We start from the raw sequence: 48,407 nt of genomic DNA on the forward strand, positions 1-48,407 counted from the left end.
CCTGACGTGAATTTCGATATGCAGGCCCGCCGGGTCACTGCGGCAGCGCTGAAAAAAGCCGGGCTCGACGCGCTCAATCTTGATGCCAAGGGAACATCGACCACCGATCAGCTCAATGTCGATGCGCATCTGACCGGGGCGGGCGGGCTCGATGCTTCGGCAAGGGGCTCTGTACCGCTCGCACAGGGACAACTCGGCGTCGATTTCGATTTGAAAAGCTTCCCGTTGACGGCGCTGAATGGCGTCGTCAAAAACCAGAATCTTGCAGGTATCATTTCCGGCAGGGGCCGGGTCACCGGTACGTTGCAAAGACCCAATGCCGAGTTTGACCTGAAAGGCGCGGGACTTTCCGCCAGACCGTTACAGGAGGCGGGGCTGAGCCCGTTGCAGCTTGCGGCAGCGGGCCGTTTTGCCAACAATACACTGACGCTTTCCTCGGCCAAAGCCGATGGTCCGCAGGGGTTCACGGTTTCGGCAAGCGGCAATGTTCCGGTGTCAGGGTCCGGCCTCGGCATCAACGTCACGGGTAATATTCCCTTGTCATTGGCCAACCGCTTCCTTGCGGATCGGGGCACGCAGGCCAGAGGAAACATCGACCTGACGGCATCGATCTCCGGCAGCTTCGCGCAGCCGCAGATTCGCGGCATGTTCTCGGCCAATGGAGCCGAGGTCATCGATCCAGAAGCAAATCTCCGCCTGCAGCGCATCACCTTGCTCGGCAGCATGGAGGGAACCACTGTCACGATCAGAACATTCAATGCAAGCCTGTCTACCGGCGGCACCATCAGCGCAACCGGGACGATTTCGACCGATGCGGCTGCAAACTTCCCGGCCAATATCAATATCAAATTGGATAGGGCGCGCTATGCGGATGGCAATCTGGTTGTGGCCACTGTAACAGGCGCGCTTGCGGTAAGGGGGCCCCTGACCCGCGATCCGGTTATTTCCGGCAATGTAAACATCGACCGGGCGGAGATCACCGTTCCGGAGAGCTTCGGCGGTGCGTCCGCTGTCATCGACGTGAAACATAAGGATCCGTCAAAGGCAGTTGCGCAGACGTTGAAACGCGCCAGAGCTGACCAGCCACAAGTGGCAACGCCAACCGCACGTCCAAGCGTCGTGCGGCTTGATATAAACGTCACTGCACCCAACAGGATTTTCATTCGGGGCCGCGGCCTTGATGCGGAAATTGGCGGCTCCGTCCGGCTTACCGGGCCGGCAACCAATATCCAGCCAGTCGGAGCGTTCGATCTCATTCGCGGAAGGCTGGGCATACTCGGCCAGCGCATCACGTTCACCGAAGGTCAGGTCACCCTGGTAGGTGATCTCGATCCGGACATCAACTTCGTCGCCAGTACGCAAGGCTCCGATATCACCGTGAACGTCACGGTCCGGGGCCGTGTCTCGGACCTGCAAATCACCTTCTCGTCGCAACCGGAGTTGCCGCAGGACGAGGTCATGGCCCGGCTGATCTTCAACCGCTCGATCAGCGAATTGTCGGCGTTTCAGGTCGCACGGCTTGCGGCGGCAGCAGCCGAGCTTGCCGGTGGTTCGAATTCATCATTGCTGGAAAATCTGCGCAAGAACACCGGCCTTGACGATCTGGACGTCGTGACCGACAGCCAGGGCAATGCAGGCGTTCGCGCCGGCCGCTATATTCGTGACAATGTCTATCTCGGCGTCGAGGCCGGGGCGGCAGGTTCGACCAAGGGCACGATCAACCTCGATATTACCCCGAACCTGAAAGCCAAGGGCTCGGTAGGAGCCAATGGCGATTCCGGTGCAGGATTGTTCTTCGAAAAGGATTACTAGTTTGTACTATTCCCTCATCCAGCCATAGGTCGGATGAGGAGGTAGCTTGCTATCGTCAATTAACCCTGCACCACGTTCTGGCGCTGCTCGCCAAGACCCTCGATACCGAGCGTGATGACGTCGCCTTCCTTGAGGAACACATTGGGCTTCTGCCCGAGGCCGACGCCAGGAGGCGTACCTGTGGAGATGATATCACCGGGATGCAGGCTCATGAATTGCGACAGGTATGACACGAGATACTTGACGCCATAGACCATCGTTGCCGATGTACCATTCTGGTAGCGATGATCATTGACGTCGAGCCACATCTTGAGATTCTGCGGATCTTCGATCTCGTCCTTTGTTACCAGCCATGGGCCGGTCGGACCGAACGTGTCGGCGCTTTTCCCTTTGGTCCACTGGCCCTGGCGCTCGGCCTGAAACGCTCGCTCCGATACGTCATTGATCAGGCAATAGCCGGCAACATGGTCCATCGCTTCATCTTCGCTGACATATTTTGCGTGCTTGCCGATGACCACGCCCAACTCGACTTCCCAATCGGTCTTGAGGGAACCGCGCGGGATTTCAACATTGTCGTTAGGTCCAACAATCGCCGAAGTCGCCTTCATGAAGATGATAGGCTCCGGCGGCACCGTTGCCCCCGTCTCGGCGGCATGGTCGGAATAATTGAGGCCGATGCAGATGAATTTGCCGGTGCCAGCCACGCAGGGGCCATAACGCTCGACCTCGACGACTGGCAAGGAAGCCGGATCGATGGCCGCGAGCTTCTTCAATCCGTCGGGAGAAATCGCATCGCCTGCGATGTCTTTGACGTGGGCGGAGAGATCACGCACCTTGCCGTCCTTGTCGACAAGGCCGGGCTTTTCCTGACCAACAGGACCATAGCGCAAGAGTTTCATGGGATAACCTTTTCTTGATTGTTGAGACTAATAGGTGGCGCGGCCACCGGAAATATCGAAGACGGCACCGGTCGTGAACGAGCATTCCTCGCTGGCGATCCAGGTGATCAACGATGCCAGCTCTTCGACCTTGCCGAAGCGCTGCATGGGGATTTTCGAAAGCATATAGTCGATGAATTCGGGCTTGAGCTGCTGGAGGATAGGTGTATCCACGGTGGCAGGGGTAATCGCATTGACAGTGATGCCATCGCTGACAAGCTCCTTGCCGAGCGATTTTGTCAGACCGATGACCGCCGCCTTCGATGCGCTATAGGCCGAGGCATTCGGGTTGCCTTCCTTGCCTGCGATGGAAGCGACGTTGACGATCCGGCCGTAAGCGTTCTTTTGCATGAAAGGCACGACAAAGCGGTTGCAGAAGAAAAGCCCATGGATGTTGATGTCGAAGACGTGCTTCCACTGATCGATTGGATAGTCGGCAACTTTGGAGTTCGGGCCGGTGATACCGGCAGAGCAAACCAGAATGTCGATCTTGCCGTACTTCTCCGCTGTTTCCTTTGCAGCCCTCTCCACCTGATCCGGATCGGAGACATCAAGCCTTATACCGTGCGTTGACGATCCAAGTGCGTGACACGCCTCATCTATCTTGGCAGCATCGACGTCCCAGAGCGAAACCGTGCCGCCCTCCGATACGATTCGCTCCGCAGTTTTGAAGCCGATGCCGGAGGCGCCACCGGTGATGACCGCGTGCCGCCCCTCATAGCGCCTGATCGAATTCACCATATTTCCTGCTCTCCGGGGTCAGTGATTATCGCGGGGCAGACCCTTGGTCTGGGCGACACGCTGATACTTCACGGCTGGCTTCAGCACCATGCCCTCGTCAAGCTGGCCGACCATGCTGCGCTGGATTTCCTGCCACGGCGTCTGGCTCGCCGGATATTTGTAGCCGCCCGCCGCGATCAGATCGTCCTTGCGCTTTTGCAACTCCTCGTCGTTGATCAGAATGTTGGCAGTGCCCTTGTTGAGATCAATACGCAAATGGTCGCCGGACCGTACCAGCGCCAGCCCACCGTTCACTGCCGCTTCCGGCGAAGCGTTGAGGATGGAAGGCGAGCCGGACGTTCCCGACTGACGCCCGTCACCGAGGCAGGGCAACGCATGGATACCCTTCTTCAGAAGGTAAGCCGGAGGTTGCATATTCACCACTTCCGCCGCGCCCGGATAACCGATCGGCCCGGTGCCGCGCATGATTAGAATGCTGTTCTCGTTGAGCGCCAGCTTCGGATCGTCGATGCGATGATGATAGTCCTCTGGCCCTTCGAATACTTCGGCAATGCCTTCGAACGCTTCCGGATCGTCCGGGTTGGACAGATAGCGCTCGCGGAACTCTTCGGAGATCACGCTGGTCTTCATGATGGCGCTATCGAAGAGATTGCCCTTCAAATTTATAAACCCGGCCTTCTTTTTCAGAGGCGCATCATAGGTCTTGATGACGTCCGTGTTGAGATTTTCGGCGTTTTCGCAGTTTGTGCCGATGCTCTGGCCATTGACGGTCAGTGCGCCCGGATGTGGCAGCTTGCGGGCTTTCATCAACTCCGCGACGACGGCGGGCACGCCGCCTGCACGATGGTAGTCTTCGCCGAGATATTCGCCTGCCGGCTGCAGGTTGACCAGCAGTGGCACGTCATGGCCGATAGCCTGCCAGTCGTCGTTGTCGAGAGGAATGTCGAGGTGGCGGGCGATGGCGTTCAAGTGAATTGGTGCATTTGTCGAGCCGCCAATCGCCGAATTGATAACGATGGCGTTTTCGAATGCCGCGCGGGTCATGATATCCGACGGCTTCAGATCTTCCCAAACCATATCGACGATGCGCTTGCCGGTGTCATAGGCGATCTGACCGCGCTCACGGTAAGGCGCCGGTATAGCCGCGCCGCCGGGCAGTTCCATGCCAAGCGCCTCAGCCAGCGAATTCATCGTGGTCGCTGTGCCCATCGTGTTGCAATAGCCGACGGAAGGAGCGGACGAAGCGACGATGTCCATGAACTGGTCATAGTTGATTTCGCCTGAGGTGAGCTTCTCGCGCGACTTCCAGACGATGGTGCCTGAGCCCGTACGTTCGCCGCGATGCCAGCCGTTCAGCATCGGCCCGACGGAAAGCGCGATCGCAGGAATATTGACGGTCGCCGCGCCCATCAGCATGGCCGGGGTGGTCTTGTCGCAGCCGATAGTCAGAACGACGCCGTCCAGCGGATAGCCGAACAGGACTTCAACGAGGCCAAGATAGGCAAGGTTGCGGTCAAGCGCAGCGCCCGGACGTTTGCCGGTTTCCTGGATGGGATGCACGGGAAACTCGAATGGAATTCCGCCCGCCGCAATGATACCGTCACGCACGCGTTTGGCCAGCTCGATGTGATGGCGGTTGCATGGCGACAGGTCGGAGCCGGTCTGCGCGATGCCGATGATGGGCTTGCCCGATTGCAGCTCGGCACGGGTCAAGCCGTAGTTCAGGTAGCGCTCCAGATAGAGCGCCGTCATCCCCGGATTGTCAGGATTGTCAAACCATTCCTGCGAGCGAAGTTTTTTCGGGGTGTGGGAAGTCGTCATTTGCAAGGAGCTCCTGGGTGTCCGCTATTCCTTGACCGCGCCGGTCATGGAAGAAACGTAATAGTCGACAAAGAATGAGTAGAGAATGACGACCGGCAGCGAGCCGAAAAGTGCGCCGGCCATCAATGAGCCCCACTCGAAAACATCGCCTCGCACCAGTTCCGTCAGGACACCGACCGGGACAGTCTTGTTTTCCGAGGATTGGATGAAGGTCAGCGCATAGATGAACTCATTCCACGACAAAGTGAAGGCAAAAATACCGGCCGAGATCAATCCCGGCACCGCCAGCGGCAATATGACCCTGATGAGGATCTGCCAGCGCGACGCGCCATCTACCAGTGCGCTTTCCTCAAGCTCGAACGGGATCGAACGGAAGTAGCCCATCAGCAGCCAGGTGCAGAACGGAATGAGGAACGTCGGATAGGTGAAGATCAGCGCGAGCTTGGTGTCGTAAATGCCAAATTTGAAGACGATGACAGCCAGCGGAATAAACAGGATTGATGGCGGCACCAGATAGGCGAGAAAGATCAGCAGACCGACGGGGCGGGACCCGGAGAACCGTACCCGTTCTATGGCATAGGCCGCAAAAACGGATGCTACCAGAGATATCGCTGTGGCACATACCGCAACGACCAGTGTGTTCCACAACCAGCCTGGATAGGATGTCTCGAACAGCAGGTATTTGATGTGATCGAGTGTCGGCTTCACGACCCAGAACGGACTGAAGTTGTTGTAGTCCGTCAGCTGCGAGTTCGGCTTCACCGCCGTGATCGCCATCCAATAGAACGGAAACAGCAACACGAAGACAAAGACTGCAAGCGGCAGATACAGAACGACGATCCGTCGCGGCAGCCGGTTGAGATAGCTCATGCCCTGCGCATCGTCGGTGAGAACATGCGGGTTGGTCTGTTCGGTAATGCTCATGTTCGTTTCCTCCCTCAATCCTGTCCGCCCTGTTGCCATTTTCGACGTTGCAGGCCGAAAAATGAGAACAGGATCGATGCAAGCAGGAACGGGATCATGGCGACGGCGATCGCCGCACCTTCACCAAGTTGACCGCCGGGTATGCCACGCTGGAACGAGAGGGTCGCCATCAGATGTGTAGCGTTGACCGGGCCGCCCTTGGTCAGGACGTAGATAAGCTGAAAGTCAGTGAAGGTGAACAGCACCGAGAACGTCATCACCACCGCGATGATCGGCGTCAGCATTGGCAGCGTGATGAAGCGGAAACGCTGCCATCCGGTCGCCCCGTCAAGCGAGGCTGCCTCATGCAGCGATTGCGGAATGGTCTGAAGCCCGGCGAGCAGCGAAATCGCGACGAAAGGGATACCGCGCCAGACATTGGCTGCGATCACCGAGGCGCGTGCGTTGTTGGGATCACCAAGGAAATTGATCGGGCTGTGGATCCAGCCGAGTTTCATCAACGACCAGGAAATGATGGAGAACTGCGCATCATAGATCCACCAGAACGCGAGCGCCGAAAGGACGGTTGGAACCACCCATGGCAAAAGGATGATTGCACGGAAGAAGGATTTAAACGGCAGATGCTCGTTGAGGATCAATGCCAGCCACAGGCCGAGCCCGAACTTCAGGATCGAGGCGATGAGCGTGTAGAAAATCGTATTGTAGACTGCCATCCAGAAGACCGAATCCCTGGCCAGTGCCTGATAGTTCTCAAGGCCGATGAAAATGCCGTCCCTGCCGATCGTCGTATCGGTAAAGCCGAGCCAGACACCGAGGCCGAGCGGATAAGTCAGGAAGCACAGGAGAAAGACGGCGGCCGGCAGCATGAAAAACAAGCCGACGGCGGTATTACTCCGGGCGATATTTCCGAAGGCCGAGGGCTGCTTCGCAGTTGTCGTCATTGTCATCGGATATCTCCGGTTGCCATATTAGCTGATGAGTTGGCTTCCGCTGCCTTTCTGGACAGCGGAAGCCGGTCTCGTTGCCTAGACCCTGTAGTAACGGTTCGCGCGCTTCTCGGCTTGGGCGATGGCGTCTTCGGGCGTCATCTGGCCGGTAACGGCGGTCGCGTACATATCCACCAGGACATAGTCGGCCATGGTTCCCGCCGAGGCAGCGCCAAGCGGGCCGGCATACCCGTTCGGACGCAGGGTTCCGGATGCCTTCGCATAGGCGGCATGGATCGGATTGGACGTCCACACCGGATTGTTGGCGAAAGCTTTCAGCGGCTGGCAGCAATAGGCGCTGGCACCCTCGATCCAGGCATTCATGTTCTCGGCCTGATACATGAACTGCAGGTAGGCTTTCGCAGCCTCAGGATATTTGGTGTGCTTGAAGATCGAAATCGTCGACGTCTGGTGCAATTCGACCGATTGACCAACTGGCCCGATCGGCAGATTGGTCGAGCGCATATCGTCAGCGATCGCCTTCATTGCGGGATCCTTCACGGCGGCATAGTAAACCGACACGCCATTGGCCGTCAGTGACACCTGACCGGCAAGGAATGCGCGATTGTTGTTGACGTCCTGCCAGCTTTCCGTACCCGGAATGAAGGTCTTGTAGAGCTCCTGCGCATATTTGACCGAGGCCAGCGTCTCGGGGCTGTTGATCACGACCTTGCCGCTCTCGTCGACCATCTTGCCGCCATGGCTCCAGAGCAGCCAATGGGCATAGTTGTTGCCGTCGCCGACTGCCTTGCCGTGCGGGAAGCCCGCAGGCGTCCCCTTTGCCTGCATGGCCTTGCAAAGTTCGAGGAACCCAGCCGTATCTTTCGGGAATTCGCTGAAACCGGCCGCCTTCATGTGGCTATCGCGATAGACGACGGCATTGCCGATGGCGCAAAGTGGGAGGGCGATGAACTTGCCGTCGCGCTTGGCATAGCCTTCGAGGCCTGGATACCAGCCACCATGTGCTGCACCAAGATATTCGCCAAGCTCCGTCACATCGACGAGCTTGTCCGGATATTGCTGCGGATCATCGAACCAGCTCATGACCATGTCCGGGCCAGAACCGACATTGGCCGCGACAGCAGCTTTCGGGCGAACGTCTTCCCAGCTTTCCTTGTCGATGCGCACCTGAACGCCTGTGGCGTCGGTGAACTTCTTGGTGTTGGCGAGCCATGCGGCCTCTTCAGCCGGGACGAACGGCACCCAGCGCAGGAGGCGAAGGGTCGCACCTTCTTCAGGTTTGTACGCGGGTGCCGATTGCGCGAAGGCCGGCGTGAGACCGAACCGGTTCAGTCCGGCTGCGGCAACGAGCCCGGCAGATGCGCCGAGTAGATGTCTTCTGTTGATGGTCATTGATGCTCCTCCATTTAACGACCGGATAAACTAGAAAGGCTTGTTCAATATGCTCTTGCGGGGAATTGTATCTGGCATCTGCACCCCGACTGGCAGATACCGTTGAGCTTCAGGCCAGACGCTTGCCGGTCTCCGCATCGAACAGATATGTCGCTTCAGCATGGATCGACAGACCGACAGTTTCGCCGGGTTTCGCACTGATACGCTGATGGAAAACACCTGTGACGAGATCGCCGCCAACGCGCATGATCATCTGGGTTTCCGATCCGGTTGGCTCGATGACCACCACTTCGGCGGGAATTCCGCCATCCGCAATGGTCATGTGTTCGGGGCGCAGTCCATAAATCAACGTGCGGCCCTTGGCGCTTTGCGGTGCTTTGGCAACCGGCAGCACGACACCCTTTTCTGTAGTGAATTTCAGTCCGTCATTCGGATCGAGCTTGCCCTTGATCATATTCATCGCCGGCGAGCCGATGAAGCTTGCCACGAAAAGATTGGCCGGCTCGTCATAAAGCTCGAGCGGCGCGCCGATCTGTTCGACCAGGCCGTCATGCATCACCACGATCTTGTCGGCCATGGTCATGGCTTCGATCTGGTCATGCGTGACATAGACGGTGGTTGTTTTCAGGCGCTGGTGCAATTCCTTGATTTCCGCGCGCATGGCGACGCGCAGCTTGGCATCGAGGTTGGATAGCGGCTCATCGAACAGGAAGACCTGCGGGTCGCGCACGATGGCGCGGCCCATGGCAACGCGCTGGCGCTGACCGCCGGAAAGCTGGCGTGGAAAGCGGTCGAGCAGCGGCGAAAGCCCGAGGATCTCCGCCGCGGGCTTCACGCGCTTGTCGACCTCCGACTTTGGCGCACCCTTCAGCTTTAGGGAAAATGCCATATTGTCGGCAACGGTCATGTGCGGATAGAGCGCATAGTTCTGAAACACCATGGCAATATCGCGCTCTTTCGGCGCGAGGTTGTTGACCACCTTGCCGCCGATCTTGATCTCGCCTGCAGAGATGTTTTCAAGTCCCGCCAGCATACGCAGCAGGGTGGACTTTCCGCAGCCGGAAGGCCCGACCAGAATGACGAATTCGCCGTCGGCGATCTCGATGTCGACACCCTTGATGACCGGGTGTGTGCCGAATGATTTTCGTACATTGGCGAATTCAACCGATGCCATGCCTTCTCCTCCAAAATTTCCGTGACACAACGAAAAATCGTTGTCGAAATATGTTCTAGCCGCGTCCGACGAGCGGCATCTTCGTAGCCATGATCGTCATGGTCAGCACATTGGCCTCCAATGGCAAGCTTGCCATATGCACCACCGCATCGCCAATATAATGCGCCGGTATGGTTGGCTCGCTGGCGGTCTCGCCATTGGCTTGTAACACGCCGGTCGCCATCTTCGATGTCATCTCGGTCGTGGCATTGCCGATATCGATCTGACCGCAGGCAATGTCGAATGGTCTGCCATCCAGCGCTGTCGATTTGGTCAAGCCGGTAACAGCATGTTTCGTCGCCGTATAGGGTGCAGAGTTCGGCCGCGGCGTCTGTGCCGAAATCGAGCCATTGTTGATGATGCGACCACCACGTGGCGTTTGCGCTTTCATCAATTTCATCGCCTGCTGCGTGCACAGGAAAACGCCGGTGAGATTGGCGCCGACAATCGAATTCCAGTGATCGAAGGTGAGTTCTTCCATCGGGATATTCGGAACATTGACCCCTGCATTGTTGATGAGCAGGTCGAGCCGCCCGAACCCGGATTTGATTGCATCGAAAAGCGCAGCGACCGATTTCGGATCGCTGACATCGGCAGAAATAGCTTTAACGGTGCCGCCCGTTTCGGCCTCCAATGCGTTGGCAGCATCTTCCAGTACATCCTTGCGGCGACCGGAAATCACCACCGTATAGCCTGCGCCAAGCAGCGCTGTGGTAATAGCCTTGCCGACGCCGGTGCCGCCGCCGGTAACCAGCGCGATCTTCCCCTTGCCTGAATCCTCTTTACTCATGCCGCAACGTTCCCGCCCAGTTCGTCTTCAATATGTGCTTTGATGATATCATCGAAAGCCGTTTCTGCCTTGAAGCCAAGCTTCGTCGCACGCGTCGTGTCGAAATCCGTCGCCCATCCAGCCACGATTTTCTGAATTGTCGCATCGGGTTCGCGGCGGATCAGCCTGACCGCCTTGTCGCCGGCCACGCGGCGCAGCGCGGCGATTTCCTCGCCAACGAGCGCCGAAAGTCCGGGCATGGAAAGATTGCGGCGTGCACCGACCTTGTCGAGATCGAGCGTAGCGGCATGGATGAAGAACCCGACCGCAGCGCGCGGGCTGGCAAACCAGTGGCGTACATTCTCATCGACCGGGAGGATCGCTTCCTGACCCACCAGCGGTTCGCGCAGGATGTTTGAAAAGAAACCCGAAGCCGCCTTGTTGGGCTTGCCTGGACGAATGCAGATCGTCGGTAGGCGGATACCTATCCCGTCGAAGAAACCGCGGCGGCTGTAGTCCGACAGGAGCAGTTCGGAAATCGCTTTCTGCGTGCCGTAGCTGGTTAGTGGGGTTGTGAAAAACTCGTCGCCGATCTTCTCTGGAAACGGCGTTCCGAACACGGCGATCGATGAGGCAAATACCACGCGGGGCTTGTAGGGAGCATTTCGGCTTTCCAGCCGGATCGCCTCGAACAGAGCGCGTGTGCCGTCGAGATTGACTTTGTAGCCTTTTTCGAAATCCGCCTCTGCTTCTCCGGAAACGATCGCCGCGAGGTGAAAGATCATGTCCGGACGGCTTGCGATCAGTGATTCCGCCACGCCAGGGTCCGAGAGGTCTGCCGCCTTGGTCACGGAAATGTCCGCAAAGGCTTCAGGCGCGGCGGGTTCGATGACATCGACCAGTGTCAGCCTGTCGATGTCTCCACCCAGGGAGCCGGGCTCGGCAGCGATCCTGTCGAGCAATTTGCGGCCAACCATTCCAGCTGCACCGATCACCAAAACATGCATAAGAAGAAGTCCTCCCTGCAAGCCCCTCCCGGGCTCGTCGCACCAATCATCGCACTAATATATAAGAACGTGGTGCAAAGTTATGCACACTGACTAGCATTCATCAAGCGTTTTATGGTAGCGCTGTCATAAATCTTGTCAATCGCACTGGATTGGTGCCCATGCCGCGCAAACGCAACGCTCACCGAAGTCCCGATATGCCGACGCTTGCCGATGTTGCGCGGCTCGCGGGTGTGAGCGAAATTACGGCGTCGCGGGTCGTTCGTGCGCAAGGGCCTATCGCAGACTCAACCAGAGCGCGTGTGCTGACAGCCATTGCCGAGCTTGGCTATATTCCCAACCGTGCCGCTGGCACCCTTGCTTCTGCAGGATCCACGCTGATGAGCGTGCTGCTGCCATCGCTATCCAACATCGTCTTTCCAGACGTACTGCGCGGCATCCACACGGCGCTCACCGAAACGGCGTTTCAGCCGGTAATCGGTGTCACTGACTACGATCCGCTGATTGAAGAGCGGATTCTCGTCTCCTTTCTTGCATGGCAGCCGGCAGCGGTGATCGTCGCCGGCCTGCATCACACGCCGACCGCGCGCCGGCATCTGGAGCATGGCCGCTTCCGGGTCGCCGAACTGATGGACATCGATGGCGAGCCCGTAGACATTGCCGTTGGCATGTCGCATCGCCAGGCTGGCTATGAAACCGGAAAGCATCTCGTTCAGCGCGGTTATCGCCGTTTCGGCTATGCCAGGCACAACGTAACGACAGACGACCGCGCCAGTGCCCGTTATGAAGGGCTTTGCTCGGCGTTGCAGGAGGCTGGCCTGTCTCTTGTTGCAGAGCATTGTTATCCCGACGCGAGTTCGACCAAGGCAGGGCGCGACGCGCTGGCGATACTTCTTGCTGCCCATCCCGACCTGGACGTTGTCGTATTCCCGAATGACGATATGGCGATGGGCGGCATTTTTCACTGCATGTATGCGGGAATCGCTGTGAAGGAGAAGCTCGGTATATTTGGGTTCAATGGACTCGATATCGGCCAGGCCATGCCCATGCCTCTGTCTACGATCCTGTCGAAGCGCTTTCTGATTGGAAAAACCGCAGCCGAAAAATTGCTTGAAAGCCGCGAGCGGCCCGCCGAAAAGACCATCATCAATACGGGGTTCGACATTATCGAAGGCGCAACGGCATAGGGAAATGAGCCGGGTTCGTTTACCCATAGATTGACATAAGCTTTCATTTTCGTTTTCGTATAGACTGCAGAAAAACGAAAATGAAAGCGCAAGCCATGTTTCTCGCTCCCAGGCACGCCGAAATTCTGGAAATGGCCAAGGAGCACGGACGCGTTCTCGTGGACGATCTCGCCGTTCATTTCAATGTCACGCCGCAAACCATTCGCAAGGATCTCAACGACCTGTGTGACCAGCGCCTGCTCAACCGTATCCACGGCGGCGCGCTGTTTCCGTCCGGCGTGCAGAATTTGGAATATGAGGCGCGGCGTTTGATTGCTGCGAGCGAAAAGGAAGCGATTGGCCGCGCCGCGGCCGACCTCATCCCCGACAATGCCTCCTTATTTGTCAACATCGGCACCACAACGGAAGCGGTGGGGCAGGCGCTGCTTGACCGCAAGGGCCTGATGATAATTACAAATAATATCAATGTTGCCAACAAGTTACGTATTTACCCGGACATTGAGGTCGTTATCGCGGGCGGTGTCGTGCGCGGGTCCGACGGCGGAATCGTTGGCGAGGCGGCGGTCGATTTCATCCGTCAGTTCAAGGTGGATTTCGCCGTCATCGGAACGTCCGCTATCGACAGCGACGGCGCCTTGCTCGATTTCGATTTCCGGGAGGTCAAGGTGGCGCAGGCGATCATGGCCAATGCACGCCACGTGATCCTCGTCTCCGACTCAACCAAATTCGAACGCACGGCGCCGGTTCGAATCGGCCATCTTTCGCAAGTACACACCTTCATCACCGACCGCTGCGAAAGTGAAGCAATCCGCCAGATTTGCGTCGATGCGGACGTTCGGCTCATCGAAACTTCGATTTGACAATGCACTTGTGCGCCGTCGCCATGCGCGGTATAGTTCCTTTTAGTTTCGTATTGGTTTCGTAATGCTTCCGTATATCTTTCGCAATTGCGAAGAAATGGTGCGGTGCGAAATGGGGAGCGCAGGGATTGTCTAACCTGGTCGACATGGTCTACGACATTTTTGTCATCGGCGGCGGCATCAACGGATGCGGCATTGCGCGCGATGCTGTCGGCCGTGGTTTTTCGGTTTTTCTCGCGGAGATGAACGATCTCGCCAGCGGTACGTCCTCCGGTTCGACCAAGCTCATCCATGGCGGCTTGCGCTATCTGGAATATTACGAATTCCGGCTGGTGCGCGAATCGCTGATGGAGCGCGAAGTTCTATGGGCCAGCGCGCCGCATATCATCTGGCCGCTGCGTTTTGTTCTTCCGCATCATGCTGGGCTGCGTCCAGCCTGGCTCTTGCGGCTCGGACTTGTCCTTTACGATCACATTGGCGGACGCAAGAAGCTTCCGGCCACACGCACGCTGGACATGACCCGCGATCCGGCAGCCAAGCCGCTGAAGTCGCTTTATACCAAGGCCTTCGAATATTCCGACTGCTGGGTCAACGATGCGCGGCTGGTCGCGCTCAATGCTCGTGACGCGGCAGATCGTGGTGCGGTCATTCGCACACGTACGAAAGTTGTCAGTGCCCGCCGCGATGCGGATCACTGGACGCTGACGCTGCAGGACGGATTGACCGGCGCTACAGAAGAAGTCCGCTCGCGACTTCTGGTCAATGCGGCCGGTCCATGGGTCGATGAGGTATTGACCGGTGTTGTCGGCAGCAATAATGCGCACAACGTTCGTCTCGTGCAGGGCAGCCACATCGTCGTGAAGAAGAAGTTCGACGATCCGCGCGCCTATTTCTTCCAGAACACCGATGGGCGCATCATTTTCGCTATTCCCTACGAGCAGGATTTCACCCTCATCGGCACCACCGACCAGGACTATCACGGCAATCCGGCCGAGGTGAAAATCAGCGATGCCGAAATAGATTATCTCTGCGCTGCCGCCAGCGAATATTTCGTCGAGCCGGTGAAGCGCGACCAGGTCGTTTGGACGTATTCGGGCGTGCGTCCGCTCTACGATGACGGTGCCTCGAAGGCGCAGGAGGCCACGCGCGACTATGTACTGAAGACCGACGCGCCGGAGGGCCGGGCACCTCTGCTCAATATATTCGGTGGCAAGATCACAACCTTCAGGCGCTTGTCCGAGCATATGCTGGAAAAGATCGAAGACCAGCTTGGCAAGCGCGGCAAGCCCTGGACGGCGGCAGGAACGTTGCCTGGCGGAGACTTCGCGACGACCGGCTTTGATGAAGAGTTGCACAAGCTGCAGGCCGATTATCCATTTCTCGATCCACGCCATGCACATCGCCTGTTCCGGCTCTATGGTACGAAGGCACGCTTGGTGCTTGGCAAAGCCGCTTCTGTCGCAGATCTTGGCAGGCATTTCGGCTCTGACCTTTATGAAGCCGAGGTGCGCTATCAGATCGAGCATGAATGGGCGGTGACGGCTCAGGATGTTTTGTGGCGTCGGACAAAAAAGGGTTTGCATTTGAGTGCCGATGAGGCTGCTGCGCTCGACCGTTTTATGGAAAATGCTGTCGATAGAAGGCGCCAGATCGCGGCGGAATAGAATTGAATGATACGGTGCGGGCAGGCCTGCACTGTCTCTGGGAGGAGTAAGAATGTTGGAACTGCGGAATGTATCCAAGGTAGTGGGCGGAAAACCCCATCTCAGCGATATTTCGCTGACTTTGGAACATGCAACGCTGAATGTCCTGCTCGGACCGACCCTGTCCGGCAAGACCAGCCTCATGCGCATCATGGCAGGGCTGGATGTGCCGACCTCCGGCTCTGTCTGGTTCGACGGCAAGGACGTGACCGGCGTGCCGGTACAGAAGCGCTCGGTCGCCATGGTCTATCAGCAGTTCATCAATTACCCTGCCTTCACAGTCTACGAGAACATCGCCTCGCCGATGCGCGTGGCCGGTGCCGACAAGGCGACAATCGACCGCGAAGTGCGCAAGGCGGCCGAAATGCTGAAGCTCACGCCCTTCCTCGATCGCACGCCGCTCAATCTTTCCGGCGGTCAGCAGCAGCGCACTGCGCTGGCACGCGCCATCGTGAAGAACGCCAAGCTGGTTCTGCTCGACGAGCCGCTTGCCAATCTCGATTACAAGCTGCGTGAGGAGCTGCGTCAGGAACTGCCGAGGATTTTCGCCGAATCCGGTACGATCTTCGTCTATGCCACGACCGAGCCGCATGAGGCGCTGCTGCTTGGTGGCAACACGGCGACATTGTCCGAAGGCCGCATCACCCAGTTCGGGCCGACCATAGATGTCTTCCGCAAGCCTGACGACTTGATCACCGCGCAGACCTTTGCCGATCCGCCACTCAACACGATTGCGCTGGCGAAGTTTGGCAAAGCATTTCAGCTCGAAGGCGGCGTTACGCTGCCAGTACCGGCGCATCTCGCGGAGTTCGCCGACGGTACTTATACGATCGGTTTCCAGCCGCATCACGTGAATACGAGCCGCAGGAATCCTGACGAGATCGGCCTTAGAGCCACGGTTACGGCCACCGAGATCACAGGTTCTGAAAGCTTTGTTCATCTTTCCTTCGCCGATGCGCGTTGGACGATGCTGACGCATGGCATCCACATCTACGCGCCCGATGAGGAGATCGACATCTTCATCGATCCGCGCAATCTGGTAATTTTCGACGCGAGCGGCAATTCCGTCAGCCGCCGCCAGAAGCTGGCGGCATAGGGGGAACCATGGCACGCATCGACCTCGACCATATTCGTCACGCCTACAGTCCCAACCCGAAGTCGGACAAGGACTATGCGCTGAAGGAAGTCCATCACAGCTGGGAAGACGGCGGTGCCTATGCCCTGCTCGGACCGTCCGGTTGCGGCAAGACCACGCTCTTGAACATCATATCCGGGTTGATCCATCCCTCGCATGGACAATTGCTCTTCGACGGCGTTGACGTGACCACCCTGTCCACGCAGGAACGCAACATCGCGCAGGTCTTCCAGTTCCCGGTTATCTACGACACGATGACCGTTTACGACAATCTCGCCTTTCCCTTGCGCAACCGCGGCGTTCCAGAAGCGGAAATCGACCGCAAGGTGCGCGAGACGCTGGAGATGATCGACCTTGCCAGCTGGGCAAAAAAGAAGGCACGCGGCCTTACCGCCGACCAGAAGCAGAAGATTTCGCTCGGCCGCGGTCTCGTCCGTTCCGACGTCAACGCGATCCTTTTCGACGAGCCGCTTACGGTTATCGACCCGCACATGAAGTGGGTGCTCCGGTCGCAGTTGAAACAGTTGCACCAGCGCTTTGGCTACACGATGGTCTATGTCACGCACGACCAGACGGAAGCGCTGACCTTCGCCCAGAAAGTCGTCGTCATGTATGACGGCGAGATCGTGCAGATCGGCACACCGGAAGAATTGTTCGAGCGGCCGAAACACACTTTCGTCGGGTATTTCATCGGCTCGCCCGGCATGAATGTCATGCCCGTGAAGCTTTCCGGGGGGATGGCGCAGATCGGCAGCCATCAGATCGAGTTGCCTTCGCCGGTAATGCCTGCCAATGCGAAGATCATCGAACTTGGCATCCGTCCGGAATATGTGCGGCTCGGGCGCGCGGGGATGCCGGTGAAAATTGCCAAGGTAGAGGATATCGGGCGGCACAAGATCGTCCGGACCCGGCTCGAAAACCAGGACATAGCCATCATTGTCGAGGAGGGCGGGGATATCCCTGCCGAACCGCACATCGCCTTCGACCCGAAGGGCATCAACATCTATGCCGATAGCTGGCGCGTGGGAGGGCAGTAGCCATGGAGAAAACCTGGAACAACAAAGCCTGGTTCATGGTCTTGCCCGTACTGCTGCTCGTGGCTTTTTCAGCCGTTGTCCCGCTGATGACCGTGGTCAATTATTCGGTGCAGGATACGTTCGGCAACAACCAGTTCTTCTGGGCCGGAACCGACTGGTTTGACGAAATTCTCCACTCCGAACGCTTTCACGCAGCGCTCGGGCGCAACCTCGTCTTCTCCTTCATCATTCTTGCAATCGAGGTCCCGCTGGGCATCATCATCGCGCTCAATATGCCGCGCAAGGGCTGGGGGGTTCCCGTCTGCCTGGTCCTGATGGCATTGCCCTTGCTCATACCGTGGAATGTCGTCGGTACCATCTGGCAAGTGTTTGGACGTGTCGATATCGGGCTTCTCGGACGCACGCTGGCGAATCTCGGCATCAATTACAATTATGTGCAGAATCCGATGCATGCCTGGTTTACCGTCATAATCATGGATATCTGGCACTGGACGAGCCTCGTCGTCCTCCTCTGCTACGCCGGTCTCGTTTCGATCCCTGATGCCTTCTACCAGGCAGCCAAGATTGATGGTGCGTCGCGCTGGGCAGTTTTCCGCTACATCCAGTTGCCCAAGATGAACCGCGTGCTGCTGATCGCCGTGTTGCTGCGCTTCATGGATAGTTTCATGATCTACACCGAGCCCTTCGTCGTCACCGGCGGTGGCCCCGGCAATTCGACGACGTTCCTGTCGATCGATCTCGTCAAGATGGCAGTCGGCCAGTTCGACCTTGGTCCGGCAGCGGCCATGTCGATCATCTACTTCCTGATCATTCTCTTGCTGTCATGGGTCTTCTACACCGTCATGACCAACTACGATGCGGAGCGCTGAAATGTCGGTGCAACAAGACACACTTGCACGCACAAGCGGACGTCCGGAGGCCGAACAGCACCGGATCGACAAGGCGCTCGCCCGCAAGATGCGCAAACGCGGCGATGAATCGAAGTTCTGGTGGCTGATCCCGACGCTGTACATCATCTTTTTGATGCTGCCGATCTACTGGCTCATCAATATGAGCTTCAAGACCAACCAGGAAATCCTCGGCGCTTTCTCGCTGTGGCCGCAGAACCCCACCTTGCACAACTACGCGGTCATCTTCACCGATCCATCCTGGTACAAGGGTTATATCAATTCCATCATCTATGTGGTGATGAACACGGCGATCTCGGTGCTGGTAGCATTGCCCGCAGCTTATGCCTTCTCGCGTTACCGCTTCCTCGGCGACAAACACCTGTTCTTCTGGCTGCTGACCAATCGTATGGCGCCGCCCGCCGTGTTTGCGTTGCCTTTCTTCCAGCTTTATTCGGCCTTTGGCCTGATCGATACGCACATCGCCGTGGCGCTCGCGCACTGCCTGTTCAACGTCCCGCTGGCCGTGTGGATTCTTGAAGGCTTCATGTCGGGCGTTCCGAAAGAAATCGACGAAACCGCCTATATCGACGGCTACTCCTTCCCGCGTTTCTTCGTGAAGATATTCGTACCGCTCATCGCCAGCGGCATCGGCGTTGCTGCCTTCTTCTGCTTCATGTTCTCATGGGTGGAATTGCTGATCGCCCGCACCCTGACGACGACCGCGGCAAAGCCGATCGCCGCCATCATGACCCGCACGGTTTCCGCTTCCGGCATGGATTGGGGCGTTCTTGCCGCTGCCGGGGTGCTGACCATCATTCCGGGCGCGATCGTTATTTACTTCGTCCGCAATTACATCGCCAAGGGCTTCGCCCTGGGGAGGGTATAATGGAAATGACAAGGCGTTGGCCTGTAGTGCTGGCGGCAGTCGTCGCCGCTTTCGCAATCATGGTCGGGCTGCTCGTGGGAGCGGTTCCTTTCAAGGATGGTGCGCGCGACTGGTTCGCGCCACTGGCCAAAGGCGGTTGGATGGCCTGGACTTTCCCGACGGCACTGTTTTTCTTGACTATTTTCTTTCTGATGTCGCTGATGGCCGTATGGGAATATGCATCTCCAGGTGGCAATCCGCGTGTCGGCATCCTGCGCTTTGAAACCACACGCGGCGACCGCCTGTTCGTGTCGCTGCTCGGCAGCGCATTCATTCACCTCGCCTGGCTCGGACTGATCGGTCCGAACCTCTGGTGGGCTCTGGCTCTCTCTGTGGTCTACGCAATCGGCGTATTCCGCTTTGTCTAGAAACAATATGTCCGGCACCCGCCGGACAATTGACGATGCAATCGCAACTCTGGGAGGACTACATATGCGAACGCGATTATTGACAACAACCACAGCCCTCGCGCTGCTGTTTGGCGCAGGCAATGCCTGGGCCGGCATGGACGAGGCAAAGGCTTTCCTCGATAAGGAAATCGGCGATATGTCGACCCTCGATCGAGCCGGGCAGGAAAAGGAAATGCAGTGGTTCGTCGATGCGGCAAAGCCTTTTGCCGGTATGGACATCAAGGTGGTCTCAGAGACCATCACCACGCATGAATACGAGTCGAAGACCCTTGCCAAGGCGTTCACCGATATTACGGGCATCAAGATCACGCACGATCTGATCGGTGAAGGCGACGTCGTTGAAAAACTGCAGACACAGATGCAGTCGGGCGAAAACGTCTATGATGCCTATATCAATGATAGCGATCTGATCGGTACCCACTGGCGCTATCAGCAGGCGCGCAGCCTGACCGACTGGATGACGAACGAAGGCAAGGACGTTACCAATCCCGAACTCGACATTGACGACTTCATCGGCAAGTCGTTCACCACTGCGCCAGACGGCAAGCTCTATCAGCTGCCTGACCAGCAGTTCGCGAACCTCTACTGGTTCCGCTACGACTGGTTCAACGACGAGAAGAACAAGGCGGACTTCAAGGCGAAGTATGGCTACGACCTCGGCGTTCCGGTCAACTGGTCGGCCTATGAGGATATTGCCGAGTTCTTCACCGGCCGCGAAGTGGACGGCAAGAAGGTCTATGGCCACATGGACTATGGCAAGAAGGACCCGTCACTGGGCTGGCGCTTCACGGATGCCTGGCTTTCGATGGCCGGCAATGGTGACAAGGGGATCCCGAACGGCAAGCCTGTCGACGAATGGGGCATCAAGGTCGATGCGAATTCGCGGCCCGTCGGCTCGTGCGTGGCACGCGGTGGTGACACCAACGGCCCGGCTGCGGTCTATTCGATCCAGAAGTATCTGGACTGGATGAAGGCCTATGCTCCGGCCGCAGCGCAGGGCATGACCTTCTCGGAGTCGGGACCGGTGCCATCGCAGGGCGAGGTTGCCCAGCAGATGTTCACCTACACGGCCTTCACGGCCGACTTCGTCAAGCCCGGCCTGCCCGTTGTCAATGAGGATGGCACGCCGAAATGGCGTTTCGCCCCATCGCCGCATGGCGTCTACTGGAAGGACGGCATGAAGCTCGGCTACCAGGACGCCGGATCCTGGACATTGCTCAAGTCCACTCCGGACGATCGTGCCAAGGCGGCCTGGCTCTATGCACAGTTCGTCACGTCCAAGACCGTTGACGTGAAGAAGAGCCATGTTGGTCTTACCTTCATCCGTCAGTCGACGCTCGATCACAAGTCGTTCACTGACCGCGCGCCGAAGCTTGGCGGCCTGATCGAGTTCTACCGCTCGCCGGCTCGCTTGCAATGGTCCCCGACTGGTACCAATGTTCCGGATTATCCGAAGCTGGCTCAGCTCTGGTGGCAGGCGATCGGCGATGCGTCTTCCGGTGCGAAATCCGCACAGGAAGCCATGGACTCGCTGTGTTCCGAGCAGGAGAAGGTTCTCGGACGCCTCGAAAAGTCAGGCGTGCAGGGTGATATCGGTCCGAAACTGGCCGAAGAACATGACCTTGCCTACTGGAATGCCGATGCCGTCAAAAACGGCAATCTTGCTCCGCAGTTGAAGGTCGAGAACGAAAAGGAAAAGCCCCAGACCATCAACTACGATGAACTGGTCAAGAGCTGGAACAAGTAAGTTCCAGGCGTATTGGTGGGGGGAGGGGCGGCGTTTCGGCGCTGCCCCTTTTTTGTTGATCTGAACCACTCAGAACTGCCAAAGCTAACTCACGAAGAGCCGTCTTCAGCCTAGTTATTGACAAACAGACGCGGCTCGAAGGAATATCCAAGAGCTGCGTAGGCTGCATCGACACAAGGTCGAAAGGGCAATGCCCGCCTCCATGATGTAACAACAGATGCGCCTATGCCGAATCTTGAAAATCTTAAGAAGCAAGCCAAGCAGTATTTGCGTTGGCATCGGGAGCGGTACTATCCCGTGGCCGCTGAAATCAGGGCCGTTTTGCCACGGTTTCAACACCTTGGTGACAGTGAGATACTGGAAGCGAGCTTCAAACTCTCTGACGCGCAAGAACTTGTCGCACGTCAAATGGGGTTCGAGGGATGGCCGGCGCTCAAGTCAGGAGCCCAATCCATGAGCACACAATTCAAAAGGACCGCACTACGTCCCGTTCTTGCTTCGACCTCGGCGCAACTCTTTGTGAGCGACATTCAGGTGTCGTGCAGCTTTTTCACCGACAAGCTCGGATTCACCATTGACTTCATCTACGGCGAACCGCCGTTCTACGGACAGGTCATTCGCGACAAGGCGCGGCTCGCGCTACGGCTGGTGTGCGAACCAGTATTCGTGAATGACATCCGGGAGCGTGAGCACCTGCTCTCCGCATCGATCACAGTCGATACAGCCGATGAGATCAAACAACTTTTTCTGGATTTTCAGGCCAACGGCGTGCCGTTTCATCAGACGATCAAGAAAGAACCGTGGGGTGCCCGAAATTTCATTGTGTTGGATCCAGATGGGAATCTCATACTATTTGCGGGTCCAGCAGGCTGAACTTTGGTCCGATCTTCAAACGCCGTAAACCTGCAGCAGGCTCTTCATTCGGCTGACCGCAAGCTCGGGCTTGTCCAGAACATTCGCCTGATCGGCCAGCCGGAAGATATCCGCATAGTGAACGATACTGCGCGCCGATTGCAGGCCCGCCGGCATGGTGAAATGGCTTTGATGGCCGTTGAGCCAGGCGAGGAATACCACCCCGGCCTTGTAGTATTGAGTAGGGGCTTGGAAAATCTTGCGCGACAGCGGTACGGTCGGCTCGATGACGTTGCGGAAGGCCTGCGTTTCGCCTTTCGCAAGATGCGCCAAGGCCTTGGACGCCGAGGGCGCTACCGCATCGAAGATGCCAAGCAGCGCATGGCTGTAACGTTCGCCATCGCCTTCGATCAATCCGGCATAGTTGAAATCATCCCCGGTGAAACAGAGCACGCCTTCCGGCAGCCGCTGGCGCAATCCGATTTCCTTGGCGTTGTCGAGCAACGAAATCTTTATGCCCTCGATCTTGTCCCTGTTGTCGCCGATGATGGCGAGAACGGTTTCCAGGGCATGTTCGAACGATGGGGAGCCCCAATAGCCGGCTAACTGCGGGTCGAACATGTCTCCAAGCCAATGCAGGACGACCTTGTTGCCGGTCTGGCGCAGGATCTCGCCATAGACCATACGGTAGTCGTCCGCGGTACGGGCAACGCGGGCCAGAGCCCGGCTCGCCATCATGACAGCCCGTCCGCCCTCCGCCTCGACAAATCCGATCTGCGTCTCATAGGCTTCGATCACGTCGTGGAGGCTCCTGGCATCCTCCGGCGCCAGTTGATCGGTACCGGCGCCGCAGGCAAGGTCCGCTCCATCAAAAGTCCGCGCCTCGGCCAGCGATCGCCGGATCAGTTCCTGTGCACCTGCCCAATCAACACCCATGCCTCGCTGTGCCGTATCCATTGCCTCGGCGATCTTGAAACCAAGCGACCATAGGTGATGGCGAAATGCCATAGTTGCATCCCAATCGATTGCGGGTGCATCCCAAGGCCGGGCGTCGCGCAATGGATCGGAAACCACATGGGCGGCCGCATAGGCGATCCGGTTGAACGTTGGCGGGCTTGAAGGCGCGGCAATCGGAACGCCGGTCAAGGCGTAATCGAAGGTCGCCCCGCTCGCATTCGGCAGTTGAATTTTCAGGGTCATTCTGCATCGCTCCCGGAACAATCAGCCTCTTCTAATTTGGAACGTTCCAAAAAACAAGCAACAATTTAATGGCATCAGAAATTAATAATATTCCGCAGTAAGGCGTCGCAGCAATAAAACCTCTTGACGAATTTGGAACGTTCCAATTATATGAAGGCCGATGGAGGATTTTCGTTGAACAAAACCCGGACCAGTATTGTGGATATTGCTCACGCCGCCGGCGTGTCGAAATCCACTGTCTCGTTGGTCCTGCAGGGCAGTCCGCTCGTCAATGAAAAAACCCGCGAAAAGGTCAATGCGCTGATCGGCGATCTTGGCTATGTCTATAATCGCGGCGCCGCCAACCTGCGGCAATCGAAGTCGAAGATCATCGGCATTGTCGTCAATGATCTCACCAACAGTTTCTTTGCCGAACTCGCAGTCGGCATGGACATGATGGTCCAGTCGGCAGGCTACGTGCAGTTCCTGGCTCACAGCGGCGAGAGTGTCGATCGTCAGCGCGAAGTCATTTCCTCGATGCGCGAGAATGGTATTGCCGGGCTGATCCTGTCGCCGGCGCGTGGCACGGAAGCCAGCGATATCAAGCCGCTCGCCGATAGCGGCATTCCCGTGGTGCTGGTCGTGCGCAATGTGCCCGGCGCGAAAGTCTCGACGCTTCTTTCCGATAATTATGTCGGTGCCAAGGCTGCTATCCGCCATCTGATCTCGCTGGGCCATAGCCGCATTGCCTTCATGGGCGGATTTGTGGATACGGCGGTTTTTGGCGAGCGGCTGCGCGGTTATCGCGACGCGCTGGCAGAAGCGAATATCCCGCTCAACGAAAAATTCGTCATCCACTCCGCACCGTCGCGCGCCGGCGGTGTTGCTGCGGTAGAGCGAATGATGGTGTTTGCCGAGCGCCCGACCTCCGCCCTCTGCCTCAATGACGCGGTTGCCTTTGGCGTTTGCGACGGCCTGCGTTCCAGCAATATCGAGCCTGGCAAGGGCTTCGGCATCATCGGTTTCGACGATGTGATCGAGGCGAAAACGGCCGTACCCGCGCTGACCACCGTTTCGGTCGATCCGCAGGGCATGGGGCAGCGCGCGGCGCAACTGGTCCTGAAGCAAATTAATGCCGGACAAACAGATCCGGAATCCATCGTGACATCGGTGCGCCTGGTTGTGCGCCAAAGCTGCGGTGCGCCCGTAAAACAGTTGGAGGAGTTGGCATGACACGCTGGGGATTGATCGGCGCAAGCACGATTGCGCATGAGTGGGTAATCGATGCGATCCGCGCCAGCGGCGGTGAAATCGTCGCCGTGATGAGCACGAACGAAGAGCGTGGCAAAAAATATGCGGCGGACCACAACATCCCGAAGTCAGTGACCTCGCTCGACGCGCTGGTCGGCGATCCGGATGTCGATGCCGTTTATATTTCAACGACCAACGAGTTGCATAAGGACCAGGTAATGGCGGCTGCAAAGGCCGGCAAGCACATTCTGTGCGAGAAGCCGCTGGCGACTAGCCTTGCCGACGCGCACGCCATGGTCGAAGCCTGCCGCGCCGCAAATGTCGTTTTCGCCACCAATCATCATCTGCGCAACGCAGCCAGTCACACGGCGATGCGCGAAGCCATTGCCGCTGGCAAGATTGGAACGCCGCTTGCCGCCAAGGTCTTTCATGCCGGTTACCTTCCCCCGCATCTGCAGGGCTGGCGGCTTGATCGTCCGGAGGCCGGAGGCGGGGTCATTCTCGACATAACAGTGCATGACACGGACACACTCCGCTACGTTCTTGGTGATGATCCCGTCGAGGCGACGGCATTCGCTCAGAAAAGCGGCCTTGCCAAGGCCGGACTTGAGGACGCGGTCATGGGCGTCATGCGTTTCAAGTCGGGTGTTGTAGCCCTGTTTCATGATGGCTTCACCACGAAATATGCCGAGACCGGCTTCGAAGTGCATGGCACTCAAGGTTCGCTTGTCGGCCGCAATGTTATGACACAGCGGCCGATCGGCACCGTAACGTTGCGCAATGCGGATGGCGAGACGGAACTGAAGCTGGACCATAAGAACCTCTACGAAACCGGCATCGCCAAATTCCACGCCGCCATCGCCGGCAACGGCCATCCCGCGGCGAGCGGCGAAGATGGCTTGTGGTCGCTCGCTGCCGGGCTCGCCGTCACTGAAGCTGCCAGGACCGGTACTGCACAACCTATCAATCCCGGACTCTGAGAAAACGAATACCGATATGAACAAGCACATCACCCCCGAAGAGGCCGCGAAACTCATTCCCGATGAAGCGATCATTTCGGTCTCGTCTTCGAGCGGTCTCGGCTGTCCGGATCTGATGTTGAAGGCCATCGGCGCTCGCTTCGATGCGACTGGTCATCCGCGCGATCTTACGACACTGCATCCGATTGCGGCGGGGGATATGAGCGGCATCAAGGGTGTCGATCACATCGCCAAGAAGGGCTTGCTCAAGAAGATTATCGGCGGCTCCTATCCGTCCGGCCCGTCCAGCGCTGAACCTCCGCTGATCTGGCAGATGATCGGCAATGATGAGGTGGCGGCCTACAACATTCCTTCCGGCATTCTGTTCGATATGCACCGGGAAGCGGCGGCGAAGCGCCCGGGCGTTTTCACCAAGGTCGGGCTCGATACTTTTGTCGACCCGGACCGGCAGGGCTGCGCCATGAATGCCTCCGCCGCCGAAGAGCCGGTCGTTCGCAAGATCGAGTTCGGCGGCGAAGAGTGGCTGTTCTTCAAGCCCATCATTCCGCAGGTCGCGATCATCCGCGCCACCACAGCTGATGAGCGCGGCAATCTCACCTACGAGCACGAAGGGGCCTATCTCGGCGGCTTCGATCAGGCGCTGGCGGTGCGCAACAATGGCGGCATCGTCATCGCGCAGGTCAAACGCTTCACCAAGAGCGGTTCGATGAAGCCGCACGATGTGCGCGTTCCCGGCATCCTCGTGGATTACGTCGTGATTGACCCCGACCAGAAGCAGACCACGCAAACGCTCTACGATCCGGCTATTTCCGGCGAAATTTTCCATCCGCTCGAAGATTTCGCGCTCCCGGATTTCAATATCCAGAAAGTCATTGCGCGCCGCGTCGCAACCGAGCTCGAAACTGGCAGTGCCGTCAATCTCGGCTTCGGCATTTCCGCCAACGTGCCGCGCATTCTGCTTGAGGAGGGCTTGCACGGTGCAGTCACCTGGGTGATCGAGCAGGGACCTGTCGGCGGTATCCCGCTTCTGGATTTCGCGTTCGGCTGCGCTTCCAACGCGGAAGCGTTCGTGCCCTCACCGCACCAGTTTACCTATTTCCAGGGCGCGGGTTTTGATGCCTCGCTGCTGTCGTTCCTCGAGATCGACAAGTCCGGCTCGGTCAACGTGTCGAAGCTCAGCTTCCGCCCGCATGTAACAGCTGGAGCAGGCGGTTTTGTCGATATCACCGCAAGGGCGCGCAAGATCGTGTTCTCCGGCATGTTCAATGCGGGCGCGAAGGTTCATGTCGAGGATGGAAAGCTGGTCATCGAAAAGGAAGGCAAGCTGAAGAAGCTCGTCACGCAAGTCGAGCACGTCACTTTCTCCGGCCGTCGCGCCGTCGAGCAAGGTCAGGACATCACCTATGTCACCGAACGTTGCGTCATGGTCCTGAGGCCGGAAGGCGTGGTCCTGACCGAAATCGCGCCGGGCGTAGACCTGCAGACCGACATTCTCGATCAATCGGAATTCCCGCTGGTCGTTGCCCGCGATCTAAAGCTGATGGATGCGCATCTGTTTGTGCCGGAGCCATTCGGCCTGAAGTTGCCGCAGAAACCGCAAAGGACGCTCCATGGCTGACCCGCGCATCAACGTCGCCTTCGCCGGCCCTATTGCCACGATTACCGTGTCGCGTCCGGAAAAGCTCAATGCCTTCGACCTCGACATGTTGAAGGACCTGAGCGCTGCCTGCGATGCAGTGGAGACCAACGCGCAGGTGCGGGTCGCGATCCTCACCGGCGCCGGCAAGGCATTTTCCGCAGGCGGCGATATCAAGGCTTGGGCAGCGATGACGCCAAATGAGTTCGGCCATGCCTGGGTGCGTTTCGGCCATCGTGTTTTCGAACGGCTGGCGACACTGCGTGTGCCGTTGATCGCGGCTCTTAACGGCCATGCGCTGGGCGGCGGCCTCGAATTGGCTGCTGCGGCGGATATCCGTATCGCAGAAACACAGATCAAGCTCGGCCTGCCGGAGACCGGCCTCGGCATGGTGCCGGGCTGGTCCGGCACGCAGCGGCTGGTCCGGCGTTTTGGCGCGCAGGTGGTTCGCCGCATGGCGCTTGGCGGCGAGATCTTTACCGCCGGCGAAGGACAGGCACTCGGCCTCGTCGATCATGTGGTCGAAACCGGTACCGCGGTTTCGACGGCGCAAGCCTATGCAGAGCGCATCACCAAGCGCGGCCCGGCTGCCGTGGAGGTGGCAAAACTGATGATCGCTTCAGCCAATGGCGAAGACAATGGAACGGCGGTCGAGGCACTTGGCTCGATCCTCGTCGCAAAAACTGCGGACCTCAAAGAAGGTGTTTCGGCCTTTGCCGAAAAACGTGAGCCCGTGTTCAAGGGAGAATGGTAATGACAGTTCTGGTGCGGCCTCAGGCACTCGATAATTTCAAGGTGCGTGAATTCCAGATGCTGATCGACGGGCAATGGACCGACGGCGCCGAAGGCGGCGTCATTGAGCGCAAAAGCCCCGGTCATGGCGTGGTCGTCTCGCGTTACCAGGCAGCGACCAAGGCTGATGCGACACGCGCAATTGCCGCCGCCCGCCATGCATTCGACAATGGCCCTTGGTCTACAATGACCGGCGCGGAGCGTTCGAACATCATTCTCAAGGCCGCCGACCTCATCGCAGCGCGTTCCGAAGAACTTGCCTGGCTTGACTGTATCGAGTCCGGCAAACCAATCAGCCAGGCCAAGGCCGAACTCGGTGGCGCCGTCGATATCTGGCGCTACGCGGCTGCACTTGGCCGCGACTTGCATGGCGAAAGCTATAACACGCTTGGAGATGCAACACTGGGTGTCGTCCTGCGCGAGGCGATCGGTGTCGTCTCGATCATAACGCCCTGGAATTTCCCCTTCCTCATCGTAAGCCAGAAGTTACCCTTCGCGCTCGCCGCCGGGTGCACCGCTGTGGTGAAACCATCTGAGCTGACATCCGGCTCGACGCTGGTGCTTGGTGAAATTCTGATGGAAGCCGGCGTTCCGGCTGGCGTGGTCAATATTGTCGTCGGCACGGGTGCCGAGGTTGGTGCGCCAATGACCACGCACCCGGATGTCGACATGGTCTCGTTCACCGGCTCGACGCTTGTCGGCAAGCTGACCATGGCCAATGCCGCCCAGACCCTGAAGAAGGTCTCGCTTGAACTTGGCGGCAAGAACCCGCAGATCGTGTTTCCCGATGCCAATCTCGACGATTTCATCGATGCGGCAGTGTTCGGTGCCTACTTCAACGCAGGCGAATGCTGCAATGCCGGGTCCCGCCTGATCGTTCATCGCGATATTGCCGACGAGGTCGTGCATCGTGTCGCAGCGCTCTCCGCCAAGGTCAGGGTTGGCGATCCGCTCGATCCGCAAACCAAGGTTGGCGCGATCATAACGCCGGAGCATCTCGCCAAGGTCGGCGCCTACGTCCGCAACGCCGCTTCTGCGGGAGCGAATGTCAGCCATGGCGGTGAAGCGCTCGATCTCGGCATGGGACAGTTCATGGCACCGACGATCCTTTCGGCAGTCCAGCCGGAGATGGCCGTGGCGCGGGAAGAGGTATTCGGACCGGTGCTGTCTGTGCTAACATTCGACACGCAGGAGGATGCCATCCGTATCGCGAATTCCATCGATTATGGACTGTCCGCTGGCGTCTGGAGCCGCGACTTCGATACCTGCATGACAGTCGGCCGCCAGGTACGTGCTGGAACTATCTGGATGAACACCTTCATGGACGGCGCATCGGAGCTGCCCTTCGGCGGATACAAGCAATCCGGGCTCGGCCGTGAACTCGGCAGGCACGCGGTAGAGGACTATACGGAAACCAAGACTTTGAACATGCACATGGGTAGGAGGAAAGTAGTATGGTCAGGAGACTAAATCGATTGTAATAGCCGTTCTGCCTATTGTATGAATGCCCCGGACCTAAGGGCACCTTCGGTCGGACAAGTTAAATTTTATCTCTTTTTTCTCTGGGAGGATCGTTATGAAAAAGCTGATGAATACTGTTGCCGCTGCAGCAATGCTGCTCGGTACAGCAACGATGGCCCGTGCGGCCGAAAACGTCGAGGTCCTGCATTGGTGGACCTCCGGCGGTGAAGCGACGGCGCTGGAAGTGCTCAAGAAGGATCTCGAATCCAAGGGCATCACCTGGTCCGACATGCCGGTTTCCGGTGGTGGCGGTACGGAAGCCATGACTGTTCTGCGTGCCCGTGTTACGGCCGGCAATCCGCCGACAGCCGTACAGATGCTCGGTTTCGACATCACCGACTGGGCGAAACAGGGTGCTCTCGGCAATCTCGATGAAGTTGCTGCCAAGGAAAAATGGGATGACGTGATCCCGACCGCCCTGCAGAAGTTCTCGAAATATGACGGCCACTGGATTGCAGCGCCGGTCAACGTGCATTCGACCAACTGGATCTGGATCAACAAGGCTGCCCTCGACAAGGCCGGTGGCAAGGAGCCTGCTAACTGGGATGAGCTGATCGCTCTTCTCGACAACTTCAAGGCGCAGGGCATTACGCCGATCGCCCATGGTGGCGTGCCATGGCAGGATGCGACGATTTTCGATGCTGTCGTCCTTTCTCTCGGCAACGACTTCTACAAGTCGGCGTTCATCGACCTTGATCCCGCTGCTCTTGGCAGCGACAAGATGAAGGTAGCCTTCGACCGCATGACCAAGCTGCGTACCTATGTGGATGACAACTTCTCCGGTCGCGACTGGAATCTTGCTTCCGCAATGGTCATCGAAAACAAGGCAGGTCTGCAGTTCATGGGCGATTGGGCCAAGGGCGAATTCGTCAAGGCTGGCAAGGTGCCAGGCAAAGATTTCGTCTGCATGCGCTTCCCGGGTACTCAGGGTTCGGTCACCTTCAACTCCGACCAGTTCGCCATGTTCAAGGTCAGTGAAGCACAGCTCAAGCCGCAGCTCGTCATGGCGTCGGCCATTGAAAGCCCGACCTTCCAGTCGGCGTTCAATGTCGTAAAGGGTTCTGCTCCAGCGCGTACCGATGTACCGGATACGGCTTTTGATGATTGCGGCAAGAAGGCCATCAAGGATCTTGCCGAAGCCAACAAGGCAGGCACGCTCTTTGGGTCCATGGCCCATGGTCATGCCAATCCGGCAGCTGTCAAGAACGCCATCTATGACGTCGTGACCCGTGAATTCAACGGCGACTTGACCTCGGAAGAAGCTGTCAAGGAACTCGTTTCGGCTGTTGAAGCGGCGAAATAAGTTAGGCGTTTCTGTCCGGGGCGATGTCGCCCCGGACAGGTTCCCCGCGATGCTTCGCGGCAATATAAGATTACACATCGAGGGGTGAGGCTATGGATACCCGCAGCCGCATACAGGACCTGATACCGAAACTGGTATTGGGACCGAGTTTTCTGATCGTCCTGATTTTCGTCTACGGCTTCATCGCCTATACCGGCATCCTGTCGTTCACCGACAGCAAGATGCTGCCATCCTACGGCTTTGTCGGTTTCGATAACTACCGCAGGCTCTGGGCGTTGCCACATTGGTGGCGCGCGATCACCAATCTCGGTATTTTCGCCTCGCTCTATATCATCATCTGCACGGTCATCGGTCTCGGTCTCGCCATCCTGCTCGACCAGAAGATCCGCATCGAAGGGCTCCTGCGCCCGATTTATCTCTACCCGATGGCACTTTCCTTCATCGTCACCGGCGTTGCGTGGAAATGGTTCCTTGATCCCGGTATCGGTCTTGAAAATACCATGCACCAATGGGGCTGGGAGAGTTTTCACTTCAACTGGATCAAGGACTCCAAAATGGCGATCTATACGGTGGTCATCGCCGCCGTCTGGCAATCTTCCGGCTTCGTCATGGCCATGTTTCTTGCCGGTCTGCGTGGTGTCGACAATGAAATCATCAAGGCGGCGCAGATCGATGGCGCTTCGACCGGCATGATCTATCGCCGCATCATCATTCCGCTCATGCGCCCGGTTTTCCTCTCCGCCTTCGTCGTGCTCGCCCATCTCGCCATCAAGGCCTATGATCTTGTGATTGCGCTGACCGGCGGCGGACCGGGCCAGGCCACCGAATTGCCCGCGACCTTCATGTATTCCTATACTTTCACCCGCAATTCCATGGGCATCGGCGCGTCCTCAGCCATCATCATGCTGATCATGATCTTCTCGATCATCGTTCCGTATCTTTACTCGGAAATCAGAGGGGGCAGCAAATGAGTGCCCAGAGCCCGGATAATGCTATCTCCAGCGGCAAGCTGACACGCGTACTGATCTACGCGGCGCTGTTCCTGTTCGCCTTCTATTACCTGCTGCCGCTCTATGTCATGCTGGTCAATTCGCTGAAACCGCTGGACGAAATCCGTCAGGGTGGCATGCTTTCGCCGCCGCATGAATGGACCATCCAGCCCTGGCTCACAGCCTGGTCGACGGCACAAATCGGCGTGCAGCCGACAGGGCTCAGGCCCTATTTCATCAACTCGATCCTCATGGTCGTGCCTGCGGTGGCCATCTCCACGGTTGTCGGTGCGCTCAATGGCTACGTGCTGACCAAATGGAAGTTCCGCGGCTCCAATCTGATGTTCGGCATGCTGCTGCTCGGCTGCTTCATCCCGTTCCAGATCGTGCTCATTCCCATGGCGCGCATGCTCGGGTTGCTCGGCATGGCCGGTACGATCCAGGGCCTGATCCTCGTCCACATCGTCTATGGTCTTGGCTTCACCACGCTCTACTTCCGCAACTATTACGAGGCGTTTCCAACCGAACTCGTCCGCGCGGCGCAGATCGACGGCGCGAGCTTCTTCCAGATATTCCGCCGCATCCTTCTGCCGTCATCGGGGCCGATCATCGTCGTGTCCGTCATCTGGCAGTTCACCAATATCTGGAACGACTTCCTGTTCGGTGCCTCCTTCTCCGGTTTCTCAAGCACGCCAATGACGGTTGCGCTCAACAATCTCGTCAATTCGTCGACCGGCGTGAAGGAATATAACGTGCATTTCGCCGGCGCCATTCTCGCAGCGCTGCCAACTCTCATCGTCTACATCGTTTCCGGACGCTATTTCGTCCGCGGCCTCATGTCCGGCGCCGTGAAGGGATAAATCAATGTCATTTCTCCAGATCAAAGACCTGCATAAATCCTACGGCAATGTGCCGATCCTCAAGGATATCAATATCGAGATAGACGAGGGCGGCTTCCTCGTGCTCGTCGGTCCTTCAGGCTGCGGCAAGTCCACGTTGCTCAACACCATCGCGGGGCTGGAACCGATCACCTCCGGCGATATCTCCATCAAGGGCAAGTCGATCAGCGGACTGCATCCCTCCAAGCGCGATATCGCGATGGTGTTTCAGTCCTATGCGCTCTATCCGAATATGACCGTTGGCGGCAACATCGCCTTCGGCATGGAAATTCGGGGCGTTCCGAAGCCGGAGCGCGAAAAGGCCATCAAGCAGGTTGCCGACATGCTGCAGATCGGCCATCTGCTCGAGCGCAAGCCCAGCCAGCTTTCCGGTGGCCAGCGTCAGCGCGTCGCCATGGGCCGCGCGCTTGTGCGCAATCCGCAGGTATTCCTGTTCGACGAACCGCTCTCCAATCTTGATGCCAAGCTGCGCGTTGATATGCGCACGGAAATCAAGCGGCTGCACCAGCGCATGAAGACCACCATCGTTTATGTGACGCACGACCAGATTGAGGCGATGACGCTCGCCAGCAAGATCGCGGTTCTGAAGGATGGCGTGCTGCAACAGTTCGGCACCCCGGCGGAAATCTACAACAACCCGACCAATCTTTTCGTTGCCGATTTCATGGGGTCACCGGCGATGAACCTGCTCAAGGCCAGGATTGAAGGCAGCGCTTCGGATCTGCATGTCGTGCTCGATCGGCCAGATGCGGCACCCCTGCGCCTGCCGATCAAGAAGACCAACAGCGCTCTCGTCGGATATGCCGGCAAGGATGTCATCTTCGGCATTCGCCCGGAAGCGCTGACTGATCCGGATGGCGCGGACCGCAATGCGGGTTCGCTGGTTGAGGGCGAGTGCCTGATCGAAGTGGTCGAGCCCGCAGGTTCGGATACTTTCGCGGTGACGAAGCTTGGCGGCAAGGAAGTGGTTGCCCGCCTGCGTGCGGATGCGCAGATTGTTCCCGGGGCGAAAACACAGCTCGCCTTCAATCTGGACAAGGCCGTATTCTTCGATCCGCAATCGCAATTGCGTATCGGCGCCTGAAGCGCATGAACGGTCAATGCGCATGAGCCAGGAGGTACAACCGGCCACAGCCGCAGATATCGTGATCATTGGCTCAGGCATTGGCGGCGCGACGATGGCGGCAGGACTTGCCGCCTCGGGCGCGGATATCCTCATCCTTGAGGCGGGCGATCACCTGCCCGATCGTCCCGAGAATCGCGATCCCCGGGCGATCTTCCAGCGTGGCTTCTTCCGCCCGAGGGAAAACTGGTACGACGAGACCGGGAGCGCCTTCAACCCCGGCAACTATTACAATGTGGGCGGCAATTCGAAATTCTACGGGGCGGTGCTGACGCGCTATCGCTCCGAGGATTTCGAGGAGATGCAGCATCTCGAAGGCGTGTCGCCTGCCTGGCCCTTTCCTTATGAGGAATTGGAACCTTGGTATGGCAAGGCCGAAGCTTTGTTCCAGGTTCGAGGCAAGTTAGGCGAAGACCCGACCGAGCCGCTCCATTCGACACCCTACGACTTTCCCCCGGTTCCTGACGAAGCGCCTATCGCTGCCTTGCGGGAGCGGCTGAAGACGGCGGGTATTCACCCATCCACTTTGCCGCTCGGAGTCGATATCGATACCTGGCTGTCCCACGGCAAGACTCCATGGGACGCGCATCCCAACAGTTTCAACGGCAAGATGGATGCCGAGACCACAGCTCTGGCATCCGCGCTCAAACACAAGAATGTCAGATTGCAGACCAATTCCCGTGTCACCCGGCTTGAAACTGTACCTGACGGCACCACCATCGCCGCGGTGCACTATGAAAAAGACGGCACGCGCTACATCATCAAGCCCAAGCTTGTCATCCTTTCTGCCGGCGCGGTCCAGTCTGCCGTGCTGCTCCTGCGTTCCGCCGATGAAGCCAATCCCGCCGGCCTTGCCAATCGTTCCGATCAGGTCGGGCGCAATTTCATGAACCACAATCTCTCGGCGGTCATCGGCTTCGATCCACGGTTCAGGAATGATTCCGTCTACCAGAAAACCTTTGGTTTCAATGATTTCTACCTGTCCGACGGCAATGGCGGTGCGCCGCTCGGCAATGCCCAACTGCTCGGACGCATAAGCGGACCAGTGCTTAAATCGGATCTGAAGCTCGTGCCCGAGTGGATACTCGATCGCTTCTGCGCCCATACGGTGGATTTTCTTGCAATGAGCGAGGATGTGCCAAAACCGGACAGCCGCGTTCGCGTCGATGGCGACAGGATCATCCTTGAATGGATCCGCAGCAATTGGCCGGCGCATCAAAAGCTGGTTGCGCAGATCAAATCGGTGCTGCGCTCGGCCGGTTTCCCGCTCGTTCTCTCCAAGGCCTTCGACCGCAAGACCCCGTCGCATCAATGCGGCACGGTCCGCATGGGTGACGACCCGGCGCACGCGCCGCTCGACATCTATTGCCGCGCCTTTCAGCACCCGAACCTGTTCGTGGTCGATGCAGCGTTCCTGCCAACCTCCGCCGCCGTCAATCCGGCACTGACCATTGCTGCGCAGGCATTGCGTGTGGCGGATCATATCGTGTCGAAGGAGCTTGCGTGATGAAACCTGTGGCTCTCGTCACCGGCGCGCGCCGCGGCATCGGGCTTGGCATAGCCAAAGCTCTGGCATCGAAGGGCTTCAACCTTGCCATCACCGACATTGTCGATGACGCCACCAGTCAATCGGCAATCAAAACGCTCGAGAAGCTCGGTGCCAGGGCCGTCTTCATCCAGTCGGACATAGCTGACCTTTCAAGCCATGGCGCAACAGCCGAGACCGCCATTGCGAAGTTCGGCCGAATCGATTGCCTCGTCAACAATGCCGGTATCGGCTCGAAAGTTCGTGGAGATTTCCTCGATCTTGAGCCAGCTAACTATAATACGATTTTCGACATCAATCTGCGCGGGACCGTGTTCTTCACGCAGGCTGTATTGCGGACGATGCTGGCAGGGAACACCTCATCCCATCCGCGCTCGATCATTAATATAACATCTGTTTCCGCCGGGATGACCTCGCCTGAACGGCTCGATTACTGCATGACAAAAGCGGCGCTGGCTGCCTTCACCCAAGGCCTCGCCCTGCGTCTGGCAGATCAGGGCATCAGCGTCTTCGACGTGCGCCCCGGTATCATCCGTTCAGACATGACTGCGGTTGCCGCGGCGAAATACGACAAACTGATCGCCGAGGGCCTTGTGCCCATGAAGCGCTGGGGCGAGCCGGAAGATCTCGGCCGCATCGTCACGGCGCTGGCCAGCGGCGATTTCAACTTTGCCACCGGCTCCGTCATCAATGCCGATGGCGCCCTTTCGATAAGCAGGCTCTAAACCATGACCTATGACTACATCATCACCGGCGCGGGTCCTGCAGGTTGCGTCCTCGCCAATCGCCTCAGTGAAGATCCGGCAATTTCCGTGCTGCTGCTGGAAGCAGGCGGCGGCGATTGGAACCCGCTGTTCCACATGCCCGCCGGCTTCGCCAAGATGACCAAGGGCGTCGCGAGCTGGGGCTGGGAAACCGTCCCGCAGAAGTACATGAAAAACCGTGTGCTTCGCTATACACAGGCCAAGGTCATCGGTGGCGGGTCGAGCATCAATGCGCAGCTTTACACGCGCGGAAATGCAACCGACTACGATTTGTGGGCGAGCGAGGATGGTTGCAAAGGCTGGAGTTACCGCGATGTCCTGCCCTATTTCAAGCGCGCCGAAGACAATCAGCGTTTTGCCGACGACTACCATTCCTATGGCGGGCCGCTGGGCGTCTCCATGCCCGCGGCCACCTTGCCGATCTGCGATGCCTATATCCGCGCCGGTCAGGAGCTGGGCATACCCTATAATCATGATTTCAACGGTAGGCAGCAGGCTGGCGTTGGTTTTTACCAGCTGACGCAGCGCGATCGCCGCCGGTCGTCCGCGTCGATGGCCTATCTCACGCCTATAAAAGAGCGCAAGAACCTGACAGTCCGCACCGGCGCCCAGGTATCGAGGGTCATCGTCGAGGGCAAGCGTGCCATTGGTGTCGAGATCATCAACAACAATGCACGCGAAATTGTCCGGGCCAACCGCGAGGTTCTGGTGAGTTCCGGCGCAATAGGCTCGCCAAAACTCCTGCTGCAATCCGGCATTGGCCCCGCCGATCACTTGAAAAGCGTCGGCGTGCCGGTGGTACATGATCTGCCGGGCGTCGGCGAGAACATGCAGGATCACCTTGACCTGTTCGTCATCTGCGAATGCACCGGCGATCACACCTATGATGGTGTAGCCAAGCTGCACAGGACCCTGTGGGCCGGGCTGCAATATGTGCTGTTCCGCTCAGGACCTGTGGCGTCGAGCCTGTTCGAGACCGGCGGTTTCTGGTACGCCGATGACGAGGCCCGCTCGCCCGATATCCAGTTTCATCTTGGCCTCGGTTCCGGCATTGAAGCAGGTGTTGAGCGGTTGAAGAATGCCGGCGTCACGTTGAATTCGGCTTATCTGCATCCCCGTTCACGCGGCACCGTTCGGCTGCAATCGGCGGATCCATCCGCGGCACCGCTGATCGATCCGAACTATTGGAGCGATCCGCATGATCGAAAGATGTCGATCGAGGGGCTGAAGCTCGCCAGGGAAATCATGCAACAGGCGGCGTTGAAACCATTCGTCATGGCGGAGCGCCTGCCAGGACCAAAATACAATACCGACGAGGAACTGTTCGACTATGGCTGCGCCAATGCCAAGACCGATCATCATCCGGTCGGTACGTGCAAGATGGGCACCGACCCCATGGCCGTCGTCGATTTGGAGCTGAAGGTTCGAGGTCTTGAAGGTCTGCGTGTCTGCGACAGTTCGGTGATACCGCGCGTCCCGTCCTGCAACACCAACGCGCCAACGATCATGATGGGCGAAAAAGGTGCGGATATCATTCGCGAAATGACACCGCTGCCTCCAGCGATCTTCTCCAATGAAATGAATGAAAAACGCCCGCGGGCGCGGGCAGATATTCGCTGACGGCTCCACTTACCCTCCCCCTGGTGGGGAGGGAGGCTGCGTAGCAGTAGGGAGGGGTTCTTTTGCAACGTTAAGAAGGCCCCTCCCGTCGCTTCGCTCCGCCCTCCCCCTCAAAGGGGGAGATAAGTGCCGTCACACCTCAATGCAGTCTGGTATCCAGAAATACGCCGGCCTCACGCGCGGCGCTGATAAAGGCATGGCGCGCCTTGTGCGCTGGCTTCCAGCCGTCAAGCGCATCAAGGCAGGCTTGCAGAGCCCGGCGATAGCTCGGTCCTTTCTTGGCGGGCCAATAACTTCGCAGGCATTCGATCGCTTCCCAAACGCTGGAGACTGCTCGTTGACCGGCAGTTCCAAGAGTGATCATAACCGGGATGGGAAAACGCTTGTCGTTCATCACTTCCTCCACAAATGTCGGATAGTTTGGCAGCGGTTTTGCGCCGTTCAGCCAACCATAGAAATGAGTCCGGTATGAGTCCGGTTCCATGACAATTTGAAGAAATATTCTTGAACGATCGAAGGGTAGGGCTCCGACCAACCGGCCCTATCATTGGCAGTCATCTGTTTTTTAGATGACCCTAAACAATCTATGTATTGGATAGGTGCCGGAACTCTCACTAACCATCGATATGCGCCGAACGGCGCACTTCGCTTGGGAGAGCGAAGGCAAGGGGGACCGGGAAAATATTCACTGGGAGGAACATGATGAATATAGACAAATTCCGCCGCGGTTTTGCACGATCCGCCGCCTGCGTTGCACTCATCATTGGTACGTTGCTCGGTCCGGCACTGGCACAATCCGCCATCGACGAGATTGCCAAGTATGGTGGCGCGGATCGCATGGACCGGCTGGTCGCGGGAGCCAGGAAAGAAGGGGCGCTTACGCTGTACACCGCGACACCCGTCGAGGATGTCATGGCGATCACCAAGGCTTTTGAAACCAAGTATGGAATTCCCGTTACCGTCTGGCGGGGCAGTTCCGAAGATGTGCTGCATCGTGCCGTGACGGAAATAAAGGCCGGCCGCAATGAAGTCGACGTCATCGAAACGAATGGACCGGAGTTGGAAGCGCTGCATCGCGAAGGGGTGCTCCAACCGATAGAATCGCCGGTGATGTCCGACATTTATCCCGACGCGGTTCCGCGAGCCAGGGATTGGGTCGGAAGCCGGCTCAACATCATTACCGCAGCCTATAACACCAACCTTGTCAAGGAAGCAGATCTGCCCAAGACATGGCAGGATCTTCTCGATCCGCGTTGGTCCGGCAAAATCGGTCTGGAAGCCGAGGCCTATGACTGGATGGCAACCATCGCTGCAACGTTTCCCTCCGAGAAAGAGGGCAACGATTTCTTCCGCAAGCTCGCGGCGACAAATGGCCTTTCGCTACGCAAGGGTCACTCCCTCCTCTCCCAACTCACCGCCTCGGGCGAAGTGCCCTTTGCCTTGACGACGTATCTCTATAAAGCCGATCAGATGCACAAGGATGGTGCGCCGATCAATTGGTATGCGCTTGGTCAGTCGGTGGCGCGCATCAACGGCCTAGGCGTGGCCCGCACCGCCCGGCACCCGAATGCTGCAGTGCTTTTTCAGGACTTCACCCTGACCGACGGGCAGAAAATCCTCGCGGATCGCGGATTCACGCCTACCAATGTCAAGCTCGTCCCGCTTCCGGAAGGATTGCAGGTGCGCGTTGTCGACCCATCCAGCACGCTGGATAATTTGCCGAAGTGGCGCGACACCTTCAACGCGGCCGTCAAGGGTCAATGAATTTGCGGCGGCCCCTCGACCGAATGTTCTCCGCTCTGAGATAGCAAGCAATCAGGAACTTGGCATGACCAGCAAACAACTTACGATAGCCACGACCGACTATGATCACTTTCGTGATTTCCGCACTGGCGCAGTGAGGGCCGAGGGACTTGACCTGAACTGGTTGACCCTGGGTCATCACGAGATTTTCGCGCGGTTTACCTTCAATCGCGAATGGGACATCAGTGAGCTTTCGTTTGCCAAGTTCATGGCGCAGGTCAGCCAGCCCGACAGCGACATCATCGGCTTGCCGGTCATTTGCTCGCGGCTGTTCCGGTTCAGTTCATTTTACGTCAACAAGAACAGCGGCATCAAGACGGTCGAGGACTTGCGCGGGAAGCGGATCGGCTCGCCGGAATGGGCACATTCCGCGGCCGTCTACATGCGCGGCTGGATGCACAATGATTGCGGCGTCAAATTGCAGGACGTTCATTGGTATCAGGCCGGGGCCAACGCATCGGGGCGCATCGAGAAGGTCGATCTCGACTTGCCGGAAGGCGTCAAGCTGACCCGCGTCGGCGACAAGTCTCTCTCGGAGATGCTCGCCTCCGGCGAGATCGATTGCGCCATCATCGCCCGGCCACCCACCTGTTTCCTCGAGGGGGACCCCAATATCGAACGATTGTTTCCAGATTATCTGGAGATGGAGGAGGAATATTACGAGCGCACGCGCATCTGGCCGATCATGCACATCATCGCGCTGAAGAAACACCTGCTTGACGACAATCCGTGGATCGCCCGCAACCTTTACAATGCTTTCGAGGAGTCCAAGAACCGCAGCCTCGAACGTCTGCTCGATCCTGCCGTCTCGCGTTATCCCTTGCCGTGGCTTGCCACCTACGCCCGCCGCATGCGCGCGCTCTTCGACGGCGATACCTTTCCCTTCGGCATCGAAAAGAACCGGGCAACCTTCGAACAGATGATGCTCTATACTTATCAGCAGGGTATCGCCCAACGACATATGACTCCCGAGCAGGTTTTCCCGGAAGGCATTATGACCCGGATCGTCATCTGATTTTTGAAGCCTTTCAGATTCTAATCGAAACGCGCCTCCCTCTCCGTCATCCTTGCGCACTTCCTTCTCCGTCATCCTCGGGCTTGACCCGAGGACCCACGGCAAAGGAGTATGGACATGCCCGCCATTGCAGCTGCATCCAGTCATTGAAAAACGGTGATGCGGCTTACCATTGAGAAACTGCCCTGGCTGGAATGCGTTTTCGCGCGACGCGATCTTATAGCGCTTCTCAGCCGTGGGTCCTCGGGTCAAGCCCGAGGATGACGGAGAGGTCGAGGACGTGATGAAGCAGAGGTGGCGGGAGCGGGTATGTCTCAAACCTGAACACTCGAGGACGTGGTGATAATTTAAGGTTTTGGCTTGGAATCCGTTGTATGCCCCCACCCCGACGCTTCGCGCCGACCCTCCCACGTTGGGGAGGGTGAAGGGTGTACTTGCTTGGCGCCCCACCTCCCCCTTGACGGGGGAGGTCGCTGCGCAGCTGCGAGTGGGGGTGAATAGTTAAATCGTCACTACAGCTAGTATGAAAGGTTCTATCCTCCGCAAGCTATATAACCCTCTTCAGCATGACCTGATCCTGCCGGCATGGTAAGACGGGCTCGTGCAGAGGAGGAAAACCTGTGAGGGTTCGTCAGCTTGAATCATTCGTATGTGTTTGTGAGAGCGGAAGCATCACGCGGGCCGCGGCCATATTGAACATAGTCCAGCCGGCGCTTGGCTCGCAGATTACTGCGCTTGAGCAGGAGCTCGGTGTGCAATTGCTGGATCGCAGCCCAAGGGGCATCAAGACAACGCCTGCAGGTCAGTATTTTCTCGAAGAAGCCAGAGACCTGCTGGGACGGTTCGCGACGATCAAAAAGAATATAAAAAACTTCAACAATTCGGAGCCAGGTCATCTGTCGATCGGACTGACAGCCAGTCTTTCGATGCTGCTCGCAGCCCCGCTGGCGCAGGAGTTCAACCGGCAGAACTGGTCCGCCAAGGTCCATATCATCGAAGATATTAGCCACAATCTGCCGGAGCGGATTGCCAGGGGCGAGATTGATCTGGCGTTGGCGTTCGACGTTGCTCCTCACAAAACGGTCGATTGCACGCCAGTCCTGATGGAGTCGATTTTCTTCGTCACCGGTCCAACAACAGAATTCAACAAGCAAGGGCCAATCGATCTCGCCGAGCTTTCCAGGGCGACTTTCGTGATCTCCACTGAAAAGAGCCAGATCATCCAACTTGTCAAACAGGCGATGGAGCAACTGCATCTGCCGCTTGACGTCACCTATCAGATTGAATCGAAACAGGCGATCAAGGGACTGATAGCGCAAGGTACGGCTTCTGCGTTTCTGCCCTACGGCGTCGTCGCACGGGAGGTGGAGGCCGGTACGCTGATTGCGCGGAAGATTGCCAATCCGCCGCTCACGCGCACCCTTTTTCTATTGCAACCTTTGGCGCACCCCGTCTTCGGCCATGCGGAAGCCGCACTGAGGATCATCGAAAAGTTCATCGCCCATCTCGCCGAGAACGTCGCGTTCGAGCTTATTGAACCCACCGGCCAACCGCGGCTCTATCGGGGACGCGCCAGCCAGCCATAGAGCGCGCCGAAGCCAAGCATCAGGCACGTGCCGAGGAAGACCGCGCGCATGCCGAAATGCCCGCCAACGAACCCGCCGGCAAGGGGGCCGATTACCTGCCCGGCATATTGCGAAGAGGTGGCATAGCCGAGAATAGCGCCGGAGACGCGGTCGGGAACATTGTGGCGGATCACGCTGGTGATGCAGGGCAGAAGCCCGCCGAGCGAAAGCCCCATCAGGAAGCGCAGAACGACAAGCTGCCAGCCCTCGGTCACGAATGCCTGCGGGATCAACAGGAGCGCCGATACACCAAGTGCCGCAACGATGACGTTCCAATGGCCGATGCGGTCGGCAAGCTTGCCAAGGCGCGATGCTGAAAGGATGCTTCCCAGCGCTGCCGCCGACATGACGATGCCGGCGACCATCGTGACATGGGAAGGATTGTCGACGAGTTGTGCCACATAGACCGTGATGATCGGTTCGATCGACATATTGGCGAGCATCAACAGCATGCCTGCGAGCAGCATTACGATGATTGGCCGTTTGTCGGGAATGGCCGACCAGCCGCCGCCCTGTCTTTCAGTCTTCGACTTTGCCGGGCGCCATTCCTCCTTGATGAAAAAACTCGTTGCCAGAAAGGTGATGAAGATGACGCCGCCGGCCAGCCAGAAGGTCTGGCGGATGCCGATCAGAGGCGGCAGCGCGCCGCCGATCAGCGGACCGACAAGATTGCCGGCCATGATGCCTGAGGCAAGAGTCCCGAGTGCCCAGCCGGTTCGCGCCTTCGGCATCTGGGTTGCCACCAGGACCGTGGAGCCCGATGCATAACCGCCGAGCAGTCCGGTCAAAAGCCGCAGGAACACAAGCTGCCAGACATCGGTCGCCATACCGATCAGCGACATCGCAACCGCCATGCCGAGACTGGCGCGAATGAGCATCAGTTTGCGCCCATAGAGATCGGCAAGACGCCCCCAAAGCGGCGCGACGAGCGCCGCTGTGAAAAATGTTGCGCCATAGGCAACACCCGACCATTGCACGATCGCCGCATGATCTTTTACGCCAAGCTGTTCAACGTAGAGTGGCAGGAAAGGCAAGATCAAGGTCATCGCGACGATCGTCGTGAAAGAGCCAAGCAGGCAGACGACGAGGTTCTGCCGCCAGTAGAGCGACTCGATCGACGAGCCGGATTCATCAATGTCAGTCATGCCGGGAATCGGATTTCCCACCGGAAATTTCCGGAGGCCTCTCATTGCAAGAGCGCGAATAGATCACCAGTTTTTCACCTGACTGCGGCAATAGCAACATGCGGCAAAGCAAGGCGGCAACGCGCCGCACGATTTGCCGACAACAAGCTTGATGAGGAGCAAAAATAAAACAAAAAGGCGCGATTCTTGCACGGGTTGGTCCGATTCCTACGCAAGAAAGGCCGAATCCGGCGCAAGAATTTCATCCTGCGATTGAATTTTGGATGCAGGCGGTTGAGTCCGTTACTTCAGCCGTGCCGTAACGTCGATGGGGATTGGTTTGCCTATTCTATCCCAGCCCGCCGATTTTTGTGATTGCCGCGCATAATAGCGATACGAAGTGCTCGACCAGTCCCTGACCGAATTCGTACGGTTGTCGAGGATTAGGTCGCCGCTCGAGGTACGAACAGTCAGCACCACATGACCCTCGTTGCTGAAGGAAAGACGGGCAACCGTAAGTAACAGTGCAGCGGCTGGCCAACCTCGTTTCAGGAGTTCGCGCTTCTTCAGGATTGCAAAATCTTCACAGTCGCCGGCTTTGGTCGGGATCGTCCAGAGGTCCTCGACACCATTGGTCTGCATGTCGCTCTGTTGCTTGATACTCGCGTTGACTGTTGAGTTAACCAATTGAAGTTGCCGGCGTTTATCCGCCGTCAACTGGACAATCCTCGCACCTGAGCGGGTGTTGCAAAGGGTCGCGAAGCGCCCGCAAAAGGAGCGAAATGCCGGTGGACCAAAGCCCTTGCCGTTAAGTTGCATCTCCGTTCCCTGCGCAAATGCCGGAGCCGAAACGGGGCTTCCAATTAGTAGTGCCGTCAAAACAGGCAGAGTATATTTGCGGATCATCCGACGCTCTCCCGCGAATTGCCAAAAGCAGATGTGTGTGGGGATTATAACCTCATCGACCGAACAACCAACCTGCAAAAAGCACCGAGACTGTTATCACGACGAACAGCACCACGTAAGGCCGGATCGGCGTAAGGTACGGATCATACTCGGCTTTTGGCGGGTCTCGATCGTCTGGATCCATTTCGGATGATATGCGCTTTCATGGAAAAAGGCCCGGCGGGGCTTGGGGGAATGGGCACCGGGCCCGCTGGGGTCAATCAGCCACACCATTCTGCACAGATACGATGTTCGCTTCAATCAATCGCGATTGGCTACTATTTCTTATTAAGGTGCATCCAAAGGTATTGCACCGATGCTCTCAGGTAGTTGGCCATTGACGCAAACACTTCAGATAATATTCGCGACGAGTGCTGCCACTATCACGCCAGTAATAAATATGCCGAGGTACCAGCCGAGAGAATTGTGAACTGCCCAGACATCTTCGTCGTCTTCGTCAAAATCATCGGCCATGGTGTCATCCTTCCGATGGCCAGAGCGATGTGCTTCGATCGCAGGTAATAGCAGAACGCCTTGGTCCGCCGATGGTTTCATTCCGCGGAGGTTGATCTTCCCAAGTAATTTCGCTGATGATACGTTCACTCTCTGTTCGCGGCTGATTCGCGAGACTGCCTGTCGGGGATCATATGAGCGCTGCCTACTTGGAAAAACTGAATGCCGAGCAGCGAATGGCGGTGGAATATGGCGTAGGTCAGGTCGCTGGGCCGCTCCTGGTGATTGCTGGTGCCGGTTCAGGCAAGACCAATACGCTTGCGCATCGCGTCGCACATCTGATTGTAAACGGAGCTGATCCGCGCCGGATTTTGTTGATGACGTTTTCACGCCGGGCCGCCGCCGAGATGTCCCGCCGCGTCGAGCGCATATGCGGTCAGGTGCTGGGCGCGAAGTCCGGTATCCTGGCCGATGCTCTGGAATGGGCGGGTACATTCCATGGCATTGGCGCCCGTCTCTTGCGCGAATATGCGGACCAGATCGGCCTCAACCCGGATTTTACCATTCATGACCGCGAGGATTCTGCCGATCTGATGAATATCATCCGGCATGAACTGGGCTTCTCCAAAAAGGAAAGCAGGTTTCCGACCAAAGGCACCTGTCTCGCTATTTATTCCCGCACCGTCAATTCGGAACAGCCGCTCGACGAAGTACTCAAGACTTTCTTTCCTTGGTGCGCTGCCTGGGATGCTCAGCTGCGCCAGCTTTTCGCCGCATATGTCGAAGCCAAGCAGATACAGAATATTCTCGATTACGACGATTTATTGCTTTATTGGGCACAAACCGCCAGTGTCTCAGCTTTCGCCGACGACATGGGCGGTCGGTTCGATCATGTTTTAGTTGACGAATATCAGGACACCAACCGCCTGCAATCCTCGATCCTCCTGGCGCTGAAGCCAGGTGGCCGGGGGCTTACCGTGGTAGGAGATGACGCACAGTCGATTTACTCGTTTCGCGCGGCCACAGTTCGTAACATTCTCGATTTCCCCAAGGCATTCAGCCCGTCCGCGGATATCATAACGCTGGATAGGAACTATCGCTCTACGCAGACCATCCTTGCCGCCGCCAACGGCGTCATCGACCTTGCCTCGGAACGGTTCACCAAGAATCTCTGGACGGAACGGCAATCGGCTGAACGGCCACAACTTGTCAGTGTTCGCGACGAGGCCGATCAGGCACGTTATATCGTGGAACGCGTGCTGGAGAACCGCGAAACCGGAACCCTTTTGAAACAGCAGGCAGTGCTTTTTCGAACGTCGCATCACAGCGGGCCGCTGGAGGTGGAATTGACACGCCGCAACATACCCTTCGTAAAATTCGGCGGGCTCAAATTCCTCGATAGCGCCCATGTAAAGGACATGCTTGCAACGCTGCGTTTTGCGCAGAATCCGCGCGACCGCGTGGCCGGGTTCCGGCTGATGCAGCTTTTGCCCGGTGTCGGGCCTTCGTCAGCGCAACGTGTGCTGGATCGGATGGCGGAAGAAGCCGATCCAATTGCAGCACTCGCCGTCATTCCTGTGCCGCCTCGGGCCGGCGAGGACTGGACGGGCTTTGTAGAAATGCTGCAGCAGATCCGTGTAGAGAAAGCAGCGTGGCCGGCCGAGATCGAGCGGGCGCGGCTCTGGTACGAACCGCATTTGGAACGCATTCATGAAGATGCATCGATGCGGCAAGCCGATCTTTTGCAACTGCAGCAGATTGCAGCGGGTTATCCATCGCGCGAGCGATTTCTCACTGAATTGACGCTTGACCCTCCGGACGCGACCAGCGACCAGTCCGGCGTGCCGCTGCTCGACGAGGACTATCTCATTCTCTCGACTATCCACTCGGCCAAGGGCCAGGAGTGGAAATCCGTTTATATGCTCAATGTAGTCGATGGCTGCATGCCCTCCGACCTCGGCGTCGGTTCTACGGCAGAACTCGAAGAGGAACGGCGATTGCTCTACGTCGCCATGACCCGTGCCAAGGACAATCTTCACCTTGTCGTGCCGCAGCGCTTCTTTACCCATGGCCAGAATGCCCAGGGCGACCGGCATGTCTATGCTTCCCGGACACGATTCATCCCGGCTACGCTATTGCAATATTTCGAATGCATCGCATGGCCTCTGGCACGGTCCAGTGCTGCCGGACAATCGGAGCAGCCAAGGATGCGCGTGGACATCGGAGCGCGTATGCGAGGCATGTGGCAGTAGCGGGCGTCGAAAAGCGCGAATAGAAGGTCGCGACACATAGTGTAATGACAGAAGCAACCGAATTTAACCTGGAAAGGTTTGTCCAAGCGCAGGAGCCTGTCTTTGAGCGGGTGCTCGAGGAGTTGAGGTCAGGACAAAAACGCAGTCATTGGATGTGGTTCGTCTTTCCACAGCTGAAGAGTCTTGGCCACTCCTCCATGGCACAGTTTTACGGCATAGCATCGCTTGACGAAGCGCAAGCGTATCTGGGTCATCGGCTTCTAGGCGAGCGGTTGGTGATTTGTACCGAGATATTGTTGACCCACACCGATACGTCTCTCAATCTGCTACTGGGATCTCCGGATGATCTGAAGTTCTGTTCATCGATGACGCTCTTTTCACTGGCATCGAGTGATCGTGTTGTTTTCAAACGTGCTCTGGATCAGTTCTGCGACGGCCGCATGGATAAAAGGTCGCTGGCGCTTCTCGGGTTTTAGCGGAACGGGGTCCAAGCATGCCTAGGCAAGCGGAGAATTGGCTTCACAACGTGAAATCATGCGCTAACAATCCGGAATCGAGATGCCCGTCGACCTGAATGATCAGTCGGCGATACCGTCGCCATTGCTATCGGCCTCGACCATCCAATGATCGAGATCGGTGGGCGCATCCTGTTGAACCTGGAATATCCGTAGCTCGCCGGCAGAATTCGAGAATTCACTATCGCCGATGAGATGAAAGGCCTGGTCATCGGATGTAGCGGCATCGGCGTCGATGCCGCTGAGATCAATCATGTCTCCTTCGGTGGAGTTGAGTCGGTGATCGTGTCGCTGCCGATTTGTATTCGCATCGCGTGAGCGACGTTTCTATTCGGCCGAACTCTCGTTGTAGTATGATTTTTGGACGTTTGTTGAATGTGTCACGGGCCGTGCCGCGGCACGGCCTGTCTTCATCAAACTGGGTAGGCATCCAATCGGTTTGCAGGTCCCGTCGTCTTCTGCGGCGGCGACCCTTACTATCGCCGATAATTATCGAGCACCGAGTGGATAATTATTCCTCGAATATTGACACCAGTTCAAGTGTTGTCGAAGAGATGTGTCCTGCAGGGTCCTCATGGCAGCACTTGTGCCGCGTCGATTGCAGAGACAATGTCACCAAGGAGTGTCGATGTCTCAATCCGTGAAACTGATATCAATCGGCACAGCAGTGCCTGCCCACATCATTCAACAACGTGACGCCGCTGCTGCGGCACATCAGGCTTTTTCGGCCCGGTTCAGAGACTTTGACCGTTTGGCGAAAGT

Annotated in this window: 43 protein-coding genes (1 of these 43 running past the window's edge); 28 read left to right on the forward strand and 15 right to left on the reverse strand. The window is 57.7% G+C overall.

The features are described from left to right. On the forward strand, positions 1-1,812 hold the final stretch of the coding sequence (locus C7476_RS10435; protein WP_114429846.1) for a translocation/assembly module TamB domain-containing protein. It extends 2,817 nt beyond the left edge of the window; the window shows 1,812 of its 4,629 coding nt (coding positions 2,818-4,629); the start codon falls outside the window, past its left edge; the stop codon is at positions 1,810-1,812. Between the two features lie 59 nt (positions 1,813-1,871). Here C7476_RS10435 and C7476_RS10440 read toward each other — a convergent pair whose 3' ends face one another. The 9 genes from C7476_RS10440 to denD all read right to left on the reverse strand — a co-directional run bounded on the left by C7476_RS10440 (position 1,872) and on the right by denD (position 11,564). Next, positions 1,872-2,711, reverse strand: coding sequence for a fumarylacetoacetate hydrolase family protein (locus C7476_RS10440; protein ID WP_114429847.1), 840 nt, complete (start codon positions 2,709-2,711; stop codon positions 1,872-1,874). A gap of 27 nt (positions 2,712-2,738) precedes the next feature. Then, entirely contained in the window at positions 2,739-3,491 is a 753-nt protein-coding gene (locus C7476_RS10445; protein ID WP_114429848.1) for an SDR family NAD(P)-dependent oxidoreductase, read from the reverse strand. Between the two features lie 18 nt (positions 3,492-3,509). Continuing rightward, positions 3,510-5,312 carry an IlvD/Edd family dehydratase gene (locus C7476_RS10450; protein WP_114429849.1) on the reverse strand — a complete coding sequence of 601 codons (1,803 nt, stop codon included), beginning with the start codon at positions 5,310-5,312 and terminating at the stop codon, positions 3,510-3,512. 24 nt (positions 5,313-5,336) lie between these two features. Beyond that, on the reverse strand, positions 5,337-6,236 hold the full coding sequence (locus tag C7476_RS10455) for a carbohydrate ABC transporter permease (RefSeq protein ID WP_114429850.1): 900 nt from the start codon (positions 6,234-6,236) through the stop codon (positions 5,337-5,339). 14 nt (positions 6,237-6,250) lie between these two features. After that, the gene (locus C7476_RS10460) at positions 6,251-7,102 is read right to left on the reverse strand and encodes a carbohydrate ABC transporter permease (RefSeq protein ID WP_410010680.1); all 852 of its coding nucleotides are present in this window, start codon (positions 7,100-7,102) and stop codon (positions 6,251-6,253) included. A gap of 159 nt (positions 7,103-7,261) precedes the next feature. Next, complete coding sequence (locus C7476_RS10465; RefSeq protein WP_114429852.1) at positions 7,262-8,575, reverse strand: ABC transporter substrate-binding protein; 1,314 nt, start codon at positions 8,573-8,575, stop codon at positions 7,262-7,264. A gap of 109 nt (positions 8,576-8,684) precedes the next feature. Next, entirely contained in the window at positions 8,685-9,749 is a 1,065-nt protein-coding gene (locus C7476_RS10470) for an ABC transporter ATP-binding protein (RefSeq protein WP_114429853.1), read from the reverse strand. 55 nt (positions 9,750-9,804) lie between these two features. After that, positions 9,805-10,578, reverse strand: coding sequence for an SDR family oxidoreductase (locus tag C7476_RS10475; RefSeq protein WP_114429854.1), 774 nt, complete (start codon positions 10,576-10,578; stop codon positions 9,805-9,807). Beyond that, on the reverse strand, positions 10,575-11,564 hold the full coding sequence (gene denD, locus C7476_RS10480) for a D-erythronate dehydrogenase (RefSeq protein ID WP_114429855.1): 990 nt from the start codon (positions 11,562-11,564) through the stop codon (positions 10,575-10,577). The genes C7476_RS10475 and denD overlap by 4 nt, the downstream gene beginning before the upstream one ends. Before the next feature lie 161 nt (positions 11,565-11,725). Between denD and C7476_RS10485 the strand changes: the two genes are divergently transcribed. From C7476_RS10485 to C7476_RS10530, 10 genes are all read left to right on the forward strand, one after another. Further along, positions 11,726-12,751, forward strand: coding sequence for a LacI family DNA-binding transcriptional regulator (locus C7476_RS10485; protein ID WP_114429856.1), 1,026 nt, complete (start codon positions 11,726-11,728; stop codon positions 12,749-12,751). Positions 12,752-12,846: 95 nt separating this feature from the next. After that, positions 12,847-13,611 carry a DeoR/GlpR family DNA-binding transcription regulator gene (locus tag C7476_RS10490; RefSeq protein WP_112529765.1) on the forward strand — a complete coding sequence of 255 codons (765 nt, stop codon included), beginning with the start codon at positions 12,847-12,849 and terminating at the stop codon, positions 13,609-13,611. 146 nt (positions 13,612-13,757) lie between these two features. After that, the gene (gene glpD, locus C7476_RS10495) at positions 13,758-15,275 is read left to right on the forward strand and encodes a glycerol-3-phosphate dehydrogenase (RefSeq protein ID WP_114429857.1); all 1,518 of its coding nucleotides are present in this window, start codon (positions 13,758-13,760) and stop codon (positions 15,273-15,275) included. Positions 15,276-15,327: 52 nt separating this feature from the next. Continuing rightward, entirely contained in the window at positions 15,328-16,410 is a 1,083-nt protein-coding gene (locus C7476_RS10500) for an ABC transporter ATP-binding protein (RefSeq protein WP_114429858.1), read from the forward strand. A gap of 8 nt (positions 16,411-16,418) precedes the next feature. Beyond that, positions 16,419-17,486 (forward strand): ABC transporter ATP-binding protein, encoded by a 1,068-nt coding sequence (locus tag C7476_RS10505; protein ID WP_114429859.1) that lies wholly within the window; start codon positions 16,419-16,421, stop codon positions 17,484-17,486. A 2-nt stretch (positions 17,487-17,488) separates the two neighbouring features. Then, a complete protein-coding gene (locus C7476_RS10510; RefSeq protein WP_114429860.1) occupies positions 17,489-18,355 on the forward strand; it encodes a carbohydrate ABC transporter permease in 867 nt (288 codons plus the stop codon). Positions 18,356-18,443: 88 nt separating this feature from the next. Beyond that, positions 18,444-19,262 carry a carbohydrate ABC transporter permease gene (locus C7476_RS10515; RefSeq protein WP_114429914.1) on the forward strand — a complete coding sequence of 273 codons (819 nt, stop codon included), beginning with the start codon at positions 18,444-18,446 and terminating at the stop codon, positions 19,260-19,262. Beyond that, the gene (locus C7476_RS10520; RefSeq protein ID WP_114429861.1) at positions 19,262-19,669 is read left to right on the forward strand and encodes a DUF2160 domain-containing protein; all 408 of its coding nucleotides are present in this window, start codon (positions 19,262-19,264) and stop codon (positions 19,667-19,669) included. Before C7476_RS10515 ends, C7476_RS10520 begins: the two co-directional genes overlap by 1 nt. A 64-nt stretch (positions 19,670-19,733) precedes the next feature. Then, the gene (locus C7476_RS10525) at positions 19,734-21,458 is read left to right on the forward strand and encodes an ABC transporter substrate-binding protein (protein ID WP_114429862.1); all 1,725 of its coding nucleotides are present in this window, start codon (positions 19,734-19,736) and stop codon (positions 21,456-21,458) included. Between the two features lie 225 nt (positions 21,459-21,683). Then, positions 21,684-22,331 (forward strand): VOC family protein, encoded by a 648-nt coding sequence (locus C7476_RS10530; RefSeq protein ID WP_114429863.1) that lies wholly within the window; start codon positions 21,684-21,686, stop codon positions 22,329-22,331. A gap of 15 nt (positions 22,332-22,346) precedes the next feature. Here the strand turns inward: C7476_RS10530 and C7476_RS10535 are convergent, their stop codons facing one another. Beyond that, entirely contained in the window at positions 22,347-23,510 is a 1,164-nt protein-coding gene (locus C7476_RS10535; protein WP_114429864.1) for a dihydrodipicolinate synthase family protein, read from the reverse strand. A gap of 150 nt (positions 23,511-23,660) precedes the next feature. Between C7476_RS10535 and C7476_RS10540 the strand changes: the two genes are divergently transcribed. The 12 genes from C7476_RS10540 to C7476_RS10595 all read left to right on the forward strand — a co-directional run bounded on the left by C7476_RS10540 (position 23,661) and on the right by C7476_RS10595 (position 37,913). Next, on the forward strand, positions 23,661-24,722 hold the full coding sequence (locus C7476_RS10540) for a LacI family DNA-binding transcriptional regulator (protein ID WP_425373964.1): 1,062 nt from the start codon (positions 23,661-23,663) through the stop codon (positions 24,720-24,722). Next, entirely contained in the window at positions 24,719-25,720 is a 1,002-nt protein-coding gene (locus tag C7476_RS10545) for a Gfo/Idh/MocA family protein (protein ID WP_114429865.1), read from the forward strand. The genes C7476_RS10540 and C7476_RS10545 overlap by 4 nt, the downstream gene beginning before the upstream one ends. A gap of 16 nt (positions 25,721-25,736) precedes the next feature. After that, on the forward strand, positions 25,737-27,338 hold the full coding sequence (locus C7476_RS10550; RefSeq protein WP_114429866.1) for an acyl CoA:acetate/3-ketoacid CoA transferase: 1,602 nt from the start codon (positions 25,737-25,739) through the stop codon (positions 27,336-27,338). Continuing rightward, complete coding sequence (locus tag C7476_RS10555; RefSeq protein WP_114429867.1) at positions 27,331-28,110, forward strand: enoyl-CoA hydratase/isomerase family protein; 780 nt, start codon at positions 27,331-27,333, stop codon at positions 28,108-28,110. The genes C7476_RS10550 and C7476_RS10555 overlap by 8 nt, the downstream gene beginning before the upstream one ends. Beyond that, a complete protein-coding gene (locus C7476_RS10560) occupies positions 28,110-29,618 on the forward strand; it encodes an aldehyde dehydrogenase family protein (RefSeq protein WP_114429868.1) in 1,509 nt (502 codons plus the stop codon). Before C7476_RS10555 ends, C7476_RS10560 begins: the two co-directional genes overlap by 1 nt. A 106-nt stretch (positions 29,619-29,724) precedes the next feature. Then, positions 29,725-30,972 (forward strand): ABC transporter substrate-binding protein, encoded by a 1,248-nt coding sequence (locus C7476_RS10565; protein ID WP_114429869.1) that lies wholly within the window; start codon positions 29,725-29,727, stop codon positions 30,970-30,972. Positions 30,973-31,064: 92 nt separating this feature from the next. Continuing rightward, positions 31,065-31,943 (forward strand): carbohydrate ABC transporter permease, encoded by an 879-nt coding sequence (locus C7476_RS10570; RefSeq protein WP_114429870.1) that lies wholly within the window; start codon positions 31,065-31,067, stop codon positions 31,941-31,943. Further along, positions 31,940-32,821 (forward strand): carbohydrate ABC transporter permease, encoded by an 882-nt coding sequence (locus tag C7476_RS10575; protein WP_114429871.1) that lies wholly within the window; start codon positions 31,940-31,942, stop codon positions 32,819-32,821. The genes C7476_RS10570 and C7476_RS10575 overlap by 4 nt, the downstream gene beginning before the upstream one ends. Before the next feature lie 4 nt (positions 32,822-32,825). Then, on the forward strand, positions 32,826-33,944 hold the full coding sequence (locus C7476_RS10580; RefSeq protein ID WP_114429872.1) for an ABC transporter ATP-binding protein: 1,119 nt from the start codon (positions 32,826-32,828) through the stop codon (positions 33,942-33,944). Between the two features lie 16 nt (positions 33,945-33,960). Beyond that, positions 33,961-35,490: a GMC oxidoreductase gene (locus tag C7476_RS10585; protein ID WP_114429873.1), complete on the forward strand. Its 1,530-nt coding sequence runs from the start codon at positions 33,961-33,963 to the stop codon at positions 35,488-35,490. Next, positions 35,490-36,254, forward strand: coding sequence for a 3-ketoacyl-ACP reductase (locus C7476_RS10590; RefSeq protein ID WP_114429874.1), 765 nt, complete (start codon positions 35,490-35,492; stop codon positions 36,252-36,254). The genes C7476_RS10585 and C7476_RS10590 overlap by 1 nt, the downstream gene beginning before the upstream one ends. 3 nt (positions 36,255-36,257) lie before the next feature. Beyond that, positions 36,258-37,913 (forward strand): GMC family oxidoreductase, encoded by a 1,656-nt coding sequence (locus tag C7476_RS10595; RefSeq protein ID WP_114429875.1) that lies wholly within the window; start codon positions 36,258-36,260, stop codon positions 37,911-37,913. 139 nt (positions 37,914-38,052) lie between these two features. Here the strand turns inward: C7476_RS10595 and C7476_RS10600 are convergent, their stop codons facing one another. Beyond that, the gene (locus C7476_RS10600; RefSeq protein ID WP_114429916.1) at positions 38,053-38,307 is read right to left on the reverse strand and encodes a DUF982 domain-containing protein; all 255 of its coding nucleotides are present in this window, start codon (positions 38,305-38,307) and stop codon (positions 38,053-38,055) included. Between the two features lie 305 nt (positions 38,308-38,612). Here C7476_RS10600 and C7476_RS10605 point away from each other — a divergent pair, with 305 nt between their 5' ends. The 3 genes from C7476_RS10605 to C7476_RS10615 all read left to right on the forward strand — a co-directional run bounded on the left by C7476_RS10605 (position 38,613) and on the right by C7476_RS10615 (position 42,317). After that, positions 38,613-39,677 (forward strand): ABC transporter substrate-binding protein, encoded by a 1,065-nt coding sequence (locus C7476_RS10605; RefSeq protein WP_245426255.1) that lies wholly within the window; start codon positions 38,613-38,615, stop codon positions 39,675-39,677. A gap of 64 nt (positions 39,678-39,741) precedes the next feature. After that, positions 39,742-40,731 (forward strand): substrate-binding domain-containing protein, encoded by a 990-nt coding sequence (locus tag C7476_RS10610; protein ID WP_114429876.1) that lies wholly within the window; start codon positions 39,742-39,744, stop codon positions 40,729-40,731. 620 nt (positions 40,732-41,351) lie between these two features. Continuing rightward, positions 41,352-42,317 carry a LysR family transcriptional regulator gene (locus C7476_RS10615; protein WP_114429877.1) on the forward strand — a complete coding sequence of 322 codons (966 nt, stop codon included), beginning with the start codon at positions 41,352-41,354 and terminating at the stop codon, positions 42,315-42,317. Here the strand turns inward: C7476_RS10615 and C7476_RS10620 are convergent. From C7476_RS10620 to C7476_RS28500, 3 genes are all read right to left on the reverse strand, one after another. Further along, positions 42,290-43,501: an MFS transporter gene (locus C7476_RS10620; protein WP_114429918.1), complete on the reverse strand. Its 1,212-nt coding sequence runs from the start codon at positions 43,499-43,501 to the stop codon at positions 42,290-42,292. The genes C7476_RS10615 and C7476_RS10620 overlap by 28 nt on opposite strands. A 282-nt stretch (positions 43,502-43,783) precedes the next feature. Then, the gene (locus C7476_RS10625; RefSeq protein ID WP_114429878.1) at positions 43,784-44,386 is read right to left on the reverse strand and encodes a transglutaminase-like cysteine peptidase; all 603 of its coding nucleotides are present in this window, start codon (positions 44,384-44,386) and stop codon (positions 43,784-43,786) included. Positions 44,387-44,776: 390 nt separating this feature from the next. Further along, complete coding sequence (locus C7476_RS28500; RefSeq protein ID WP_114429879.1) at positions 44,777-44,980, reverse strand: hypothetical protein; 204 nt, start codon at positions 44,978-44,980, stop codon at positions 44,777-44,779. Positions 44,981-45,072: 92 nt separating this feature from the next. On the opposite strand from C7476_RS28500, the gene C7476_RS10635 reads away from it, so the two are divergent. Together C7476_RS10635 and C7476_RS10640 are read left to right on the forward strand one after the other, a co-directional pair. Further along, positions 45,073-47,130 carry an ATP-dependent helicase gene (locus tag C7476_RS10635; RefSeq protein WP_114429880.1) on the forward strand — a complete coding sequence of 686 codons (2,058 nt, stop codon included), beginning with the start codon at positions 45,073-45,075 and terminating at the stop codon, positions 47,128-47,130. Positions 47,131-47,174: 44 nt separating this feature from the next. After that, positions 47,175-47,606 carry a DUF1810 domain-containing protein gene (locus tag C7476_RS10640; RefSeq protein ID WP_114429881.1) on the forward strand — a complete coding sequence of 144 codons (432 nt, stop codon included), beginning with the start codon at positions 47,175-47,177 and terminating at the stop codon, positions 47,604-47,606. Between the two features lie 102 nt (positions 47,607-47,708). Here C7476_RS10640 and C7476_RS10645 read toward each other — a convergent pair whose 3' ends face one another. Continuing rightward, positions 47,709-47,900 carry a hypothetical protein gene (locus tag C7476_RS10645; RefSeq protein ID WP_114429882.1) on the reverse strand — a complete coding sequence of 64 codons (192 nt, stop codon included), beginning with the start codon at positions 47,898-47,900 and terminating at the stop codon, positions 47,709-47,711. Between the last annotated feature and the right edge of the window lie 507 nt (positions 47,901-48,407).

Source organism: Phyllobacterium bourgognense (genome assembly GCF_003337575.1).
Classification (GTDB): domain Bacteria; phylum Pseudomonadota; class Alphaproteobacteria; order Rhizobiales; family Rhizobiaceae; genus Phyllobacterium; species Phyllobacterium bourgognense.

Coding starts and splice junctions, on each gene's coding strand:
- C7476_RS10475 (WP_114429854.1), bottom strand. CDS start 10,578: ATGAGTAAAGAGGATTCAGGCAAGGGGAAGATCGCGCTGGTTACCGGC.
- C7476_RS10550 (WP_114429866.1), top strand. CDS start 25,737: ATGAACAAGCACATCACCCCCGAAGAGGCCGCGAAACTCATTCCCGAT.
- C7476_RS10565 (WP_114429869.1), top strand. CDS start 29,725: ATGAAAAAGCTGATGAATACTGTTGCCGCTGCAGCAATGCTGCTCGGT.
- C7476_RS10560 (WP_114429868.1), top strand. CDS start 28,110: ATGACAGTTCTGGTGCGGCCTCAGGCACTCGATAATTTCAAGGTGCGT.
- C7476_RS10485 (WP_114429856.1), top strand. CDS start 11,726: ATGCCGCGCAAACGCAACGCTCACCGAAGTCCCGATATGCCGACGCTT.
- C7476_RS10505 (WP_114429859.1), top strand. CDS start 16,419: ATGGCACGCATCGACCTCGACCATATTCGTCACGCCTACAGTCCCAAC.
- glpD (WP_114429857.1), top strand. CDS start 13,758: ATGGTCTACGACATTTTTGTCATCGGCGGCGGCATCAACGGATGCGGC.
- C7476_RS10520 (WP_114429861.1), top strand. CDS start 19,262: ATGGAAATGACAAGGCGTTGGCCTGTAGTGCTGGCGGCAGTCGTCGCC.
- C7476_RS10490 (WP_112529765.1), top strand. CDS start 12,847: ATGTTTCTCGCTCCCAGGCACGCCGAAATTCTGGAAATGGCCAAGGAG.
- denD (WP_114429855.1), bottom strand. CDS start 11,564: ATGCATGTTTTGGTGATCGGTGCAGCTGGAATGGTTGGCCGCAAATTG.
- C7476_RS10580 (WP_114429872.1), top strand. CDS start 32,826: ATGTCATTTCTCCAGATCAAAGACCTGCATAAATCCTACGGCAATGTG.
- C7476_RS10625 (WP_114429878.1), bottom strand. CDS start 44,386: ATGATCCGCAAATATACTCTGCCTGTTTTGACGGCACTACTAATTGGA.
- C7476_RS10620 (WP_114429918.1), bottom strand. CDS start 43,501: ATGACTGACATTGATGAATCCGGCTCGTCGATCGAGTCGCTCTACTGG.
- C7476_RS10555 (WP_114429867.1), top strand. CDS start 27,331: ATGGCTGACCCGCGCATCAACGTCGCCTTCGCCGGCCCTATTGCCACG.
- C7476_RS28500 (WP_114429879.1), bottom strand. CDS start 44,980: ATGAAACCATCGGCGGACCAAGGCGTTCTGCTATTACCTGCGATCGAA.
- C7476_RS10570 (WP_114429870.1), top strand. CDS start 31,065: ATGGATACCCGCAGCCGCATACAGGACCTGATACCGAAACTGGTATTG.
- C7476_RS10525 (WP_114429862.1), top strand. CDS start 19,734: ATGCGAACGCGATTATTGACAACAACCACAGCCCTCGCGCTGCTGTTT.
- C7476_RS10500 (WP_114429858.1), top strand. CDS start 15,328: ATGTTGGAACTGCGGAATGTATCCAAGGTAGTGGGCGGAAAACCCCAT.
- C7476_RS10465 (WP_114429852.1), bottom strand. CDS start 8,575: ATGACCATCAACAGAAGACATCTACTCGGCGCATCTGCCGGGCTCGTT.
- C7476_RS10530 (WP_114429863.1), top strand. CDS start 21,684: ATGCCGAATCTTGAAAATCTTAAGAAGCAAGCCAAGCAGTATTTGCGT.
- C7476_RS10640 (WP_114429881.1), top strand. CDS start 47,175: ATGACAGAAGCAACCGAATTTAACCTGGAAAGGTTTGTCCAAGCGCAG.
- C7476_RS10645 (WP_114429882.1), bottom strand. CDS start 47,900: ATGATTGATCTCAGCGGCATCGACGCCGATGCCGCTACATCCGATGAC.
- C7476_RS10540 (WP_425373964.1), top strand. CDS start 23,661: ATGAAGGCCGATGGAGGATTTTCGTTGAACAAAACCCGGACCAGTATT.
- C7476_RS10595 (WP_114429875.1), top strand. CDS start 36,258: ATGACCTATGACTACATCATCACCGGCGCGGGTCCTGCAGGTTGCGTC.
- C7476_RS10635 (WP_114429880.1), top strand. CDS start 45,073: ATGAGCGCTGCCTACTTGGAAAAACTGAATGCCGAGCAGCGAATGGCG.
- C7476_RS10590 (WP_114429874.1), top strand. CDS start 35,490: ATGAAACCTGTGGCTCTCGTCACCGGCGCGCGCCGCGGCATCGGGCTT.
- C7476_RS10575 (WP_114429871.1), top strand. CDS start 31,940: ATGAGTGCCCAGAGCCCGGATAATGCTATCTCCAGCGGCAAGCTGACA.
- C7476_RS10610 (WP_114429876.1), top strand. CDS start 39,742: ATGACCAGCAAACAACTTACGATAGCCACGACCGACTATGATCACTTT.
- C7476_RS10600 (WP_114429916.1), bottom strand. CDS start 38,307: ATGAACGACAAGCGTTTTCCCATCCCGGTTATGATCACTCTTGGAACT.
- C7476_RS10585 (WP_114429873.1), top strand. CDS start 33,961: ATGCGCATGAGCCAGGAGGTACAACCGGCCACAGCCGCAGATATCGTG.
- C7476_RS10535 (WP_114429864.1), bottom strand. CDS start 23,510: ATGACCCTGAAAATTCAACTGCCGAATGCGAGCGGGGCGACCTTCGAT.
- C7476_RS10605 (WP_245426255.1), top strand. CDS start 38,613: ATGATGAATATAGACAAATTCCGCCGCGGTTTTGCACGATCCGCCGCC.
- C7476_RS10460 (WP_410010680.1), bottom strand. CDS start 7,102: ATGCTGCCGGCCGCCGTCTTTCTCCTGTGCTTCCTGACTTATCCGCTC.
- C7476_RS10515 (WP_114429914.1), top strand. CDS start 18,444: ATGCGCAAACGCGGCGATGAATCGAAGTTCTGGTGGCTGATCCCGACG.
- C7476_RS10445 (WP_114429848.1), bottom strand. CDS start 3,491: ATGGTGAATTCGATCAGGCGCTATGAGGGGCGGCACGCGGTCATCACC.
- C7476_RS10470 (WP_114429853.1), bottom strand. CDS start 9,749: ATGGCATCGGTTGAATTCGCCAATGTACGAAAATCATTCGGCACACAC.
- C7476_RS10440 (WP_114429847.1), bottom strand. CDS start 2,711: ATGAAACTCTTGCGCTATGGTCCTGTTGGTCAGGAAAAGCCCGGCCTT.
- C7476_RS10545 (WP_114429865.1), top strand. CDS start 24,719: ATGACACGCTGGGGATTGATCGGCGCAAGCACGATTGCGCATGAGTGG.
- C7476_RS10455 (WP_114429850.1), bottom strand. CDS start 6,236: ATGAGCATTACCGAACAGACCAACCCGCATGTTCTCACCGACGATGCG.
- C7476_RS10450 (WP_114429849.1), bottom strand. CDS start 5,312: ATGACGACTTCCCACACCCCGAAAAAACTTCGCTCGCAGGAATGGTTT.
- C7476_RS10510 (WP_114429860.1), top strand. CDS start 17,489: ATGGAGAAAACCTGGAACAACAAAGCCTGGTTCATGGTCTTGCCCGTA.